Source organism: Mesorhizobium sp. M0659 (assembly GCF_040320605.1).
Classification (GTDB): domain Bacteria; phylum Pseudomonadota; class Alphaproteobacteria; order Rhizobiales; family Rhizobiaceae; genus Mesorhizobium.
The window spans coordinates 226963-281747 of record NZ_JAMYPY010000008.1 but is presented as its reverse complement, the minus strand read 5'-3'; the positions used below and the strand labels follow the sequence as shown (position 1 = coordinate 281747).

Sequence of the window (54785 nt, the reverse complement as noted above, 5' to 3'; positions counted from 1 at the left end):
GCGCCAAAATCTCCATGCCTTGCGATATCGCTGGCGCGAACCACCACGAAAGCGCAAGTTTCAGTCCATGCCAAAGCTATCTTAGCGCCTATGCCTTTGAGGGGGAGATGGCCGGCAGGCCAGAGGGGGGCGCGAAGAAACGCGACCTTTCGGTCAAACAAGCTCACCCTCTCAGTCCAACCCGGGCAAACTTTAGTCAACTGAAATGCCAGCGGGACAGCGCCCCCCTCTGCCCTGCCGGGCATCTCCCCCTCAAGGGGGGAGATTGGCAATTTCACTGGTCGTCACCACCCTTGGTGAGAAGATCGTCGGCAAGCGAAATCGCCGTGCGGCGGTCGGCTTCGCCGGCGGCGGCAAATGCCTCTTCCTGCATGCCGCGGATCCACGGCTGGTCGCTCGGCGAGGCGCGTTCGAGCGCGGCGGTCATCATGGCCAGCCCGCGCACGATCTTGCCGCTCTGGAACAGAAGATTGCCGAGCGTCGCCTGGGCGCCGGCATGGCCTTTTTCGGCGGCGAGTTGGAACCAGCGGCCGGCCTGCTTGACGCTGGCCTTGACGCCGCCCTCGCCCTTCAAAAACATCTGGCCCATCTCGAACTGGGCGTTCGGGTTGCGGTAGTTGGCGGCCGCGCGCATGTAATATTCCTGCGCCGCGACCTCGTTTTCCTCGACCGGGCTGCCGGGGATACCTGTCCGGAGATAGTCGCCCAGCGCCACCAGCGCGTCGGAGACATAGCTTTCCTCCGGCGATCCCGGCTCGACATCCTGATCGACGATCTCGGAGAAGAATTTGAAGGCCGCATAGTCGTCGCGCGTCACGCCGTCGCCTTCGGCGTACATGCGCGCGAGCTTCCAGGTGGCGCCGATCTGGCCGTTCTCGGCGGCGTATTTATAGGCCTCGACCGCCTGTTCCTTGTGGCCGCTCTTGTAAGCGGAGAAGCCGAACTGGAACACGGCCCATGGGCTCGATTGCGGCTTCACGCCGGTCTTGTCGTCGAACACCTTGTCGTCGAAGGCCATGGCCTGGCCCACGGCGCCAAAGATCGCAACAGCGACCAGTGCCGGAAGGACAGACGACCTCAACAACTCAGATATCCGCATAGCAATGTGTTTCTTTGGCACCGCCCGGATGGGTGACCGCGCCGTCGCGGGCAGGCCCTACCGTTTGTGCGTATTTCCAGATCGCGCCCGACTGATAGTCGGTCGTGCGCGCCTTCCAGGCCTTCGCCCGCGTTGCCAGTTCGGCCTCGGACAGGTCGACCTCGATCGTGCCTTTGGTTGCATCGATCGAAATCACATCGCCGTCTTTCAAGAGCCCGATCGGGCCGCCAACGGCAGCTTCGGGCCCGACATGACCGATGCAGAAACCGCGCGTCGCGCCCGAGAAACGACCGTCGGTGATGAGAGCGACCTTGCCGCCCATGCCCTGGCCGTAGAGCGCCGCCGTCGTCGACAGCATCTCGCGCATGCCCGGGCCGCCGCGCGGACCTTCGTAACGGATGACGAGAACCTCGCCTTCCCGGTAGTTGCGGTGCGTGACCGCCTCGAAACATTCCTCTTCCGAATCGAAACACCGTGCCGGACCTGAGAATTTCAGCTCCGTCATGCCCGCGACCTTCACGATCGCGCCTTCGGGGGCAAGGTTGCCCTTCAAGCCCACGACACCGCCGGTTTGGGTGATTGGTCGGTTGGCGGGACGGACCACATCCTGGCTATCATTCCAGGCAACATGCTCCATGTTTTCGGCCAAAGTACGGCCAGTCACGGTCATGCAGTCGCCATGCAGATAGCCATGGTCGAGCAGCGTCTTCATCAACAGCGGAATGCCGCCGGCCTCGAACATGTCCTTGGCGACATATTTGCCGCCCGGCTTGAGGTCGGCGATGTAAGGCGTCTTCTCGAAAATCGCGGCAACGTCGAACAGGTCGAACTTGATGCCTGCCTCATGCGCGATCGCCGGCAGGTGCAAAGCCGCATTCGTCGAGCCGCCGGTGGCCGAGACCACGGTCGCCGCATTCTCCAGCGCCTTCAGCGTGACGATGTCGCGCGGCCGGATGTTCTTGGCGATCAGCTGCATGATCTTTTCGCCGGACGCGAAATTGAAGCGGTCGCGCATCTCGTAAGGCGCCGGCGCGCCGCAGGAATAGGGCAGCGCGAGGCCAATCGCCTCGGCGACGGTGGCCATGGTGTTGGCTGTGAACTGGGCCCCGCAGGAGCCGGCGGACGGACACGCCGCCTGCTCGATCTCGAGCAGTTCGGCATCGCTGACCGTGCCGACCGAATGCTGGCCGACCGCCTCGAACACGTCCTGCACAGTGATCTGGCGGCCGCGATAGGAGCCCGGCAGGATCGAGCCGCCATAGATGAAGATCGACGGCACGTTGAGCCGCACCATGGCCATCATCATGCCGGGCAGCGACTTGTCGCAGCCGGCAAGGCCGACCAGCGCATCGTAGCAATGGCCGCGCATGGTGAGTTCGACCGAGTCGGCGATGACATCGCGCGACACCAGCGACGACTTCATGCCCTGGTGGCCCATGGCGATACCGTCGGTGACGGTGATGGTGCAGAATTCGCGCGGCGTGCCGTTGGCGGCCGCGACGCCTTTCTTGACCACTTGCGCCTGGCGCATCAGCGAGATGTTGCAAGGCGCCGCTTCGTTCCAGCAGGAGGCAACGCCGACCAGCGGCTGCGCGATCTCGGCCGCCGACAACCCCATGGCATAGAGATACGAACGGTGCGGCGCACGCGCCGGACCGACGGTCACATGGCGGCTAGGCAGCTTGGCCTTGGAGATGACTTTGGCGTCCATTCTCTTCCTTGCCGCGGGCGGCGCGGCCTGCCTCATCGCCGAGCCTTTTGGCGCGTGTCCCGAGACAAATTCGAGGTGCGCCGGGTTTATGGCGGGAAATGGGCAATTTGGTCGGGCGGGACCGTTGTGCGGGGGTTGGTCGGGAACTGTTGCCAAAACGTCACAATTACCAGAGGCGAAAGTGATGCGACGGATTTGCAGGCTAACTTTCACCCACAAAACAAAAGGCCGGGCAACGCCCGGCCTTTTATTATAATTTTCAGAGCCTTAGAACTTGATCTTGACGCCGCCCGAAATGGCCGTGACCAAGTCGTTTCCGAAATTGTAGCTGACATCGGTGCCGGCCTGGTAGCCGTTCTCGTCTGTCAAAAGTCCTGAGTGACCGCTGGTCAGCACACCGATCGCGCCGGCCAACCGCACTTCGATGTTGGCGGTTGGCGTGTAAGCGACGCCGCCACCGAGTGTCCACGTGTCGCTCTGGGAGCCAACGCCGTGCGAGGTACCACGATCCCACGAAATCTGAGCTGCGCCGCTCCACTGCTCGTTGAACTTGTGGCCAATGCCTGTGGTAACCGTCCAACCGTCACGGTACATCAGATCTAGCGACGTCAATCGCACCGGAGTCGGAGAGCCGAGCCCCGGAGAAATCGACGTACAAGCTGCCAGCCCCTTAGAAGCTTGCGAGCAGATAGGAATGCTCTGCAACACGCTCCAGTTGACCCATTTGACGGACCCGAAGGCAAGCCAGCCGGGTGCGATACCGGATTGGAGCTTGAATTCCAACGAATCTGGCATGGAGGCATTGCCATATATGTCTATCGGCTCGGCCCCTATGCCGACCTTCGTCAAATCAAGCGTGCCAGAGAGATTGTCGAGCTTTACTTGCGAATTATAAACAAGGCTTGCGCGCAGCGCTATCTCAGGAATTTCGTAAGCAAGGCCAGCACGCCAGCCCCAGCCAGTGCCTTTGAGGTCAACGCGACCCGTGCCGCCGAAATTGGGCACCAGTGGCGACACAAGGCTTTCCTTGAAACCGTAGACTTCCTGGTAGAACACACCGCCGATGAAGCGAAGCTGCCCCTTGCCGGCATCCATCTTGTAGGAGCAGGTGCCGGCGTAGTTATTACTCTTGATGTCGGTTTCCATGTTGGACTGCGCGCCGGCCCAAAGGCCGGGAGCCGTATGCGCACCCCAAGGCTGTGAATAGTCGACCATACAGTCGACACCCTTGACCACCTCGGCCTTGACGCCGATGCGTGGCACCCAGTAGCTCTCGCTGTCTTTCGCCGTGCTGCCCAACGCCGACACGTTGCCATCTGAATTATCTGTGTCCACCGCATTCTTGAGCTTGCGCTCCGGCATGACATACGTCGCTTCGGCTTCGGTGGCGAAGGGCGCCGGATCGAACAGAAGGTCGACGTCGTAGCCACCGCGCTCGATGCCGCCGGCATGCACGGAGCCGATCAGGCTCAGCGAAAAACACCCCGCCCCCAGCAGTGTTTGCAAACGCAAATTGTTCATTGGATGTCCTCCCCGAATACTAGTGGATCAAGCTAGAACCAATTCGGGTTAACGGTGCAACAATGAATTGATAATGCGTACATGTACGCACTTGCAGAACGCATTTCGGAAAAAGTGGCGACCCGCGCAAGCATGCCGGAAAAGGGCCATTTGGGCGGCAATCGGCGCAAAAAATCAGGAGGATTCGCTCTACACAGTATAAAAACCGGCTGTTTTGCCGCCAATGGCCGCCATTGTTACATTATGGCAACAATGGGGCGAAAACTTTCCGTTTACGTCAACATTAACGCTACGGAATGCCTGTTTTTCGGGCAGAAGACCTGCCTTGACGCCGTTCCCGGGCATCGCGAATCCGGCGGATCAGCCGGCGTCGCGCACCCTGGTCAACGCCACCGAAAGCTTCTCCTGCTGATCACGGTATTCCGCGAGTTTTTCGCGCTCGGCCGCGACGATCTCTTCCGGCGCGCTGGCGACGAATCTTTCGTTCGACAGCTTCTTGTGCAGCCGCGCGATTTCCTCGGTCACCTTGGCCAGTTCCTTCTGCAGCCGCGCCGCCTCGGCGGACAGATCGATCAGGCTGCCGAGCGGCAGGCAGATCGTCGCCTCGTTGAGCACGATCTGGGCCGAGCCCTTGGGTGCGGCGTCCTGCAGCGAGATGTCGCCGACCCGCGCCAGCCGCTTGATGGCGGACGCATGGCGTTCCAGCCTCTGGTGAGTCTCGGCGCTGGCGCCGACCACCACCAGCGGCGCGATCGCCGCCGGCGGCACGTTCATTTCAGAGCGCACGGAGCGAATACCGGAGACCAGATCGACCAGCCAGTTGATGTCGGCGGCTGCATCGGCGTCCTCGAAGTCGGGCGACGGCCAGGCGGCGTGGCACAGCAGCGTTGCGCGCGTCCTGCCCTCACCTGCCGTCTGCGCCCACAGCTCCTCCGTCATGAACGGCATCATGGGGTGAAGCAGCTTGTAGATCTCGTCGAGCACGAAGGCGACGCAGGCACGGCTTTCGGCCTTGGCAGCCTCGTCCGTGCCCATAAACACCGGCTTCAGCAGTTCCAGATACCAGTCGCAGAACAGGTTCCAGACGAAGCGGTAGGCGGCGCCCGCTGCTTCGTTGAAGCGGTAACCGGTGATGCCCTCGGTGATAGCGCGCGACGCCCTGGTCAGCTCGGTCAGGATCCAGCGATTGACCGGCAGCTTGGCGTCGTTGAGCCAGAAATCGTCATTGCGCGCGACCTCGTTCATCTCGGCAAAGCGTGTCGCGTTCCACAGCTTGGTGCCGAAATTGCGGTAGCCGGCGATGCGCGCCGGATCGAGCTTTACGTCGCGCCCCTGCGCCGCCATCACCGTCAGCGTGAAGCGCAGTGCGTCAGCACCAAACTCGTCGATGAGGTCGAGCGGATCGATGACGTTGCCTTTCGACTTCGACATCTTCTGCCCGTTCTTGTCGCGCACCAGCGCATGCACATAGACGGTGTGGAACGGCTCCTCGTGCATGAAATGCAGGCCCATCATCATCATCCGGGCGACCCAGAAGAAGATGATGTCGAAACCGGTCACCAGCACGTCGGTCTGGTAATAGGTTTTCAGCTCCGGCGTGTGATCCGGCCAGCCCAGTGTCGAGAACGGCCAAAGCGCCGACGAGAACCAGGTGTCGAGCACGTCCTCGTCGCGGGTCAGGATCTCGCCCGGCTTGAAGGTCTCGAGCTTGTCCTCGACCCAGGCCTTCCATGGACCTTCCAGCGCCAGATAATATTCGATCGCGGCGCCCAGCGCCTCTTCCTCGGTCTTCTCGACGAAGACCCGGCCGTCCGGCCCGTACCAGGCCGGGATCTGGTGACCCCACCATAGCTGGCGTGAAATACACCAGGGCTGGATGTTCTCCATCCAGTCGAAATAGGTCTTTTCCCAGTTCTTCGGCACGAAGTTGGTACGGCCTTCGCGCACCGATGCGATCGCCGGCTTGGCCAGCTCGGCGGCGTTTGCATACCACTGCTCGGTCAGAAACGGCTCGATCGGCACGCCGCCGCGGTCGCCATGCGGCACGGCGTGGCGATGCGGCTCGATCTTGTCGAGGAAGCCGCCGGCCTCCATCAGCTCGACGATTTTCTTGCGCGCGACGAAACGGTCGAGACCGTCGAGCTCGTCCCAGACGGCCTGGCGCTCCGGCGTCACGTCGAGCCCGGCGAGAAAATCCTCGTTATCCCTGAGCGTTATTGCCGCCTCGATGGTCAGGATGTTGATCGCCGGCAGCTTGTGGCGCTTGCCAACCTCGAAATCGTTGAAGTCGTGCGCCGGCGTGATCTTGACGGCGCCGGAACCCTTTTCCGGGTCGGAATACTCGTCAGCCACAACCGGAATTTTCCGGCCGACGATCGGCAACACGACATTCTTGCCGACCAGATGCCGGTAGCGCTCGTCGTCCGGGTGCACGGCGACTGCCGTATCGCCCAGCATCGTCTCGGGCCGTGTCGTCGCCACGGTGATGAATGTCCCAGGATTTTCCGGATCGAAAATCTCGCCCTGGATCGGATAGCGGAAGTGCCAGAGATTGCCATTGACCTCCTGCGGCTCGACCTCCAGGTCGGAGATCGCCGTCAACAGCTTCGGGTCCCAGTTCACAAGGCGCTTGTCCTTGTAGATCAGCCCTTCCTTGTAGAGGCTGACAAAAACTTCGAGCACGGCCTTGGACAGGCCTTCATCCATGGTGAAGCGTTCGCGCGACCAGTCCGCCGAGGCGCCGAGCCGCTTCAGCTGGTTGAAAATGGCGCCGCCGGACTCGGCCTTCCACTCCCAGACCTTGTCGATGAACTGTTCGCGGGTGAGATCGCGGCGATGTATCTGCTTTTCCATCAGCTGGCGTTCGACCACCATCTGCGTGGCGATGCCGGCATGATCCATGCCGGGCTGCCACAGCACGTTTTTGCCGCGCATGCGCTCGAAGCGCACGAGTATGTCCTGCAGCGTGTTGTTGAGTGCATGGCCCATATGCAGCGAGCCGGTGACGTTGGGCGGCGGGATGACGATGGTGAAGGCCTCCGCCCCCTCCTCGGCGCCGGCGCCGGCGCGAAATGCGTCCGCCTCTTCCCAGATTTTGGCGATCCTGGGCTCGACGGTCTTGGCGTCGTAGGTCTTTTCAAGCATGGGAAAATGGTCCGCGCGGTCGGGAGTTTTGCTGACCCGGTGTAAATCGGAAGGTTTTGGCCAAGTCAACCGCGAGGGCGGCCTCAGTCCTTCAACGCAAATAGGCGGGGCCCTGGTCATTTCAACGGGAAGGCCATGCCTGCACCTTCATCGTCAGCGATCCCGACGGTACCTGATCGTGTTCGCGACATCGGCCGGAAGCTGACCTGCAGCGAAAGCGTCGCCCGAAGGCGGCGCCTTAATCCGGAACGGGCTATGGTGATGTCTACTGCGCGCCGCGCGCGACGCGCTCGATTTCTTCGCGTACCAGGCGCTCGACCAGCGTCGGCAGATTGTTGTCCAGCCAGTCCTGCAACATCGGCCGCAGCATCTCCTCGGCCATCTCGTCGAAGGTCTTCTTGCTGCGGCTGGCGAAGGCGTCGGAGAGCTCGCCGAAGGCGGCTGCGACCTGCCGTCCCGTATGTTCCGAAACGATCGCCGACCGAACCGGAGTTGTATCGGCCGGGCGCGCGCGCTCGCCGCTCGAAGGACGAGGCTCGAAAGCCGGCTCGGCAGCGAGATCGTCCTCGAAAGCCTCGACCTCCGCGATTGCTGCCTGCCGATTTTCAGTCTCCAGCTGCCTGATCTCCGGCTGCCTGATCTCGGGCCGCCGTACTGTGTCAGCCGGTTTTGCCTGATTGCCAACGGCCGCGATTTCGCGGCGCCAATCCGTGACGATCGAGTCGGTGGTTTCCGCCTTTGCCCGCACTGCAGCTTCTGCCCTGACGGCGGGAGCTGGCTCACTGGCTATCCTGGCGCTTACTTCCGCCAATGTCATCGGAGCATGCGCGGGTGGCGCGGCGGTCGTGGCATTTGCCGCAATGGCAGGCTTCACTGGCGACGGCTCGGAGCGCGGCTCCGGCCGCGCAACCACCGGCTCGGCCAGTTGGGCCTGCACCTCGGCCAGCGTCACCGGCTTCTTGCTTTCGGTCGAGCTGTGCAATTCGCTGCGGAAGGCCTCGACATCCGAAACAGGCCCGGCGGCCGGCACAAGGTCCTGGCGCAACTCATCGGCGTCGCCCGGCAGCTTGCGGCCGGTGTCGCTGTCTTCGATGATCCTCCTGATGGAAGCCAGTATTTCTTCCATGGAAGGTTCGCGCTGTGCGCTGCTTGCCGTCGCCATCGTCACATCCGCCGCCCCCGCACATGATCCCGAAAATCGATCTTCGATTTTCGAAGAGGATCAGGCGCAAAATCAAAGTTCTACAGCGTCCTTTGCGCATCCACCGGACGCGTGGCGCTGTAGTGACCCGTTCCTGGATTCCTGTCCGGCAAAGCCGGATACGAATCATGGCGACAGCGTAGCCGACGGATCGCCATCCGAGAATCCCCAATCTCGGAAGACGCCGGATTTCAACAGTTTAAGCCATAAAAGATAAACGCCGCGCATCCTTGGGAAGCGCGGCGCTACGATACTTTCAACCTTGGCGGGATTTGAACCGCTCGGGGGGCTCAACGGCCGTCCGGCGTACGCAGCCCGATCCATTTGTCCTTGACGGCTCTGTAGTGCTCTTCAGGCTTGTACTTCACCACATTCAACGCCAGGCGATCGGCCGACAGGCGGCCCATTGCCGAAAGGATGGCGTAGCTCGCTACGACCACATCGCGCTCGGAGCTGGCGAGGTCGATCTTTGCCGAGATGACGGCGTTCTGGGCGTTCAACACGTCGAGCGTGGTGCGCTGTCCGACATTGCGCTCCTCGATGACGCCGTTGAGTGCCAACTGTGCGGCCGCGATCACCTGCCGATTAGCGTCGACGCTTTCCCGCGCTGCAATGTATTGCGTCCATGCCGAGGTCACGGCCTGGCGCACCGAGTCACGGCTGACATCCACCTCGATGCGAGCCTGGCTGAGCGATTCCTTCGACTGACGAACGAGTGCGGAGGTACGGCCGCCCGAATAGATCGGAACGGTCAGCGTCGCGCCGACGGTGGCGGCATTGGAGTCGCCGTCCGAATTCCCCGCGCCAGGTACGGTATTTTGATAGGCATGGGAAAGGCCGGCACTGGCAGTCAACTGCGGCAGCAACGCACCTTCCTGCGTCTTTACATCAAATCCCGCTGCATCGACGGAATGTAGGGCGGCCAGGATGGCCGGATGCTCGTTCGATGCAATACCGATCGCCGCCTCGAGACTCCTCGGCAACAGCTTCGCCAACGGCGACGCAGCCTTGAGCTTGCCCGGCTCGTCACCGACGATCTGATGATAGGTTGCTGCACTGGCCAGAGCCTGCGCACGGGCGGCACTCAACTGCGCCACCGCGGCCGAACGCGACGCGTCGGCCTGCGCCACATCGGTGCGCGTGCCCTCGCCGACCTCGAAGCGCGAGCGTGCCGCGCGTGCTTGCTCGGTCAGGAACTGAAGGTTCTGTTCGGTTAGCACCGCCACCTGGCGGTCGCGAATCACGTCCATATAGGCGCTCGCCGCGTTGAACAGCGTGTTCTCTTCGGTGTTGCGCAGGCCCTCGACCGAGGCCCTCACCTGTGCAGCGGCCGACGCGACTCTGTTCTTGGTCTGGAAGCCGTCGAACAGCGTCTGGTCAATCCGAACGCCGAAGCTGCCGGTGGTCAATGCCAGGCTCGCGTTCCTGCCGTTTAGGTGCCTGGAGGTGTAATCGATATCGGCCGAACCAGTGATCACCGGGCGATAGCCCGACTTGGCGATCGCCACGCCCTCATCGGTGACGCGCACGCCGGCACGGGCCGAATTCAGCGAGGAATTGTTCTGGTAGGCCTTGGAAAGCGCGCCGAGAATGGTTTCCGCCGAGGCGGCTATCGGCGAAAGCGCTGTCGCGGAAATGAGGACGGTAACAAACAGACTCTTGGCTAAGGACGGCACTTTATATCCCTCATTCGTTTTGCACGGGAACTACGCCACGCCAGCCCATCCCTAGGGATCGGCCAGCGCCGCGTCGATGTATCGTTCCCCCGCTGACAGCCTCCCGAACCCCGGTTAACCAATCAGCAACGATTGTTCAATCGCAAGCCAACATGACAGAGTCTTTGCTGCAAGGCAAAATCACTTAGAACTCGAAGGCATGAATGCGTTCAAATCCGGGTAGTGGCTTAATTGCCGCATTAAATGCCCGTCTTCCGGTTACAACCCCCCCTGCATTGAAAAAGAGCCGGGCTACGCCCGCATTGCCCTGCCCTTCCACAGCCACCAGCCGACCGCCTTCGGCTAGCTGGTCAAGCAGCGCCGCAGGCACTTTCTCGACGCTGCCGCCGATGAGAATCACATTGTAGGGCGCCTTGGCGGCATGACCTTGCGGCAGCGGGCCGGTGACCACGGTGACGTTATCGCAGCCCTGCGCCGAAAGCGCCGCTTTGGCTGCTTCCGCCAGTGTGGTATCGCTTTCCAGCGCCACGACGGATTTGGCCAGCCTGGACAGCAGCGCCGCGGAATAACCGGTGCCGCAGCCGACATCGAGCACCGAATCGCCGGCGTCGATCTCGGCCAACTGCAAAAGCTTGGCCATTGGCGACGGCTCCATGAGGTAGCGCGCACCGCTGCCATCGGCGCCGTCGGAGATGCGGATATCCTCGTCGATATAGGCGAGAGCCTGTTGGTCGGCCCCGACAAAGGCCTCGCGCGGCACGGCAAGCATGGCATCGAGCAATGCTGCGTCGGTCACATCGGTGGTGCGGACCTGGCCGTCGACCATCTTGACGCGAAGTTCGGAGAAATCAGCGCTCATGTCCTAACCAATCCGTCAAAAGCCAATGCGCTGAAATGCGCTTGTCGCGCCGACACTGCGGCGCATTCGACCTGAACTCAAGCCCCCGGCATGCGGGAGGTGAAGCGACTGGAGGCCTCGCCCGGAATCGAACCGGGGTGCAAGGATTTGCAGTCCTCTGCGTAACCACTCCGCCACGAGGCCTCATCGCTCCCGGCGAGCGAACTCAATATGGTGGCAGCGAAAGGTCGTCAAGCGTCCGCGCGGCATTCCGGCGCGCTTTCCTCATCAGCCTCCGCAACGTGGTTCCCGAGCGGTTTCAGCGCTTGGCGCACCGGCATATTGGCCGCTCGTCAAGCGTGCTGCGCGACCGGCGAAACTCGAACCCGCAGCTTTACGCAGCGGGAGCAAACCGGCTTCGCCGCATAATCGCACGCGGCTGGCACCGGCGGCTGCCGTTCTCGAGGGATCTTCGAGGGGGAAATCTGCGAGGGGCTGGAAAGCGAAGCGGCCGCTGAACCGGAACCCCGCACCATCGCTTTCAATTTGGCCGGCGACGGCGTTCCCACCAGACGACGAACCGGCGCCGCAGGCGGCGCACCGCGGCAAATTCGTAGGAAAGCACCAAAAGGCCGAGCGGAATCATCCAGAAGCCGAGAATCGGCAGGAAGCCGAGAAGGCCGAAAAACACCAGCATGATACCGATGGCGATCCTCAGCCCGCGCGAGCGCGGCATGGTGAACTCGCGCCCGAACACCGAGATTTTCCGCGCCGGTGCCTGGTTTTCGTCTGCTGCAGTCATGTCGAAAGTCGATCCGGTTGCCTTCGATAAAGCCATATGCGCTAAAGGCTGCAATCGCCGTTCAGGTTCCGCCGACCAAGGTCCGACGGCGCCCAAGACGGCTCATATGTGGTGTCATCCGGCGATTGCCAGAAACCATTGGGTGAAAATGCGCTAAAAAATGCGAAATGCTTCTTTGCAAAGCCGAAAAGGGTTTGCTATAGGCTGCGCCACTCACATGAGAGCCTCTATTCCCCGGTAGCTCAGTGGTAGAGCAACCGGCTGTTAACCGGTTGGTCGCTGGTTCGAATCCGGCCCGGGGAGCCAACATTTCCAAACACTTAGCCCGCTTTCCCTTTCCTGAGCGTTTACTTGAGTTCCGGACAGGGCAACATCTGGGGCAACGATGACCTTCGCCCTTGCAATGGTTACTGCTCGCGTGGCGTTCGTCGGCGCAGACCGTCTATACAGCGGCGTGGACAGCATGAAGTCGTTCGCGGCCACCAAGATGGCCAGGCTGGAAACCGCCGACGGTCACGGCTTCATCACCTATGCTGGCGCCGGCGCCAGATCAGGTAGCAAGCCTTTCGAAGTCAGCGAGTGGATCGAGGGCGTTCTGCGCGGAGCGAACCGCACGCTCGATCAGACCTTGCGGGAAATTGCCGCTGCTGCCGAAGAGCAGGGCTTCGATAAACACGCCCCCGGCCACACGTTCGGGTATGTGGGCTTCATCGACGGGAAGGCCCGAGTTGCGGCTATTACGTCGCTGGACCAGATGCAAATGAGGCTGGAGACGGGTGCCTCGACAATCGATACGAAAGGCCAAACCAAATTTCGGGTGATGGACTTGAAGCTCGGGCCGCGTGTTTATAGCTTTGGCATCGCTCTCGGCTCAGGCGCTCCCCACTTCCTGCCCGTGACGATTATGCAAACAATGACGAGACAGGCCGCTCGTGCCAGAACGAAGGAGCGTGCGGCCGATCGTCTCAGCGCATGGTTCGTGCGAATGAACAGGGAGATCAGCGCGAAGGAGCCGGCGACCGTGGGACCGCAAGCACTTTGCGCATGGGCTTACCGCGAAGGCGGCGGGGCGCATTCAGCTTATGATGCCGATGGCCGTCGAATCAACAATACAAGCATGCTGCCATTGATCTCGAAAGGCTTCCCGATGAACCAAGTGCTCGGGCCACTCTGGGAACATGTTCAACGGCAGATGGCGACGGGGTGGAAGACCGGTGAAGCTCCCCCTGTGCCATCGCAGGAAGAACTGAATGCAATTGCTCGGTCCATTGACGATCGACCGCAGCGGAAATTCTAAAAAGCAGCCCGCCATAGCAAGACAGGGGGCTGGTTGTTTCGGCACGGAATGATCTAGCGCGCCCAGCCCGGCACCGCGGGGCGGCGGGCCATTTATCGCCAATTGGCGAAAGGTCAGTCGCGAAGGATGCGCGTCACCCCCGGTATGATCTTCAGCAGAGGTACGTCGCCGATCTCGCCGCTTCGCCAGCGCCCCCAATCGCGCACGACGTCTTCACATAGGCCTGCGTCACATCAGGGCGGCGCTGCGCAAACTCTCGTAGGATTGCCTTCCCGATCGCATAGCCCGAGCCTGAGAAGAGCGCGAGCCCGCCGAGGCCGCTGATGTCGCAGGCATCCTCAAGGCTCCAGGCTTCCAGCCCGACGCCGCTTTGCCCCGTACGGTTGCCCCAGCCAAGGCTCGGCTCGTAGTCCCCTTCGTCCTGCGAATCGTGTCGTCTTGGACGTCGCCACCGTGCTCGTTCTCCTCCTCGCGCTCGCGTCCTGGGCGTGCAATTCCAATTGGCTGCCATATCCCCATCCGAGGCTTTCCTCGAGATCAGGATCCGGGCTCATGGCTCGAGCAGGTCGATCAGTCGCTCTATCGTGGTTGCTATCCCCAGGCGGTCGTTTTCCGCCACGGTGAGGAAGATTGCCCCGTCTTCACGGCGCATGTCAGGTTGATGGATGGTCATGATGTAGGCTCTCTGGTTTCGGCTTCTCACGGCCGGTTGCCAGTGGACAGCACTGGCGCCGGGAGGGTGAGAACATGGCCAGAGACCATGCGCGAACGGCCTTTCCCTTTCGGGTCTTGTATAGCCGCCGCTCTCCCGGCATAGTGCTGCCGTTCGCTCCGACGGCTAAGTCGGCTCGTTCTACCCGTTGGCAATATCGATCCTTGGAGGGATCGCCCCGCCAATGCTCTGGGTGCAGATGGCCCGGCAGGGCCATCCGCGGGAGTTCTCACGCTCCGCCGGTGATGATGCGCCGACACCTTTAAAAACTCAAGCACGCCCTTGCGGGGGCGAAGCTTGCGCGCGATGCTTCAGCCATGAAAGCGATGCTTTGTTCGTTGGTGATGGGTGCGACGATCTGCACCGCGGGCGCCGAAACTACTAAGCGGGAGGCGTTCGAAGCCTGCCTTGGCGCCGGGATCGACCGGTTCAAAGGCCTCTGCGAGCCGGCCGACCTACTGGCCAGGGCAATCCTCTTCGAGTGCAACCCGCAACTCACCGACCTCCTGATATCGATGCCGCTGGGGCCTAGCAATGATAGAGTCGCTTTGGCAGAGAAGCACCGGCGGGACAAAACCGAAGAGGTCTTAACCCTCTTGCTAGAGCACCGGCTGCAACATCCCTGTCGGTAGCAACAGTCCGCGAAAAGGGGAATTATCCCATGGTCGATGATGTATATCTGCAAGCCTACCGAGACGGCGGCTTGAATGCCGTCAACGATCTTCTCAAGGAGCATTTCCCGACCGACCGCGATCGGGTGATGGTCATGGAGGGTCTTCAGGACACCGGCTATTGGGCGATCACCTGGCATGAGAAGAAACACCCGGACGGCGGAATGTACCGCGATTTCGGACGTGTGAAGGCGTACCTCGGCGACGGGGACGAATAATTATCCGGCCGCTTCATGCCCTTTGGCGCCGGCTCCTATCGGCCGATATGCCTTCGCAATTGCCTTAAAGGGGCAGTCCAACGCCAACTCTTCGAGCGCTTGAGCGCCTCCATCTCCATCTTCATAGCGTCCCTTTCAATCGCGAGAGCCTGTACTTCTACCGCAAGCGCCTCGGCTCGGCCGTCATCTGGGGCAGCGGGGGGAGGAGGGGGTGTGGGCGGCGAGTCGGGTGTAGCCAGGTTTTCGAGACGGTCGAGCGCAAGTCGGTTCACGGCGTCGGCTGCGGCTTCCCGAATGAGCGCGGTCCAGCCATCGGGATCGACACACATGATGTCCCAGAAGACCTTTTGTTCCAGGTGTCCTGTCGGAATGGCGACCCGTAGCGGCGCCGGAAACCAGATCGACGTCTCACACGCTTTGATGAAGCCCGTCAGCCTCGCGAATCCGGAGTCTCTGAGGTTTTTCCACTTAGCGGAGAAATGCAGGCACGTAGGAAGGCGAAGGTAGCGCACGGCGGCGAAGCCCTTTGTGAGCACGATCCGACGCCAGATCTCCCAGTCTCCCGCCCCGTTCACATCTTCTGGCCACACCGTCCGCTCTGCAAGAGCGCTGGCGCGATATACGACGCCTGAGGCCGCTATCGTGTTCCCTCTCGCCATGAATTGGCGCCGCTCTTCGGGAAAAAACAGGTTGGTAAGATCAGGACCGCAAATGCCGTCGGTCGAGACCCAGAGGACCTGGCCGTAGACAAGTGCCACCGACGGATCGACGAACTGGCCGCGCATGAGTGCAAGATGATCCGGCATCATCAGGTCATCGTCGGCGGCGAAGGCTATCAATTCCCCGCGTGACGATCGAAGCGCCAGATTTCGATTGGCATAGCCAAAGTGAGGCGCCTTGGGGAAATCAAACCAACGAATGCGCGGGTCGGAAAAGCTTTTCACGACCGCTTCGGTCTCCGGTGCTGCACCGTCGCCAACGACCAGAAGCTCGAACGATTGCTCCGTCTGCGCCAGCACCGACTGGATCGCATAGGCAAGAGAGTCGGGACGATTATGGGTCGGCATCAGAACGCTGAAGAGCGGCGGAGCGTCGTCTACCATCCCTTGAGGCCGCCAAAGTCGACCGGGATCAAATCGGTATCCAGCGGCAGCCGGTATTTGTCGGGATTGGCGTGGTCATATTGCATTGTAGGAAAATTGATTGCTCTAACGTCCCTCGCGCCGATGTTGTGGTCCGCGTGCCAGACGAATCTGGGGATGTTCATCAGGCGTGGCCGGGCTGAAGACAGAACAATCCGAAATACCTGTCCGCAGGTGCTCGACTCGGGCCTTGGGTCATACAGGACGACCTCCATCTCGCCATCGACAACGAAGTATCGATCCTCGTGAAGCTTATGCAGCGCCCAACCCTTCACCGTTCTCGGTCGTATGGTAAACATGTAGCAAAAAACAAGCGGATCGGGATGCCAATTCCAGCGAGGGTCGTAGACCTCGGTGACGCTTCCCCTGTCGTCGAGGTGAGCGGTCATGTCGTGAAACGTCACGCCGTCGGGGACCTTGCCGATCGGCTCGCCGGATCGAACCGTCTCCTGATCCTTCTGGGCCCCTGCCAATGTCTTATCGAGAATGCTCTGCGTCATAGGACTCATCCAATCTAATTAGCTTTGGCAGCGCTCCTCATGCCCTTCTTTTAACTGTCTTTCAACGGCAGCGTGGAAGGCCACGCAATCAAAGAGGACGGCACTGTAGCCAATTTCTCCGATTGGAGAGTGGAGCGGAACTGCCGTTTGACTTTCGGTTCGACGACATCACCCGGCTGCGCCAACCGCTGCCGGCGTCTTGCTATACCGCAAGCGCAAGGCCTTGCGCTTGCGGTAGCCGTCATAAACACGCTCGGTCACGCCCTTCATGGTCGGGCCGTCGGCAGGATGGTTGGAGTAGCCGCGTTCGTGCACCAGCACGAGGTCAAGGCTTTGCTTCTCGCGAGAAACAGCCATGCGAGTTCCTTTCCGCCAACTGGCGGGCTGGACGAAGCGCGCGCGAGCAAATATCAGACGGCCGGGCGGGGGTATTACTTTGCGGAGGAAACAACTTTGGACCGTCTCGAACAGTTGCGGAGAAATATCGACAAAACCAGCATGTCGATAATTGAAATCGGGCCGTTCTTCAGCCCGATCGCTCCGAGGGCGGACGGCTGGGATACGACAATAGTGGACTTCCAGGACGGCGATGCTTTGCGCGAGATGGCCCGTGGTCACACGGCCGAAGTCATCCGCAACAAGGTTGACGAGATTGAAAATGTCGACATCGTCTGGACCGGCCAGCCCTTGGACGAAGCCGCCTTGGCCGTCCGGCCGGATGGTTTTGATTGCCTCATCGCCAGCCACGTGATCGAGCATACGCCGGACCTTATTCGCTTCCTGCAGCAATGCTCCCGCTTGTTGAAGCCGGACGGCATCATTTCGCTGGCCGTTCCCGATATGCGAAAATGCTTCGACCTGCTCAAGTCTCCCACCAGCCTGCGCGAAATTCTCACCGCCTACCGGGAAGGCCGCATCAGGCATTCACCGGAAGCGCTGTTTGAGGGGCGATGCTCGGCGGCGACACGCGGCGGAAAGTCGGCGTGGATCAAAGGCGATCACTCGCCGCTCGGCTACGCCCACAGCCTCGAAGCGGCATGGACGGAATATCAGGGCGACCTTAAAGGCGACATGTCCGACAGCAGGCCCTATGTCGACAACCACGCATGGTTCTTCACGCCGGCGATGTTCGAGCTGGCGATTTTCGAGTTGAACGCGCTCAAGCTTGTCAACTTTAAGATCGCCTTCATCGAAGAGAATATCGGTTCGGAGTTCGTGGTGCAGCTGCGCCGCAGCGACACCCATGCGGCGCTTTCCAACGACGCCCTAAACGCCGTCCGCATCAAGCTCGCTCTGCGGCATCACGCGGAATTCGATGCCGAAGTCGGGCCGGATTATCGCGAAATCCAGCCGGTGAAGATCGAGCGGGAAATCGTCAAGGTGCCGGCCGCCAGAGACACCATCCCCACGCGGGAACTGGTTAGCCTGCTGGCAACACGCATCCGGCGCAGGGTCGGCCTGGACTAGTTGATCAGGCCGTGCGTCCGCAGAGCGTCTTCTAGCGTCTATTTCGGGTTCATCGGGAACCAGGCGTCGAGGTTTTCCCCGGCTGCCTTGCAAACCGGATGGCACGTTCCGGGTTCTCCCGGATCGCCTTCGAAATCGCGTCGACGCTTCGAATTTTGCCCTTCACTGGGGTCAGCGTGTCGGCACCGCCGAGCGCTTGGGCGAACATGTCGACAAGCTCCTGCCGGCGGCGCCACTCGCGCGTGCGACGGTCCAGCATGCCTTGAGCAAGGCCGCCATGCTTGCGGGCCATGTCAGGCGCTTGAGCGGGGTTGATGGCTAGCACTTTCGTTGCCCTTGCGTTGCCCGAGATAGATTATCGACGCAGACGATGCGGCAAGCGCTTCGATCGCTTCAGCAGCGGTCAGGCCGAACGCCTGCTTCAGGTGGGGGATAATTGGCCGGCTGATGCGCTCCCGCCTGTCAGATCGCAGCCAGGCTGCAGCCTCCTCGATAGCGGCGCTATGTTCGCGATCAGTGGTCATTAGGCCACCGCGTCTCGCTGGTCGACGCGGGCCTTCACCCAAGCATCTAACTCAGCCTCGACAAAGGCGCGCCGACGGGGCGAAAGGAACACCGGCTTAGGAAACCGGTGCTCCTTGATCATGCGGTCGATGTAATTTCGAGAGTACACGATCCCCTTTGAGGGGCGTTCACTGAAGGCGACAAGAGTTTGCATTGGAGTGCCTTACGTTGCTATCGAAGGCCTCATAGCGTAGTCATTTCAGCGTCGGGAAATACACTTCTTTGAAGAAATTTTGTGCGAACAAACCCGCGTGCTGGTTTAGAGCGCAATCAGCACTGGCAAATCAGGATAGCTTGCTTTTTCTCTTCATCCCTATAAGCGATGATGCGAGTGACGATGGACTTGCGAGGCGGCGCGGCGCCAAGGAATAGCTTGGCACCGGTCTCAATGAAATTGGCAGTAGGGCTGCCGGCGCTCTCCGATATCTTTATATGAGCAATCGGCACTTTAAACGCCGCGCACCAGAGCCGAGGCCACGTATGAGCCCATCGATCTCGGGCTGCTCGTTTTTCGTCGGTCGACCTTCCAACCATTTTTCCATGCCGTCAGCTATAGCGGTCACGCTCGCAAGCAGGCGGTGAAGCACCCGTTTAGCGATCTCGACGTCACCCTCGGTGAACTCAGCCGGAACGAGGCATGCGTTTAGTTCTTCTTCCGACATGGGGACCGGAGCTGCGTCGTCCCAACTATCAGGCACGCGCACACCCGCCCCAAACTCGGTAGCCGTCGACAACTCGAGCTTTTGGCTATCCGAATACTGCACGGTGGACGACACCGCCTCCTGGAGCCTTTTCCATTCATCGACGGTCCCTTGATCTGTGTCCTTTTTCCGCCGCTCGGCCGGCCAATGAAACGTATTTGCAATGTCGTGCAGCTTCGTTCTGAGCCAATCGCCATGAGGCATGGAAAACCCTTGGGATTCCAGCATTGAAAGGATCTCTCGTTCGGCTCGCTCCGAGAAATCGTGCTGATAGTTGAAATTGAGGGTCATTGACCGACCGCCTTTATCTGGATGACATTGTTGGCCGTCTTGCGGCCTGTCAGCGCCACAAGCGCGCCCTCCCAGCGCGTCAGGGCGTCTCGCTTCACCTTGAGGCGGTCAGACTGGTTGTACGTCCTGACTAGCGCCGTAGGCACATGCCCGATGACAGCCTCGGCAACCTCGTCCATCACGTCGAGCTCGGACAGCCGGGTGCGAACCGTCCGGCGGATGTCATGATTGACCCACGCCGGCAGCTTGGCCTCTTGATCGTCTTTCCGAAGCGCTGCGAGCATGGCGGCGTCAATCCGCAGCTTGACCTTGTGGCCGATCGTCACCGGTCCCGCGCCGTCGAGCGAGCAAAGCCAGTTGCATTTCTTTAACCGCGGCAACTCGGCGATGATGCCGAGCGCTTCGTCAGTGAGAGGCACAACGTGATCGCGGCCGGACTTGAAGCGCGCCGCCGGCACAGTCAGCGTCTTGCGGTCAACGTCGACTTCGGTCCATGACGCCTGGGCGATATCGTTGAGGCGCTGGCCGGTCAGCAGCAGCAGCCGATAGACGGCGCTGTAGACGTCGCCAGCGGCCGTGGCAGTCCAGAGCGCCCCAATCTCAGCATCGGTCAGGACGCGGTCCCTTGATCCCTTCTCGCCGATGGTGGTGCGCACCTTCTTTGCCCGGAAGGGTGAGGCGGTGATCAGGTCGTCATCGACACACCAGCCGAAGAACGTCCCGATCTTCTGGGCGATGTTGAGCGCCTGCCGCTGCGCGCCGCGCGCATAGATCGGTTCGACCACTTCCATGATGTCGGCATTGGTGAGGGTGGCGACGTCCCTGCCCTTCCACTTCGGCAGGCATTCCCGGTTGAGGTCGCGCTCGTCCTCGTCGGCCTTGCGGATGCCATCGCGGCGCCGGGCTTTGATGAACCGTTCAAGGATGGTTTCGAAAGACCGGTCACGGCTCTCTGTCGCTGCCCTCGCCGCCGCCTGCCGCTCCTCGTCAGCCTGGACCTTCGGGTCAATGCCGCGATCAATGAGCGCTGCCCACTGCCTCGCCTTGGTGCGTGCCGCTTCAAGCGACATGACGTCGTACTCTCCCAGCGCGCGGCGGGCTGGCTGAGTTGCAACACCGAAACGGGCGATGTAGACAAAGCTGACTTGTCCGGCCTTAAGCTTTGAACCGTTGGACGGCTCCTTGTCGGTTACGCGGACGCCCATGCTCGGGATTTGGGCATCCATGATCACGTATCGCTTGCCAGGAGCAGCCGGCTTCAAAGCCTTCAGGCGGTTGTCGGTCAGGTTCTCGCGGGGCATTAGGGCTCTCCGGGGCAACGTCGGGGCAACAGGATGCAACTGCTGCCTATGTTGCCCTGTGTGCTCTAATGTGCAACAGGAAAGCTGAAATCGTCATGAAACAAGGGGTTTTTCAGGAGTGGAACAACCGGTATATGGCGCTGGTGGGCTATCCCGAGAGCGGCTGTTAACCGGTTGGTCTCTGGTTCGAATCCGGCCCCGGGGAGCCACCGCCTTTTCTAAGCCGTGGTGCGATCTTGTACACTACAGCGCCATTGTCCGCGCACTTCGGTCCGCTTAGCTTCTGCCAGAACGGCTGGTAACAGCTACGAAGCCGATCGAGGCAGTTTGGCGGGCATCGCGCCCCTGCCCTCGCCCGAAGGCAGCCTGATAACGCCCGGCATCATCTATGAAAATACCAAATCGGGAGGACGTTGGTGCAAACCAAGAAGATCATCAATGACGGCAATCGCGCCGTCGACGAGATGCTGGAAGGCATCCTGGCTGCGCATCCCCGACATCTCAAAGCCGTTGACGGAAGCCCGCGCTCGATCATCGCCCGCGATGGACCGCGCCAAGGCAAGGTAGGCCTCGTCATTGGTGGCGGCTCGGGCCACGAGCCGAGTTTTCTCGGCTTCGTCGGCAAGGGGCTGGCCGACGCGGCGGCGATCGGCAATGTCTTCGCCTCTCCGCCGCCCGACCCGATCCTCGAATGCGCCAAGGCGGCGAGCGGCGGCGCCGGTGTGCTGTTCATGTACGGCAACTATGCCGGCGACGTCATGAATTTCGACATGGCGGCCGAGATGGCCGCGATGGACGACATCGAGGTGCGTACGGTGCTGAGCACCGACGACGTCGCTTCCGCGCCCGTTGGCGACAGGCACAAGCGGCGCGGTGTCGCAGGGAACTTCTTCATCTTCAAGGCGACAGGCGCCGCCTGCGACCGCATGTTGTCTTTCGATGAATGCGAACGCATTGCCGGGAAAGCCAACGACCACACCTTTACCATGGGCGTCGCATTGGCGCCCTGTTCGTTGCCGCAAACCCGCCGGCCGAATTTCGAGATCGGACCCGACGAGATGGAGATCGGCATGGGCATCCATGGCGAACCCGGCATCGCACGCGGAAAACTCAAAACAGCCGACGAGATCACCGACGAAATGCTGGACAGGATTCTCTCCGAGATGGCGCCGGCACGCGGCGAGAAAGTCGCCGTGCTGGTCAATTCGCTGGGTTCGACACCGCTGATGGAACTCTACATCATGAACCGGCGGGTGAAGCAGAGGCTTGACGATATCGGTGTATCCATTCACGCAAGCTGGGTCGGCAATTACTGCACCTCGCTCGAAATGGCCGGCGCTTCGATCACGCTGCACCACCTCGACGACGAGTTGCAGACGATGCTCGACCACCCTTGCGACTGCGCCATGTTTCGCGCCGGGTAAACTGGGGACGGCAAGGAGCAAGAGATGACGACAATCGACACCACGCGGCTTGCCGCGATGTTCGCGGCAATCGCCGACGCCATGTCGGCCGACCGGGACCGGTTGTGCGCGCTTGACGGGGTGATCGGCGATGCCGACCACGGCATTGCGATGGAGCTTGGATTTGCCGCGGCACGCGATGCCGTCGCGGCATTGGATACCGGCGCCACCGATCCGACCATCTTGCTGAACACCGCGGCGAAGTCGTTCCTGAACGCAGTCGGCGCATCCTCGGGTCCGCTCTATGCCACCGCGTTCATGCGCGGCGCGGCCGCCGTCAAGGGCAAGGCGACGCTCGACGACGCCGACGCGGTCGCTATGTTCCAAGCGATGGCCAGAGGCATTCAGGATCGCGGCAAGGCCGAGCCTGGCGAAAAGACGATGATCGATGCGTGGGCGCCGGCCGCAACGGCTGCGGGCGAGGCACTGGCCGCCGGCAAGGGGCTGGCCGGAAGCCTTGCGGCCGCAGCCGAGGCGGCAAAGGCCGGCGCGGAGGCGACCAAGACGATGATCGCCACCAAGGGCCGGGCCTCCCGCCTCGGTGAACGCTCGCTTGGCCATATGGATCCAGGCGCGGCGTCCGCCGTAACTGTGATCGAGGCGATGCGGATCGCCTTGACCGGCTAGGTCGGGAGCGGATCCTCAGCGCTTCGCGTCGAGCTTGTCGACAGCCTGCACATTGGCGGCAGAAGGTCCGTTCGGATCGAATTCGGAAGCCAGCCAGGCGTCAGCGATCGATTTCGCCAGTTCGGGGCCGATGACGCGCGCACCCATCGTGATGATCTGGGCGTTGTTGGATTTCGCAGCGCGCTCCGCCGAATAGGTGTCGTGGGTCAACGCGGCGCGGATTCCGGGCACCTTGTTGGCCGAGATGCTGACGCCGATGCCGGTGCCGCAAAACAGGATGGCGCGGTCGTAATTGCCGTCGACAATTTCGTGGCCGACCGCCGCGGCAATATCGGCGTAGAATCCGGCCTGGCTGAGATCGACGACCTGCAGTTCTGGCTTGGTGGCGAGATGCTTGGCGATGACATCGAGCAGCGGCTTGCCGGCGCTGTCGGCTCCGAGTGCGATCTTCATGGCAATTAACTCCTTCGTTTTCGTGGTCAGCGCGCGATGGCGGCCGACGCCTTTTTGAGAATGTCGATATAGCCTTCCGCTTGCCATGCCGAGCGGCCGATGAACAGCCCATCGATATGCGGCTGGCCGATCAGTTCGGCCGCGTTGCCGGGATTGACGCTGCCGCCGTAGAGCACAAGCGGGGCGGTCGGCAACCGGGTTGCTGCGACCTGCTTGATCAGCGCCTGCTGCTTGTCGGCATAGTCGGCGCTGGCCGGAATGCCTTTCTCGCCGATCGCCCACACCGGTTCATAGGCAAAGAGTATCTGTGCCGACAACTCATTGTTTGCGAGACCCTGCAGCGCGCCCAAAACCTGCGCGGTCAGAATTGTGTCGGCGCGGCCGCCCTCGCGCTCGGCCAGCGTCTCGCCGACACAAATCAAGGGTACGAAGCCGTGCTTGACTGCCGCTGCGGTTTTCAGTCCCACGGTCTTGTCCGTTTCGCCAAAATGCTCACGACGCTCGCTATGGCCGAGTTCGATCAGGTCGAGCCCGCAATCCCTCAGCATCACCGGCGAAATCTCGCCCGTCCAGGCGCCGGCATCGGCCCAATGCATGTTCTGGGCGCCGACCTTGACGCGGGTGCTGGCGAGCGCCGCCTTGACCTGCCGCACCGCGGTGAACGGCGGAATGACGAAAGGCTGTATCGCCGGATCGAAACCAGGCACGAAGGCCGCCAGCGCGTCGGCGAACTGCAGCGCCTCCGCCAGCGTCTTGTTCATCTTCCAGCTCGTGCCGACCCAATATGGGGCCATTTCTTTTCCTCCTTCGATACTTTTCTGGCCGATATCGCGCCGGCTTTCGGGATTCGTTCAGGCCCGAGGCTTGAGGCTGTCGCGGCCGGCGTCGATATAGGGCGCCCAGAAATCCACCGACTCGCGGATCATCGCGATAACCTGATGATCGACCGGCTCCCTCTCCCGGAAGGAAAGTTCGAGGCAGATCTCATTGTCGGTTCCGCCACCAGCCCGCACGGTATCGAGCAGTTTTTGCGGGACGATGCGGCCATCCTTGTTGTAGGCGGCCGTGAACGGCCAGTGACCGCCCTTGTTCATCGACGACTGCTTGATGTGGATGATCGGCGACTGCAGCGGAAAGGCTTTCGCCCACGCATAGGGATCGGTGTCGTCAGGATTGGGCGAGGTCACGTCGCCATGGTCGATGTCGACCATCATCCGCATCGGGATCGGCAGTTTCGCCGCATCGATGGCGCCCTGCAATTCAACGCAGCTTTCGATCGTGTGGCCAAACTCGCGGCCGACCGACATCGGCTCCCAGAACAGATAGGTCAGGCCCGCAGCCCTGGCGTGCTCGGCCACCTCGCGCCAGCATTCGAGCGCGATATCGAAAAGGGCCGCACGCCGCTGCGGATCGTCAAAATCCTTGTAGGTGAATATGGCGAACTGCGTGCCCATGCCCGACGCGCCGAGTTCGGCGGAGATGTCGGCGAAGGTCTTGAACCAATCGACATAATAGCGGCGCACATCCGCGTCCGGATGGCCGAAATGATTGAGCCGGCCATAGGGACCGGTCATACCCGAAGTGATCCGCACGCCGGTCCGCGCCAGGGCGCTGTTGAACAGGCGAACGAACTTGGCGATCGTTGCCGCCGGCCAGCCCGGATTGACGAATTCATGCGTCAGTTGCACGTCGCGGATGCCGATGCCATAGGCAATGGCGTCGATCAGATCGTCGGGATCGGCGAAGCGATTGACCAGCGGGTTGGTGTTCAGCGAAAGCGTGAAGGCCATCAGTTCACCGCCGCCATTGTCTTTGTGCACCAGTCTTCGAATGTTTTCCGCTCGGCCGCATTGATATGCAGCCCGTGTTTGGTCCGGCGTTCGAGAACGTCGGCGGCGGTCATCGCCCATTCGGTCTCGAACAGGAAGACAGCTTCGAGCTCATAGAAATCCGGGCCGAAACGACGGCCGAGATCGGCTTCGCCTTTTACGCCTTTCAGCAAGGCGCGCGTGCGCGTGCCGTAGCTGCGGGCATAGTGCTTCACCAGCGACGGGCTAAGCCACGAAAACTCGGCGTGCAGATCGCCCAGGAACTGCTCGAAATCCGCGTTGGGCAGGTCGCCTCCCGGCAGGGGAATTTTGGCTGTCCAGGCCTTCTTCATGGTCGGAAAGAAGGGCTGGATCTTTTCCAGCGCATGTTCGGACAGTTTGCGGAAGGTGGTGATCTTGCCGCCGAACACAGAAAGCAGCGGCGCGCCACCGTTCGGGGCGTCGAGTTCGAAGATGTAGTCGCGCGTCACCGCGCTCGGGTTGTCGGCATTGTCGTCATAGAGCGGACGCACGCCCGAGAAACTGTAGACCACGTCTTGCGCGGTCAGCTGCCGCTTGAAGTAGCGATTGACCACCTTGATCAGATAATTGATCTCGCTTGCCTCGGCGGCCACTTCTTCGGGCCGACCTTCATAAGGAATGTCGGTGGTGCCGATCAGCGCCAGATCGTTCTCATACGGGTTGACGAAGATCACCCGCTTGTCGTTGTTCTGGATGAGATAGGCCTGCCGTCCCTCCCAGAATTTCGGCACGACGATATGGCTTCCTTTCACCAAGCGAACGTTGCGGGTGGAATTCTGTCCAGCGACGCGGCTGACGATGTCATTCACCCATGGCCCGGCCGCGTTGACCAACCCGCGTGCGCGGGCCCTCGTCACAGCACCCGTGCGGCCATCCTGCATGTCGATCGACCACAGGCCGCCTTCGCGCCTGGCAGCAATACAGGCCGTGCGCGTGAAGACTTTTGCGCCACGCTGACTGGCGTCGAGCGCATTGAGCAACACCAGCCGTGCATCATCGACCCAGCAGTCCGAATATTCGAAGCCTCGTTTGAATTCATCCTTGATCGGCGCTCCTTCCGGCGCGGTTCTCAAATTCAGCGTCCTCGTTCCCGGCAGGCGCTTGCGGCCGCCAAGATGGTCGTAGAGAAACAGCCCGAGCCGGACCAGCCATGCCGGCCTGTCTTCGGGGCTGTGCGGCAGCACGAAGCGCATCGGCCAGATGATGTGCGGCGCCGCCTCAAGCAGCACCTCGCGCTCGATCAGCGCCTCGCGCACCAGCCGGAACTCGTAGTACTCGAGATAGCGCAGGCCCCCATGCACCAGCTTGCCGGAACGCGAGCTGGTGCCTTGCGCCAGATCGTCCTTCTCGCACAGGATGACCGACAGCCCGCGACCCGCGGCATCGCGCGCTATACCGGCGCCGTTGACGCCACCGCCGATCACGAAGAGATCGACAATATCCGTTGTATCGCTCAAGACTTAGCTCCTGTGCGGTGCGCCATCGATTTCCACACCGGATGCAGCGCCTGACGCGCCGCGACAAAGGACGGAAACAGCGCATCGTAGGTTTGCGAAAGCGCCTCGTCATAGGCGTCGCATTCGCCCAGCAGCGGCGTCACCCACTCGGCGCAGCAAACATCCATCGAGCGATAGACGCCAAGCCTGACCGCGGCCATCATCGCCGCACCCGCGGCGCCGGCTTCCTGGCGGCTGCTGGTCCTGACTTGCGCGCGGGTCGCCGCAGCGACGATACGGCGCAGCGACGGGCTGCGCGCGGCGCCGCCAGACAGGCGGATTTCGCCGGGCACGCTGCCCATGGCCTGGTAGCAATCGCGGGCCGCGAAGGCCAATCCTTCGAGAACTGCGCGCGCCAGATCGCCAAAACCGTGCTTGACCGAGAGGCCGATGAAGCCCGCGCGTGCGTCGGGGTCAACGAACGGTCCGCGTTCGCCGGCAAGCGAGATATAGGGCTGATAGACCAGCGATCCCGGCTCCGATCCCTCGACCCAGACATCGAGCGCTTTCAGCAGCTCGTCGCGCGAAGGTTTTGCGCCGCTGGCGGTCAGCACGTCGCGCGCCAGGCCAAGCAGCCAGTCGATGTTGAGCGTCGCCGCCATGTTGGATTGCAGTTGCGCATACGCGCCAGGAACCGGCATGGCGATCGTGTAGCCTGATGCATCGTCGTTGAGAACGACGTCGTCGGCAGTGCGCGCCAGGCGTGTGTGGATGCCGGTCGAGCCGATGACCGTGCAGCCGACATTGCCGCTTGGATCATAGAGGCCGGCGCCAAGCGCGGTGCTGACCATGTCGACATAGCCCAGCACCACCGGCGTGCCCTCAAGCAGGCCGGTCTCATTTGCTGCCGACGCAGAAAGCGGATGATGGTCGGTCGTGCCTTCGAGCATTGGCGGCAGCAGCCGGCGGTGCGACGTCAGATCGAGAATGTCGAGCACCTCGTCGGAATAGCTGCGCGAGCGGAAATCGCCGAAGGTGAATGTTCCCTCCGAAGGATCGGTGGCGCGCTCGCCGGTCATCTTGAAATAGAGCCAATCCTTGCAGTGAAAGGCATTGGCGGCGCGCTCCAGGATTTCCGGGCTGTTTTTCTTCAGCCAGCTGAGCTGAGCGCCCTGCTGGCAGGCGTTGAGCCCGGTGCCGGTGATCGCGAACCGCGTGCGATCCCGGGGATCGCCGCGCATCTCGTCCACCAGATGTCCGGCGCGCGCATCGAGCCAGAGCCAGGCGCGCCCGACCGGCATGCCGTCGCCATCGATCAGCCAGGTGCCGTCGCCCTGCCCGGTGACCGCGACGGCCGCGGTTCGCCGCGCGAGGTCTGGAATTTTCGTCGCCAGATCGAGAACGGTCAGCACCATGTCGCGCCAGGTCTGATCAAGGTCCTGCTCGGCGCCGCCGCCTTCCAGCGTGACGAAGCTGTTGGTCACCGACGCCATGGTAAGCTGCCGCCCCGAGAGATCGAAAGCGACCGATTTGATCACGGACGTTCCCGCGTCGATCCCGATCAGCAGGTCTTTCATGCCGCACGTTCCGGATGATTATGAAGGCAATTCACAAGGAGCAGTCTTTATTGTCTGGAGCCGTGGAAGAGCCAGGGAGTGTCCGCAAAGGACACCCCCTGAGCACGTTTTATTCCGACAGCACGAAGGGTGCGGTGTACTTGTCCACATTGTCCTTGGTGATGAGCAGGCAATCGAACAGCTGCTTCTCGCTGGTGGCGCCAGTAGCGCCCGTCTTGATGAACGAGTCGGCCTGCTGCACGGCCTTGGCCGAGAAGATGGCCACCGGCTGAAGCACGGTGTACTGCAGTTCGCCGGACTTGATGGCCGCAACCGCATCCGGGGAACCGTCAAAGCCGCCGACCTTGATGCCGGCGAGCTTGCCAGCTTCCTTCAGCGCCGCAACTGCGCCAAGCGCCATTTCGTCGTTGCCGCTGATCACGGCGATGATGTCGGGATTGGCCTGCAGCATGCTCTGCATCTTGTCGTGTCCCTGGGTGCGATCCCAATTGGCGACCTGCGAAGCGGCCTTTTCGAGATCCGGATACTGGCTCAGCACGGTCGCGTAGCCGTTCGAGCGCGTGGCGGCGTTGTTGTCCGACGGGGCGCCGAGCAGTTCGACATACTTGCCCTTTTCACCGACCGCCTGCACCCACTGCTGGGCACCGAGAGCCGCACCCTGCGCGTTGTTGGAGACGAGCTGGCCCTTGGCGAGGCCTTCCTGGTTGATCTCGGCATTGACGAGGAAAACCGGGATGTTGGCGGCAATCGCCTTCTTCACCGCGCCGACCGAACCATCGGCATTGGCCGGGTCGAGGATGATCGCCACCGACTTGTTGGTGATGGCGGTGTCGATCAGATTGCTTTCGGTATTGGTGTCGCCCTTGTGGGCGGCGACGTTGGCTGTATAGCCAAGCTTTTCGGCTTCGGCCTTGGCAACGTTGCCTTCGGTCAGCCAGTAGGGGTTGGCCGGATCGTTGACGATGATCGAGATCAGGCCCGCGGCCGATGCGGCTGCGCTAAACCCGACCACCATCGCGGCGGCAAGCAAACTTCTAAGCACGATTTTCATGTACATTCCTCCAATGATTTTACGCGGTCTTGCTGCCAGTCAGCTGGCAGTCTTCCCTTGGGCAGGATTGGCCGGTTCGGCCTTCCCCCGTTTCTGAGAAGTCGGTTGGCCGCCCGTCGAAGCTGGAAGCTTGCTACGGCGGCGATACTGAACGGCATTGAGGAGCACGGCGAGCACGATGACGGCGCCGGTGAACACTGTCTGCCAGTAGGATGAGATGCCGATGATCACCAGACCGTCGGACAGGAAGCCGATGACGAAGGCTCCGAGCAGGGTGCCGCGAATGTTGCCGCGCCCGCCGGTGAGTGCGGCGCCGCCGATGACGACGGCGGCGATGGCCGTCAGTTCGTAAGTGGTGCCAGCGGTCGGTCCGGCCGAGGTCAACTGCGAGGACAGGATCAGGCCGGCAATGGCGGCACAGATGCCTGAAAGCACATAGACCGAAATCTGCACAGTCTTGACCGGAACGCCGGAGAGTTCGGCGGCGCGCTCATTGCCGCCCGAGGCGTAGAGCCAGCGTCCAAAGGCGGTGCGGTTCAGGACGATGCTGCCGATCAGCGCGATGACCGCCAGCACCACCACGCCGGTCGGCACGCCGAACAGGCGGTTGAAGCCGAGAGCATCGAAACCGGTGTTGCCCAACTCCGGCTTGCCGCCGAGATTGTTGTAGGTCAGGCCGCTGGTCATCAGCAGTGCCAGGCCGCGCGCCATGTACATGACGCCGAGCGTGGCGACAAAGGCCGGAACCTTGAACCGCGCGATCAGCACGCCGTTGATCAGCCCGACAGCGGCGCCCAGCATGCAGGCCAGCACCGCGACCACCCAGACCGGCGGATAGAGAACGACGCCGAGCCAGGTCAGCGTCACGCCTTGCATCAGAAAACCGGCGACGACGCCGGCAAGCCCGAGCGTCGACCCCACCGACAGGTCGATGCCGCCGTTGAGGATGACGAGCAGCATGCCGACGGCGAGAATCCCGAAGATGGCGACATGCGAGGCCATGGTCAGGAAATTCGCCACCGAAAGGTAGTAGGGCGACAGGATCGAGAAGACGACGATGATGACGATCAGGGCAAAGAAGGCCCGGCCTTCGAGCAGCAGCTTGGCCACGTCGAAGCCCTCGCCGCCCGCATTGGGGCTGGACTGTTTGCTGGCCTGGCTGACATCGCTCATGGGTCGGGGCTCCGGAAATTCTGTGGTCAGGCGACCACGGCTTCGCCGGAGGCGGCCATGATCTGCTCTTTGGTGGCGTTGGCGCCGAATTCGGCTGAAATCTTGCCGCGCCGCATGACGACGATGCGGTGGGCGATGCTGAGGCACTCATTGACCTCCGAGGTCGAGAAGACGACCGCCAGGCCTTGCGCGGCACGCTCGCTGAGCAAGCGAAAGACTTCGGCCTTCGCGCCGACGTCGATGCCGCGGCTCGGCTCGTCGAGAAGGATGACCTTGGGATTCGTCGTCAGCATCTTGCCGATGACGACCTTCTGCTGGTTGCCGCCCGACAGCGATCCGATCATGGCATTGCCGCCCGCGGTCTTGATGGTCACCTTGCGGATCGAATCGTCGATCAGTGCGCGCTCCCTCTGCCGGGAGAGGAAGAGCCCCTTGGCGAATGCCTCGATGCTGGCAAGCGACAGGTTGCGGCCGACGGTCATGGTCTGAACCAGGCCATCGCGCTGGCGATCCTCGGGGACCAGAACCAGACCTCGGGCGATGCGCTGCGCAATGGTCAGTCCCGAAACGTCCTCACCCTCCAGCAGCGCCCGCCCGCCCGCCATGGGCACACGGCCGGCGACGGCCTCCAGCAATTCCGTGCGGCCCGCGCCCATCAGCCCATAGATGCAGACGATCTCGCCCGCTTTGACATCCAGCGACAGATGATCGACGACGTAGCCTGAACCCGAAGCGTCGGTGACGCTGACATCCTCGATCGACAGCGCCACCGCGCCGAACTCGTGGCCGGTCGGCGGCGAGCCGAGATCGAAATTCTCGCCCACCATGTTGCGGACGATCCATTCGAGGTCGATGTCCTTGGCCTCGGCCGTTGCCGTGATCGCCCCGTCACGCAGCACGACGGCGTAGTCGGTGATCTGCAGCGCCTCTTCGAGGTGATGCGAGATGTAGACGATGGAGACACCGCGGCTGGTCAGGTCGCGGATCACCTTGAACAGCACCTCCACCTCGGTCGCACTGAGTGCGGAGGTCGGCTCGTCCATGATCAGGATGCGGGAATCGACCGACAGCGCGCGTGCGATCTCGACGATCTGTTGCTGCCCCAGGCGCAGGTCCTCGACCAGGGTCATCGGATCGATGTCTTCTTCGAGGTCGGCCATCAGCGCCCGCGCCTGGCGCGCCTCCTCGGCGAAGTCGAGGCCGGTTCTGGTGCGCAGTTCGCGGCCCATGAAGATGTTGTCGCGAACGCTCAGATTCGGCGCCAGGCTGAGCTCCTGGTGGATGATCGAAATGCCGCGATCGCGCGCGTCCGAAGACGAGGCAAAGCTGACGAGATTGCCGTCGAGCACGATGTCGCCGGATGTCGGCGTCACCACGCCGGACAGGATCTTCATCAGCGTCGATTTGCCGGCGCCATTCTCTCCGAACAGGGTGGTGACCTTGCCGCGATGGATGTCGAAGTTGACGCCCTTGAGCGCGTGGACGCCGCCATACGACATGACGACATTGCGCGCCGAAAGCACGGCATCGCCAGTCGCGGGTTCTGTGCCGGCAGTCATTGTCATTTGACGTCCAGCCTCACCGGTGTGACCAGCCAGCTCTTCGGATTGACCAGCTTGAAGACGCCGACCACCGCTATTGTCTTGCCGGTCAAGGCACTGGTATCGACTTTCGCCAGCACCTCCTTCTTCATCTCGTTGTTCAGCGCCGAGCCGGCGTCCTGATACTCGATCTGGTTGGTGAACTGACCAAAGGTGATCTTGCCGGTGGCGTCGCGAAGCTCGGTTCCGTTGATCGCCGGCCCAGTCTGTACGCGGACGGTCAACGTGTCCGGCAAACCGTCGACGGCGACCTTGTAGATGCCCGATTTTCCCTCGCCGACGACGCCGGTGAACTTGACCGAGATGACCGGTCCGACTCCCGCCGGCACGCCATATTCCTTTTCGGCCGTCGCCCTGTCCTTGGCGATCGCCGCCGCCACCGTCGCGGCGTCGGCGGCACGCGCTTCGACATCGGCCTGCACCTTGGGAAATTCAGACTTGCCGTAGTCGGCGGCCGAAAACACCGCGTTGCGAACATCGCCGGCAGAGCCGATCTTGATCACCTTGGTATCGAGCGCCATGGCGCCGAGCAGAACCACAACCGCAGCGCCGGCAAGCACCCGGCGCAGGCCGGGCGAAGCTTGCCGGGCGGTGGCCTTCGCGCTCATGATGCAACCACCAGCGGTGCGGATTGTCCGTTGTCACGCATTCGAAGTTCCTCAGTTCACGCAGCGCTTCGCGGTCCCGGCTGCATCGTCGAGCTCGACCAGCGCGCGGGCCGTGCATTCGTCGGTGATCAGGCCGCTGAGATAACGGCTTTCGAGTACTGCCTTGATGGCGCGCACCTTCACCTTGCCGCCGGCGACGGCAACGATCCTGCGGCCCTTCAACTGATCGCGCGGAAGCGCCAGTATTCTTTCCGACAGCGCCGTTTCGACCGGACGCCCCTTGTCGTCGAAGAAATGCGCCAGCAATTCACCAACGCCGCCGTCACGCTTGACCTCGTCGATTTCGGAAGGCTCGATCATGCCGGTGGCGACCAGCGACGCCTCCCGCTCGGCCGTGCCTATTCCGACGAACATCAGGTCGGACCGGCTGGCGAGAGCGAACACATCGCTGATGCCGCGCTGGCCAAGCAGCACTTCGCGGTCCTCGGCGGTATTGGCGACAAAAGGCACCGGCATGACGAAAGCCTGCGCGCCGGTCCGCTCTGCCAGGCGATGCATGACGTCGTGCGGGTTGGCGGCGAATTTGCGCGTCACGCCGCCAAGCAGCGAGACGAAACGGATGTGAGCAGCAGTTGCGCGCGTCAGATATTCGACGCTGGCGGCAAGCGTGCGGCCATGGCCGACGCCGATCAGCATGTCTTCGCCGCGATCGATTTCGCGCTTCAGGAACTGGGCGCCGGCAATGCCCAGCCCCTTGAGCGGCAGTTCGTCCTGATCGAGATCGGGAACCACCTCGCAATAGTGGAGCCCATAGGCGGCGATCAGGCGCTGTTCCAGGTCGACGCATTCGGCGACGTCGCCGTCGATGAAGACCCTGACCAGACCTTCCTGGTTGGCCTTGGTGATCAGCCTATGCGCCTTGAGGCTGGTCAGGCCAAGCCGCTTGGCCACCTGGGCCTGGGTCAGACCACCGGCATAGTGCAGCCAGGCCGCGCGCGTGGCGAGGCTGGATTCATGGTCGCGGTTTGCGCTTCCGCCGGAATTCAAGCCATCCCCTCCCCAGCGTGATAATATTATCTTTGTGTGCAAAAATTTTCATACCTTTGCACCGCTGTCAATCCCTCCGCAGATGGTTGCCTCAGCCGACGTTCGGCAGCCAACGCGAGCCTATTAGAAGGTAAGCATACAATATGACCATACGGTAGTGTTAATTTAACGTCAATTTGTGTTACCGTATCCAGTGACGGCATGAGCCCGTAGGCGCCGGCAAATCCCAATCCGGGTGCAAAATGGGAAGGTTGATGCACAGGGCGCAACAAGGGCAAATCGATCGGATTGCCTCAGGAAAAGCTAGGCGTCGGCGATCAAGCGATCAGTCCAGCCGCATCAGGTTCCTGCCTTCGAGCTCGACAACAGCGGCTTCGACCTCCCGCGTGAGGCGCTCGGTGCTCCACCCCAACGCCCGCCCCGCGATCGCGGCAATCTCCTGCAGGTCGCGGCTCGTCAGCGAGCCGCCTATCGCCAACGTGCTGCGGCGCATAACGACATCGGCCAGATGTTCGACGAATTCGTTGCGCACGATGTAGTCGATTTCCGCCTTGCCGTAGCCGTCCGAGTCCGGCAGACGACGACCCTCATCATCCGACCCGTGCCTGGCGATCTCAACGGCTCTGGTCCCGTAGCGCGACAGCAATTGGTCAAGGCGCCTTTCCCCGGCGCCTGTTGCCTGCTGTGCCTTAGCCAGCCAGTCCGCGCGCGCGGCGGCATTGGCCGGAAAATTCCTCCCGCCGCCGATCGGCATGGCTCGCGTCGTCACCTTGCGGCTGCGCTGCAGGCGCTTGAGTACCGTGTCAGCGACTTCCTCGGCAAAGCCGCGGAACGTCGTCCATTTGCCGCCGACCAGCGAAATGACTGCAAAGGGCCTGTTGCCGTCCGGCTCGGCGACCGGCGCTGAATGATCGCGGCTGATCAGCCCTGGTGTCGACGCCTCGGACGTCGGCAGCGGCCGGATGCCGCTATAGGCGTAGACGATCTGGTCGCGCTCGAACGCCATGCCCGGCAGCAGCGTTCGCACGCTGTCGAGCAGATAGTCGACTTCTTCGGGTTCGCAGCGGACCGCGTCCGGATTGTCGGCCTTGATGTCGGTCGAGCCGACCAGCGCCAGGCCGAGATAGTCGTAGACCAGGCAGATGCGGCCCTCATCGGCCTCGAAATAGAGCATGCGCCCGGCGAGGCTTTTGACCAGTTCGTCATGCCTTAACAGGATATGCGAGCCCTTGGTGCCGCCGATCATCTTCGATGGAGCACCAAGCAGCGCGTTGACGTCGTCGATCCACGGACCGGCGGCGTTCACCACCAGCTTCGGCCGCACCGAAAAGGCCGCGCCGTTTTCCGGCTGGAAGGTGAGCACGCCATTGGCTGAAGCCGCCAGTGTCGTGTAGTTGGCACCGGCAGACGCCGCGTGAGCCTGCAAGCCGTCGAGGATCAGTTCCAGCACCAGCCTTTCCGGGTGACTTATCTTGGCGTCGTAGTAGGTGCCGGTGGCGACGATCGCCGGATTGAGCGCCGGCATCTCAACAAGCGCCTGCCGCCGCCCGACCATGCGGTGGCGCGGCATGACCTGGTTTCGTGAACCGTAGAAATCGTAGATCATCAAGCCGATCTTGATCAGTATGGCGCCGCGGCTGCGCGGCGCGCTGGTCGAGCCGAACAGCGTTCGCAACGCCGCGAGCATGCCCTTGCTCCACGAGAAGATCGGGATGACGGTCGGCAGCGGGCTGACATAGTGCGGCGCGTTTTGAAGAAGCAGATTGCGTTCGAGCGTCGACTGCGCCACCAGCCCGAACTCGCCGGTCTCGAGATATTTCAAGCCGCCGTGGATGAGCCTCGACGGCGCGGCACTGGTGCCCGAGCCGAAATCCGCCTTTTCGACGATCAGGCAGCTGACACCTTGCGCGCACAGATCGCGAAACAGCCCAGCCCCGTTGATGCCGGCGCCAAGAATGACGACGTCGACTTCGCCGGTCCCGGCCATCGCGGCGAGACGCCCGGCGGGATTGTCCGCCGCTGCTCCATCTGTTGGGTTCATGGCGCCTTCGTCTTGACGATGCGCAGTTTCACCCCGGCTCGCTCGAGGCTCTGCGCCTGCGCATCGCCGAGGCCCTCGGTCACCAGCACGGCGTCGAAACTGGTCAAATCGTCGAAGACATGCAGCGCGATCCGGTCGAACTTTGCGTGGTCGACCAAAAGGACGCGCTTCACGGAGGCGGTCATCATCGCCTGCTTGACCCGCACGACATTCGGATCCTGGATGAAAGCAGTGGTTCCGGTGACGGCCGAAGCCGAACAGATCAGCACATTGGCGCGCAACTGCGCCACGGCGTTCTCGCAGACAATGCCGATATAGGCATTGTAAGTGGGATGATACTGGCCGCCGAGGCAGATGAAATCTATATCGTCCACATTGATCAATTGGCCCGCCGTCGAGACGCTGTTGGAAATGACGGTCAGCGGCTTGACGTCGAGCAGCAGCGTCGCGACCGCGTTTGCCGTCGATGAATCGTCCAGCATCACCACCTGGCCGGCCTCGATATAATCCAGTGCCGCCCGCGCCAGTGCATCCTTCTCGGCTCGATTGACGGTCACCCGGTAGCGGAAAGCGCTCTCGTAGAGGCCGGAAGGCTGGACCGTCACCGCACCGTGCAGCTTGCGCAGCACGCCCTGCTGCGCCAGCCGGTCGATATGCCGGTGGATGGTCATGCGCGACACGCCGAAATGCTCGACCAGATCATCGATGCGCACCTGGCCGAGCTTGATCACATAATCGGCGATCTCTTCGCGTCGTTCGTCGGCCTTGATCATGCGTTTACCCCCGCCAGCCTTTCGATATCAGGCCAATGCCACTTCAGCTGCTCGGCTATGCGGCAGTAGAGCGAAAACCGCTCATTGAACACAGCACTGGAGGCGGGCACGGTTTGGTACGTCCGCGCCGTCATGCCGATCTGCCTTGCACCCTCTTGCGGCGTCTTGAACAAGCCGACCGCGGCACCTGCGCAAAGTGCTGCGCCGAGGGCCGCGGTCTCATCCGTCGAGGTGACGGTGACCGGGGCGTTCAGCACGTCGGCAAACATCTGGACGAAAGCAGGATTACGCGAGCCGCCCCCGGTCAGGCGGATCTCGCTGACGGCAAAGCCGTCGCGCAAGGCCTCGACATGGGTGCGGTGATTGAAGGCGATGCCTTCCAGAACCGCCTTCAGCATGTCGCCGCGATTGTGCCAGCCATGCAGGCCGACAAAGCTGCCGCTGGCCAAATCGCCATAGGGAGAGCCGAACAGATAGGGATGAAACAGGATGGTCGAAGGCTTCTTCAACGCCGCATCGATCTCTCCCGCCAGCAATTCGTGGAGGGAGCCGCGATCCGCGTTTGTTCTGTCTTGCTCCAAGCGACAGAAGGTGTCGAGAAACCAGTCGTAGTTCGCTGTCGAGGCCGGCGAGATCGACATGTTGTTCCAACGGCCCGCATCGATGGCGTTACGGCAGAACCAACGTCGGTCGACGCGCGGTTGCGAAGAGACGACTTCATTGATGGAATAGGTGCCGGCGACGATGGCGAGCACGCCCTCCTCATGGCCGCCCATGCCAAGCGCCGAGGCGGCCACGTCGTGCAGGCCGCAGGCGACCGGTGTTCCCTTGCGAAGGCCGGTCCTTTCGGCGGCATCGGCGGTGACTTGACCGGCGATTTCAGCGGAATGCGCCACCGGCGGCAGCGCGTCGAACAGATCCTCCAACCCGAAGATGCGCAGCGCTTCAGGCGCATAGGCTTGCGTGCGGAAATCCGTGAATGAGGTGCTTGCCTCCGTGCGGTCGGTGCCGATCGTGCCGCTCAGGCAAAAGCGCAGCCAGTCCTTGCAGGCCAGCACATGGCCGATGCGGCCATAGCGATCAGGATCGTTCTGCTTGAGCCATGCCAGCAGCGCCGACGGCGCCGAAACATGCGGCGTCTGGCCTGTCGTCGCCAGCGCATCGGTGAAAACGGTACCGGCGGACCACCTGTCGACAATGTCGCCGGCGCGGCTGTCGAGCGACAGGATGCCTGGTCCCAAAGGCTGACGATCATGATCGAGCAGATAGAGACCATCGCCATGCGCGGTCGCCGCCACCGCCTTGATGTCTTCCGCCGGCCTGCCGGCGAGCGCGATCGCCTCCTTGATGGCGTCGGCTGTTGCTTGCCACAGGCCTGACATGTCGCGCTCCACCCAGCGCGCGTGGGGCATCGATTGCGGCACCCGGCGACGCGCCACGGACAATTGCGTGCCGTCGGCATCGAAGATGACCGCCTTGGTGACCGTGAGGCCGTTATCGATTCCGAGCAGGCTGGGCATGATCACCGCCTCTTTCAGCATTGGCGATTGCTACAGGGCGATCCTGCAGTCTGATGCAAGGGCGAAACACATGGCGACAACCCCGATAGAGCAAGGCGGATAAAATGGCAAAAGTACCTTGCCCCGACAAAACACCCATATCTTTATGTGAATTTAACGTCAACATGCGCGACAAAAACCGCTACCGCGCCGTTAGAGGGCATGAATGGATCTCGCGGTTGCCAGGCGACGCGTAATCAGCTGCTAAGGCCGTCACGGATGGCGCTGAAATAGCGGTCGGTTCCAACCTGCCCGCCCTTGAGTGCCACCTCCAGCCCATCGATCGCCTTGACGCGCGAGTGAGCGACGCAAAGCGGCGAGCCCGGCGACGCCGGCAACGGCATCCGCACGGTCAGCGCATCGACACCCATCTGGCCGAGCGCGTGGCTCGACGTATCGCCGCCGGCAACGACCACGCGCTGCAACTTCTGCTCGATGGTCAGCGCGCGAAGCAGTTCGCCGAGGCCCCGCCCGAGCTTGTGGCGGGCGCCTTCCTGGCGGTCGATTTCGCCCCCCCTATCGGCCGCGGGTCCAAGGGCCGTGTAGAGAACGACGCTGCGCCCGGCTTCCAGACTGGCGCGACCGGCTGCCGTCGCGCGTGCGATCGCATCTCCGGAAGCTTCGGAGATCAGTTCGACGGGATCGACCTCGATGCCATCGAAGCCGTCGGTCAAAGCGTGCCGGATCTGTCGTTCGGTCGTCGGCGAACAACTGCCCGAGACGACCGCGATCCGGTCGGCGGCACCTGGCGGCGAAAATCCTGGCTCAGCTCTGACTGTCCCACTCGACACCCATTCGGCCAGCAGCGCATATTCGATCCCGGACGAGCCGACGACGAACGAACCGCCCGGCTTGCGGGCGCGCCATATCCCCTTGCCGGCAAGCGCCTGCGTCTCGAGGCTGTCGACATCGACAAGTACGATGTCGGTGCCCTCAGCGAGCAAGCGGTCGAAGGCTTCCGAGCGCGACACCGACTGCAACGTCGCGAGATCGACCAGCCCCGATGTGAGCTCCGTCTGCCGCGACAGATGGATCAGCAGGTCGGATTCATCCATCGGCGTCGTCGGGTGGCGGCTCATCACCGGATGGCGGTCGATGCGGAAATACTTTTCGCGATAGGCCGCGAACAAATGACCGAAGGCCGTGTAACGCTTGAGCTGCGGCGCCCCGACCAGCAGCGGCACGCTGTCCTGCGCGAAGACCGAGCGGCCGATCTCGATGGCGCGACCGATGCTGCCGATGGTCGGGCTGGAATCGAAGGTCGAGCAGACCTTGTAGTGACAGATCGCGGCATTCAGCGTCTTCAGCCAGGCGAAGGCATCGCTCAGATGCGTGTCCATCCATTGCGGGGTTTCGCTGCGGCTGGTGCCGGCCAGGCCAACGGCTCGGCAATGTGCGAACTGCGCAAGCATGGCCGCGTCCGGCTGGCGCATGAACAGCACGGTCGGCACGCCGCCGAGTTCGAGCGCTTCCATGACGTCGGTCGAACCGGTGAGGTCATCGCCATAATAGCTGAGAAGCAGATCTTGCATCGCTTCAGGCCGCTTTGCCGTCGCCGAACTTTTCGATCGACCGCGCCAGTTCGGGATGGCTCAAGGCGAAATCCGCCAGCGGAATGCCGTCGACCGCCGCCTGCCAGGCTTGCTGCACGGCACGCACCCCGGCGCCCGGTCCATCCGGATGGCTGACGATGCCGCCGCCGCACAGATAGAGCAGATCGACGGTCCGGCCGGTCCGTTCATAGGTCTCGGGCGCTTGCCCGCCCCATTGGCCGGAGCCCGCCACAGGCAAGGCGCAATCCTCAGGGGCAAAAATCGGCGTCGTCACCGCCTTGAAGGACTCGACGAAAGACGCGTCCGGCTCCCAGTATTTCGATTGGATGCCGTTGATCTGGAACTGGTCGACGCCGAGCAGCCGCCAGAACTGTTGCCAGACCTTGAAGTTCATACCGAGGCCGGGATGGCGGGTGAGGATGTCCCAGCCGTTGCGATGAGCGTGAAGCACCAGGCTGGAGCGTTTTCTCAAGAAGGCCAGGCCACCGAAACCGACGGAGTTGATGTTGACCACCGCGCAATTTCCGCCGGCCTTGGCCACCAGATCGTGATTGCGCATCATCTCGTCCGGGTCGGCATGCGAGATGCCGAAGGCATACATCACCTTCTTGCCGGTCCTCTGCTCGTGGTCGAGGATCAGCGGCATGATTGCCTTTACCCGCTCCGCCAGCGGCGAATAGGCTGGGCTCATCAGCTTCTCATCGTCCTTGATGAAATCGACACCGGCGGCGATCAGCTCGCCCACCATCGCGGCGGTCTCGGGGGGCCGCAGCCCCAGCGCCGGCTTGACGATGGTGCCGATGATCGGCCGATCCGTGACACCTGTCAGCCTGCGGCTGCCGGCGACGCCGAATTGCGGACCTGGATGCGCGCCGCGGAATTGCTCCGGCAGCTTCATGTCGACAACGCGAATGCCGGTTAGGCCCTTGATCGAATAGGCGCCGCCGATGGCAATGGTCATCAGAGCCGACAGGTCGTGGCCGATGGCATCGAATGGAAAGGCGATGTCGACATCCGCGCGCTTGAACGGCCCGTTACCGGCCTCGGGAATGGAGGGGCGAAGTGCGTCCGGCAGGTGCCGAATGGCCAGGACACGCGCGGCCACCCGGGCTTTCAGTTCCTCGGTCTCGCCGGGCAGCGCGACGAAGGTTCCAGTCGACTGGTCGCTGGCGATCTTGGCTGCCAGCGTCTCGATGCTGCCTGATGTCTCGATGCGGTAGGTGAGCGTGATCATGGTTCGTTGTCTGAGGCCGCAGGGGGTTCGAAAAGAGTTCCTTGATCGTCGGAATCTGGTATAATGAGTACATAAGCTTTGCAAGCAATATCCTGTCTGGCGGCTATGGGCGATCGGGGCGACAGCCATTCCGGGAACAGCTGCGGCAGTGCTAGATAGACACAGGTCAAGGGAGTGATTCGCGACGATGAACCGTTCGGAGCCGATCGTCCGGCGCAAACTTTCCGACGAAGTGTTTTTGCGGCTGAAGCGCCTGATCACCAGCGGAGAATTGACGCCGGGCGACGACATGCCGTCGGAGCGCGAGTTGATGGAGCGCTTCGAGGTCGGCCGTCCCGCGATCCGCGAGGCGATGCAGGCGCTGAGCAATATGGGCCTCGTCGCGATCTCGCATGGGGAACGCGCCAAGGTGCTGCAGCTGACCGCCAAGTCGATCATCAAGCAGGTCGACGGCGCAGCCAAGATCATCCTGTCGTCGTCGAAGGACACGCTGGAGCACCTGAAAACGGCGCGCATCTTCTTCGAGCGCGGCATGGTCAGGGAAGCCGCCGAAAATGCCACTGCCGAGGACGTTGAGCAGCTGCGGGCCACAATTGCCGAACAGCGTGGCTTTCGCGGCGATTCCGAGGCTTTCATTTCAGCCGACATGAAGTTTCACACCCAGATCGCGGCCATTTCAGGCAACCCGATCTATATCGCCGTCAGCGAGGCTATGCTCAGTTGGCTGAAGGAATATCACACCGAAATGCTGATCTGGACCGGCAAGGAACAGTTCACGCTGACCGAGCATGAAGAGATCATCGGCCGCATCGAGAAGAAGGATGCCGACGGCGCCGAGAAGGCGATGATCAAGCACCTCGAGCGCTCGCGCGCGCTTTATGTGATGAACTCCGGCAACTGATTTCAGCCGATCCGCGTGATCGCGTAAGGGGTCATCACCAGTTGGCCTCGGCCAAACGCTGAGATGTCGACCGTCACGTCGTCCGCCGTCAGGTTCGCCAGCCACGCCACGGTCTTGCCCGAAGCGGAGCGGCCGGCCAGCGCCAGCACCTTGGTCTCGTCGCTCGTTTTCGTCGCCACATACGTAAGGCCGGCCAGTTCGCAAAGCCCCTTGATGGCATCGAAGATCGGCCGAGGCGATCCTTCCGCGACGGGTTCGCCGGATGCTGCGAGCACGCCGAAAGGCCCGGCGAAGCCGGACAGCGTGAGCAGTTCCAGCCCGGCCGGCGCGACACGCGCGGCATAGCCGATCGCCCATGCGGCTGCGAACAGGCCGGCATGGCGAGGGTCGCGATCGGCCATGGCGATGCGCTGGCCCCCGGGATTGCCCTTGGTCGCGCCGCCATAGGGGTTCTGGCGCATGGCGATCGTCGATGGACCGATGCGGTAAGACTTTTCCCCGAAGATCGCCCGCGCCGACGCGGTGATGAAGGGCAGCGCCTCCAGCGACTGCATGACGCTGAGATCGTCGGCGGCGTGCACGATCGGGCACGTGCAGTGGGTGACGAAATCGAGTTGGCCCGCCGGCACGCGCTTGCGGTTGAGCTCGGTGAAATAGCTGAACATGCCGCCGCCGAGCCGGATATCGGGAAAGGCGCGACGGGCCGCGGCATAGACGTCTTCGAGCGGCGGACAGTCCGGCCACGCGCTGCCCGGCGGTGTCGACTGCCGGTCAACCGAAGGCGAGACGGCAATGGCCGAAAGCTTCAACCCGGCTTGACGCACCATGTCGGCAACGCCTGACAGCTCGGCATCGAGGTCGCCCGCGCAGGCAACGACGCATTCCAGCGTCGTCTGCACCGGATAGGCGGCGGTGAGCCTTGCATAAGACTGCAATGCTTCGAGACCGTGGCCGCGCGTCGGATCGTAGTGGAAGACAAGTTGCTGCGGGCCGAGCTCGGTCAATGTCGAAAGATTTGCGAGCGCTGCTTCGACCTCATCCGGGTAGATGATCACGCCGAGATCCGGCAGCCTCTGCCCGGTCTCGCCGAGTTCGACGCTGACCGGTTCGGCGGCAGATGCTGCGGCCGGCATTCCCCCCTCGCCGGTGATGCGCAGGCTGACCGTCTGGCTTACAGTTTGGCCGGCCGGCAGCACATAGGGCCAAGGCAGCGCCAGTGGCCGCACATAGGTCTTGTAGGACGCGTCCGACCAGTTGCGCTGGTCCTCCATCTCGAAAGTGTCGCCCTCCATCCGGCATTCGGCAGTGATGCCCGGCCGGACCTCATGGGTGATCGCGCGCAAATCCTTGAAAGGCTGCCAGGGATCGATCAACAGCGGCAGTTTCGTCGCCACCACGCTGCCGTCGGTATGCTCGACCGTGACCGGGCTGCCGGCGAGGCCGGCGATCGGATGCAGGACGCAAAAACCGCAGCGATTGGTCTCGAAATCGCTTTCAGGGACCGCGCTGACGTCGAACACTAGGTGACCGTTGGCGGAGCCCTTGATCGTAGCGCGAAAGTCGAGCCGGCTTCCGCCCGGTGCTAAGCAAGTTGCGGAGTAGCTGACGGAGAAGCTGTCGGCGTCCTGATCGACGGCAAGGTCCGTCAGCGCCGGTTCATAGGTGCCCCAGTCGCGGTCGCGCACGATGTAGGCGATGGCGCGCAACACTTCGATGCCACCGTAACGGATGGTGCGCAGGTTGCCGTTGACAAAGTCGGCGCTGAGCAGACCGGCATTCAGCCTGACCGGCTCCGCCTCGACGGCATGCGTACCGTAGAGGAGGAAGGCGTCGGCTGTCATGTCAGCAAGCCATCCAGGTGGACAGGTTCGTGGCTCGCGGCGCCCAGATAGGCCGCCTCGACCAGCGCGAATGTCTTGAGGTTGTCGGCGCCCGAGGTCGCCGGCTCGGTTCCCTTTGCCAGGCAGTCGACCCAGTGCTGCTGGATGGCGACGACGCTCTCCTGGATGTTGTGCCATGGGCGCGATGCCCAGGCGAGTAAGGGCGGCGAAACGTCGGTGATCTTCGTGCCGCTCCTGCCGGTGACGGTGAGCCGATATCCCTGCGCCAAGCGGATCGTGCCGTCGCTGCCGTCGATCTCGATCAGCGTTTCGGGAAACGGTTCGGTGGCGAGCTTCGTCGCGTAGCTACAGTCGACCACTGACGTCGCCCCGCTCTTGTGGTCCATCAGCATCGTCGCGACATCTTCGCCCGCGATGCCGGGGTTGATGCGCGCGGTTCGCGTCGTGATCGTCGACACGTCGCCCAGTAGAAAACGGGCGATGTCGAGACTGTGGATACCGAGATCCTCGATGATGAAGCGCTTTCCCTCGGCGAGATAGGGCTGGCCGGAAAACACGTCATAGGCAGAGCGGAAGGAGATGCGCCCGAAGAACGGCGTGCCGATCTCGCCGCTGTCGAGCACGGCACGCACCGCCTGGATCGCCGACTGCCAACGAAAATTCTCATGCACCATCAGCGGTACGCCGGCTTCCACGCAGGCCCTCACCATCGCCTTGGCGTCGGCAAGCGTCGGCGCGAACGGCTTTTGGCAAATCACCGGCACACGGTGCAGCGCCGCCATCTCGACCAGCGGACGATGGCTGGGAACGGTGGTGGCGATATCGACGAAGTCGAGGCTTTCGCTTGCAAACATCTCTGCCGCGTCGGTGTAGCGCTTCGCAATGCCGAACTGGTCGCCGATGATGCGCAGCCGCTCCGGGTCGCGGTCGCAAATGGCGACCATCGCGGCGCCTTCAATGTCGCGCCAGGCATGCATCTGGTTGATGGCAAAGAAGCCGCAGCCGATGAGCCCTCCCCGCAACTCCGCCATGCTCAGCCTGCCTTTGCCATCTGCATCAGCGTCACCCGGCTCTGCAGCCGGCGCTGCGCTTGGTCGACGACGACGGCGACGATGATGACAAGGCCCTTGATCACCATCTGCCAGAAGGAACTCACGCCCATCATCACCAACCCGTCCGAAAGAATGCCGATGACGAAGGCGCCGACAATGGTGCCGCCGATCGTGCCGCGCCCACCCGACATCGAGGTGCCGCCGAGCACCGCCGCCGCAATGGCGTTGAGCTCGAAACTTTCGCCTGTTGCCGGGTGCGAGGCCATCAGTTCGGACGAGATGATCAGGCCGACGATCGCCGCGCAGAAGCCGGAGAACATGTAGACGAACATTTTCACCATGTTGACACGAACGCCCGAAATTCGCGACGCCCGTTCATTGCCGCCGACGGCGAAGATGTGGCGGCCGAGCGGGGTGTATTTGGCGAGGTAGGCCGCCGCCAGCGCAACGACGATCAGTATCCAGATCGCCACCGGCAGGCCGAGCAGCCGCCCGGCGCCGAGGAAACCAAACCCGGTGGTGCCAAGCTCCGGCTTGCCGACGAGGTTGGGGAAGGTGCGGCCGTCCGACGACAGCAACGCCAGGCCGCGCGCGACATAGAGCACGCCGAGCGTGGCGATGAACGGCGCGACGTTCAGCCTGGTGATCAGCAGTCCGTTGACGGCGCCGATCAATATGCCGACCGCCAGCGTGATCAGCGCGATCTCGACGACGTTGAAATAGACGGTGTAGCCGAATTGCAGGTCGATGCCGTTGAGCACGAGGTAGCCGGCGACCATGCCGCACAGGCCGACGATCGAGCCGACTGAGAGATCGATGCCGCCGGTGATGATGACGAAGGTCATGCCCATGGCGAGGAAGGCGTTCAGCGCCACATGTTTCGACATCAGGATCAGATTGGCTGTCGACAGGAAATTCGGCGCCGCGATCGAGAAGAAGATCAAGACGGCGATCAGCGCGATGAAGGTCCTCGCCTTCATCAGCGTCAGCAGCAGCGAGCCGCTCGAAACGGAGGAGACAGCCGCCTTGGCCGGGATGTCAGTCATGGGTTCTCCGTGTGCGGGGCCGGTCCGTGGCCAAGTGCCGAGGCGGCGACAAGGGCTGCCTCCGTCGCCTCGGCGCGATCGAACATGCCCGTCAGTTTTCCATTGCTCATCACCGCGATGCGATCGGACAGCGCCATCACCTCATCGAGATCCGAGGTGGCGAACAGAATGCCGAGCCCGTCTCGCGACAGTTTGCGCATGGTGCGGAAGACGTCGGCCTTGGCGCCGACATCGATGCCACGGCTCGGCTCGTCCATCAGCAGCACCTTCGGCCCGGTGAGCAGCGCCTTTCCGATCACCACCTTTTGCTGGTTGCCGCCCGACAGCGATGAGACCTCCTGCGCCGGGTCGGCGACCTTGATCGCCAGTTCCCGCACCATCTGCGTCACCGCCTGCTTCTCGTGGCCGCCGCGAATGTGAAACAGGCGGACAAAACGCGACAGGCTGGCCAGTGTCAGATTGCTCGCGACGGACAGGATCGAGACTAGCCCTTCGCGTTGGCGGTCTTCGGGGATCAGCGCCAGCCCGCGCCGGATACGCCGCGTCGTGTCGCGCTCCTTGACCTTTTTGCCGGCGATGAAGATCGCGCCGGTCGCCTGGCCATGGCGGCCCATGATGCAGTCGAACAGCTCGCTCCGCCCGGCGCCCATCAGGCCGTATATGCCGAGGATCTCGCCGGCGCGCAGCGACAGCGAGACGTGATCGACCGCCAGCCCGCCGGTCGCGCGCGGCAGGCAGATGTCCTCGGCGCGGAATATCTCTTCGCCAGGAACATGGCCGTCGGCCTTGGCGAAATCCTTGGCGTCGGAGCCGATCATCTGCCGCACGATCCACCGGGTGTCGACGTTCTTCATCTCCTCCTGGCCGGTGATGTGCCCATCGCGCAGCACGGTGATGTAGTCGCCGATGCGGATCAGTTCTTCCAGCCGGTGCGAGATGTAGACGATCGCCACGCCGCGCGCCTTGAGGTCGGCGATCACCTTGAACAGGATCTCGACTTCCGCCGCACTGAGCGCCGAGGTCGGCTCGTCCATGATCAGGATGCGCGCATCGAGCGAAACCGCCTTGGCGATCTCGACCAGCTGCTGCTGGCCGATGCGCAGATCCTCGACCAGCATGTCGGGCCTTATCCCGGCCTGCAGGCGTTCGAGAAATTGCGCCGCGCGACGCTCCTGCTCCTTGCGGTCGATCTTGCGGAACCGGTTGGTGATCTCGCGCGTGGCGAAGATGTTCTCGGCGACGGTCATATTGCCAAACAGGTTCAGCTCCTGGAACACCATGCCGATGCCGCGGTTCACCGCGTCGCCCGATGACGAGAAGGAGACCTCCTCCCCTTCCAGGAGGATCCGGCCGAGCGTCGGCTGTTCGACGCCGGCGATGATCTTCATCAGCGTCGATTTGCCGGCGCCGTTTTCGCCGACCAGCACATTGACCGCGCCCTTGCGCACCTCGAAATTCGCGCGCTTGACCGCGACGGTGCCGGAATAGACCTTGGAGACGTCCTCCAGCTTCAAGACGACATCGTGAGCAACCGCAGCGCTCATGGCTTCCGCCCGATTTCTGCCTCCGCCGGCGTCACCAGCGGCAGGTCCTGGCCGCTCTCGAGCGTATAAGAGCCGAGAACCTTGGCGGTCCGGCCTTCCAGCGCGTCACGCGGCAGTTTGGAAAGCACGGCCTTGACGGCATAGGCGTTGAACGCCTTGCCGAACTGGGCAAAGTCGATCTGATTGGTAAAATCGTTGAACTGGATGAAATCGAGGCTGTCGCGCAGCGCGGTTCCCCGCATCGCCGGTCCGATTTGCACCCGCGCATCGGCCTTGCCGTCGCCGTCGACATCGACATCCATGGTCGCTGCCCGCGACTGCGTGTTGGCGGCGATGATCTTGCCCTCGACGCGAACCGCGAAGGTCCAGGGCGAATTCGCCTGCTTGTTCGGATTGCCATATTTGGCGCCGGCGGAAGCAGGATCGGTTTTTGCCAGAGCGTGGACTTGCACAAACGGCCCGGCTTTCTGCTGGAGGTAAGGCACGACCTTCGCCGCCCATATCTCCTCGACCATCTTGTCTGGGTTGAAGACGGCGGCATTGCCGCTGTCCCCCGAAGCGGTCGGGAGGATCTTGCAGGCGGTCAAGCTGATGCCGAGTATCACGGCAAGGATCGGCCAGGTCGGCTTGTTGTTCAGCATGATGGCTTGTTGAGCATGGTGATCAGTACCCACGGAAAATGGCGACGAGGGACGACCCTTGGGTCGCCCCTCGCTATTCATGTCACGCCGGCTCAGTTGGTAAGCGCAAAAGTTTCCAGCTTGGAAGCATTGTCGCCATTGACCAGGACGCAGTCCATCAACTGCTTTTCCTTGGCCGGCGACTTCTTGTTCTTGATGAAGTCGTTGGCCTGCTCGACCGCCATCTGCGCCTGCGCATAAGCCGGCTGCAGCACGGTTGCCTTGATGCCGCCCGCGGTGATGGAGTCGCGCACGTCATTCGACCCGTCGAAGCCGACGACGATGACGTCCTTGCGGTTTGCCGCGACCAGCGCCGCATAGGCGCCCATCGCCATCGTGTCGTTGCCGGAGATGACGCCCTTGATATCCGGGTTGGCCTGGAGGATCGATTCCATCTTGGAATACGCTTCCGTCTGGCTCCAGTTTGCCGACTGCTGGGCGACCATCTTCAGATCCGGATAATCGTCGATGACGTCGTGATAGCCCTTCGAGCGAATGCCGGCATTGGTATCGGATTCCTTGCCGACCAGCTCGACGAAATTGCCCTTCTCGCCCATCAACTTGACGAATTCCTGCGCACCGAGCTGGGCGCCCTGGTAGTTGTTGGAGACGATCTGAGCCACGGCGACGCCGGTGGCGTTGATCTCGCGATCGATCAGGAACGACGGCACGCCTGCGTCCTTGGCCTTCTGCACGGCAGCGACAGTGGCGTCGGCGCCGGCATTGTCGAGGATGATCGCCTTGGCGCCGCGACCGATCGCCGTATCGATCAATTCGGATTGCTTGTTGGCGTCGTCATCATGGACGAGCACAAGCGCTTCGTAGCCGAGTTCCTTGGCCTTGGCTTCGGCGCCGACGGCTTCCGCCTTGAAGAACGGATTGTCGTGCGAGGGCGTGATGATGGCAATGAGGTCGGCCGCATAGGCGGGTACCGCCGTGCCAAGCGCCAGCATGCCGGCGAACGCCGCAAGTGTCATTCTGCGTGTGAGTTTCATGATGTCCTCCCGTTTGAAAAATTGCCTTGATAAATCAAGGCCTCTGCATTCGAATTCATCGCGCAACGCGGGCCGCCGATCGGTTCAGGCTGAATGCCGGTGCCGGCTTCCCAAACGATCGCTGCTCCCCCGCCGTCCCTCCACTCGCCCAGGCTTCGTACTTCCCGCGAACCCTTGCCCAAGCCATCAACAGCTAAGCCAACTGGTATGATGAGTCAATCACTAATTGAGGTGACATGTTCCCACTGAGCAAAACATCTGTTCGTCATGGCGGGTGTGTCGAGCCATCGAGGCGCTCCGGCAAGCGCCCGACTCGGCCTGTCTCAGGTAATGCGCCGAATGCTCGCGGCGATCTCTTCCGGTTCGAACACCCGCTTCCAGTCGTCGCGCATCAGCACCGGCTTGCCGAATTCGATCGCCTTGTTGCAGGCATCCGAGAATACGCCCTTGGTTTCGCCGAAAATCACGGCGCCGAGCACGTTCATGTGGCCGAGCAGGAAGTCGAGCGCCGCCTGTTGGTCGACGCCTCGCGCGACGACCTCGTCGACGGCTTCCTTCATGACGACAAGCAGTGACGCGCACACCGTCTCCGATAGACCGGGCTCCAGCAGCGCCATCTGTTCGACAGTGACACGGTGCGAGCGCATGACCGGCGCCCAGATGATTTTCGCGACCGCCTCGCCCTTGGCGTAATCCGCTTCCGGTCCCTGCATCAGCGCGCTGACCATATGCTGCTTGGCCTTGACGCCGCCAAAATAGTCCTTCTTGGCCGCCATGTCGGTCTCGTCGTTGAAGATCGGCGGATGACAGGGATGGGTGACGAAATAGGTCAGGTCCGGCCGGTTGGGCAGATGGCCGGCGAAGGGTGCGGCCGCATCGAGCACTATCACCATTGTGCCCGGCGCCAGTTTGCTCTCGATATCAGCCGCCACCTTGCCGATATGCGTGTCGGGAACGGCCAGGATGACGATTTCCGCCCCGTCCAGCGCCGCATCGGCACTGACCGCGTCAAAGCCCAGTCCGGTCTTCAGCCGCTCGCGGCCGGCCTCGCTCACCTCGACATGGCGTACCGTATAGAGCGATCCGCGAAAATTGGTCGACAGGCGGTAACCCATTTTGCCGCCGGCACCGAGTAGCGCAATCGTTGTCATCTATCCCTACTCCCGCTTTAAACGACGGCCGCGCCGATCGTCATGTTATTAACTGGTATAATCACCTTACCACGAATTAAGGAGTTGAACAGGGCTTTGATGAGGCCAAGCGGTCGTCTGTTTGGCATTCCGCTCGCCGTGGCGGGCCTATAGCTGCCTGGGTCCCTGGTCTTCCCAGCCCGAAAACTATCCCTGCGCTGCGACTCCTGGTAGCGCCTTCAGGATCCAGTCACGCGCCGGCGTCCTTCTTCAACCAAATGAAACCGGTAGCGATCGCGTATGAACTCGTTGAAAAATTGCCCTTTCGAGAAGGCGGCCCGGAACGCCGCATAGGTCTCGGGCTCGACCTCCTCGTAGTCGTAGCGGGCTCCGCTCGGGACGAACCAGACCGAGAGGATTTTCGTCGACGGGTCGTAGTGGGTATTGCGAATGGCAGTGGACGGCATGTCGAAAATCCCGCTTCGTCCCCAAATCTTCTCCAAATCCTGCTTCGAACATGCGTAATGCCGCAACGATGCGGAGGTTCCGACAGGGAGGCGCACCACAACGCCGAAAATCTTGCCCGGGTGGCGAGGCTTCCTATCTCTCCGTCAGATGGCACAGACGAAATCCAGCACAACAGCATATGCCAGCCAGGGCGATCTCTTCGGCGCGGCCGACACGCTGCCGGAAGGATTTTCTTACCGGCCTAGCCTGATCACAACGGACGAAGAGGCGGAACTGGTCCGTCACCTCAATGAACTGTCCTTCAAGCCGTTCGATTTCCACGGCCACCTTGCCAACCGGCAGGTCGCCGGCTTCGGCTGGCGCTACGACTACGACCGGCGCCAGGTCGTCGAAGCGCCGCCCATCCCGAAATTCCTGCTGCCGCTTCGCGACAAGGTCGCGGATTTTGCCGGCAGGCAGGCCACGGAATTCGCGCAAGTGCTCATCAACGAGTATCGGCCGGGCGCGGGCATAGGTTGGCATCGCGACAAGCCGCATTTCGATCTCGTCGCCGGCGTCTCGCTGCTGGCGCCCTGCAGCTTTCGGCTGCGCCGCAAAAAAGGCTCGAAATGGGATCGCGAGACGATCGAGGTCGAACCGAGGTCCCTCTATCTCATGGACGGTCCGGCGCGCCACGAGTGGGAGCACAGCATTCCGCCGGTCGCCGGGCACCGCTATTCGATCACGCTGCGCACTCTGAAATAGGCGATACTCCAAGCCACGCAGCAGCCGCTCTGGAAGGCAGCACGCAGTTGTGCTTCGATTGCATATGAGCGTTGATCGCAGCAAAATCCCGGCCATCCGCGTGGCGCTCTTTCTGTGGGCATGCCTGTCCTGCGTTCTGGCTCTGCAGTGGCTCGTCGACCTCGGCATGGTCGGCTTTCCCGACGGATACATAACGCCCTATGCCCGAGCAACGAGCACGCTGTTGCATGTCCTTGTCTGGGCATGCCTGGCTCAAAGTCTCTACTTCGCTTGCCGAGCCTTGCTTGGCAAACGCTTCGAGCCTGCTCCTCTCTTCCTGCAAATCCTGATCGCCGCCGCACTGACTGTCGTGCCGGCATTCATCGTAAAACACTGTCCGCGGTCTCAGGTATGCAGCAACATCTATGAAGCGCTCACGAATACGATGATGGACGACGGCACCGGCGGATGACGTTGTGTCTCCAGTAACTGACGAGAGTTAGAACTTTGGCGTCGCGCCGCGCGGTGGCGGTAAAACCTGGAGGAACCATGCGAAAGATCCTGGCATCGATGCTGCTGTTCGCGGCAGCGCTATCTGCAAACCCCGCTCGGGCGCTGGACAGTACCATCCCGCCGGTTGTCGTCACACCGCTTGCCGATCGCAGCCAGACGGCGTCCGGCCAGCCGATCGTGCTGCCGCAGAAAAATGTCCAGGTCCTGGTTTCAACCTATGACATTGCGGTCGGCGCCACTCTGCCGGTGCACAAGCACCCGTTTGCCCGCTACGCCTATGTCGAGGCCGGGACACTCAAAGTGACGAATGTCGAGACCGGCAACAGCAACACCTACAAGACGGGCGATTTCATCATCGAGATGATCGGCCAGTGGCACCAGGCCACCAACATCGGCGACGGCCCGGTCAAGCTGCTGGTCATCGACCAGGTCGAACAAGGCGCCAAGAACACGGTGCTGCGCCAGTAATTGCGGATCGGCCGGGTTGCCGGGCTGGCCCAAGCAGCGACTGGCTGTTCCGGCTTCCCCACCAACCGAGCCGATGCTAGGGCTGGCCGTCTGCAATGATGAAGGATCGCCCCTTGGCCGGAAATGCTCGCCCCCTGATCGAAATCTGCGTCGAAGGCATCGACGGATTGCTGGCAGCCCAGGCCGCCGGCGCCGACCGGGTTGAACTCTGCGCCAGCCTGGTCGAAGGCGGCATCACGCCCAGCCTCGGCACGGTGCGCGCCGCACTCGAGAGCGCGACCATTCCGTTCCACGTCATCGTGCGCCCGCGCGGCGGCGATTTCCTCTACAGCGAGGCCGAATATCGCTCGATGCTGGCTGATGTCGCGGCACTGCGCGACCTCGGCGTCGCCGGCGTCGTCGTCGGTTGCCTCAATGCCGACGGCACCATCGACGAAACCCGCATGGGCGCTTTGGCCGAGGCGGCCGGCCCGCTCGCCGTCACCTGCCACCGCGCCTTCGACATGACCCGCGATCCGGCCGAGGCGTTGGAAGCGCTGATCCGCTGCAAGGTCGGCCGCGTGCTGACCAGCGGCCAGAGGGACACCGCGGTGGAAGGCGCCGGCCTGTTGGCGGATCTCGTCCGCCAGGCCGACGGCCGCATCATCATCCTCGGCTGCGGCGCGCTGGGCCCCGAAAACATCGCCGGGGTGCTGGCATCAACCGGGCTGACGGAAATGCATTTCGCCGCGCTCAAGGATGTACCGAGCGCCATGGCCTACCGCAACCCTGATGTCGGCATGGGCGGCGGCGATCTGGACCGCGAATACCGCACCACAGTCACCGATGGGGCGCTGGTTGCCGCGACGATTGCGGCGGCCAGAGCATGATGAGCGAAGCCGTGACTGGGCCGTCGCCGATCAGCCGTGTCTCGCCTCAGGACGAAGCCGCCATCCTCGCACTCAACAACGAGCACGCCGCCGAACTGTCATGGCTCGAGCCCGAACGGCTGTCCTTCCTGCTTGGCGAAGCGTTTTACGTCAGGCGCATCGGCGCGCTCGAAGCCTTCATCATGACCTTCGACCAGGATGCGCGCTACGACAGCCCGAATTTCCTCTGGTTCCGCGAGCGCTATCCACGCTTCGTCTATGTCGACCGCGTCGTCGTCGCGGCGCAAGCGCGCGGCCGCGGCCACGCCCGCCGGCTCTACGAGGATCTGTTCGGGGAAGTCGCCCGCGCGGGCCACAGCATCGTCACCTGCGAGGTGAATGCCGAACCGCCCAATCCGGCTTCGGACGCCTTCCATGCCGCGCTTGGCTTTGCGCAAGTCGGGGAAGCGGCGATCCATGGCGGCCAGAAGACCGTGCGCTACTACCTCAGGCAGATTGCGGGCTGACGCATCGCTGGCTGATGATCGGCAAGCAGGTCGCCACGGCAGCATAAGATTAGGAGTCCGTAGCCCTCACCAATTCCGGTTCAGCCAGGCCCGCGCGGGCTTCTCGACCAGATAGTAGCTGCATAATGCACAGGCGAAGACAGCCGCCAGCATCGGGATCGGCGCACTGCCCTGCTCGGCGACGAATTTGTAGAAGGGCTGTTGCCAGAGATAGAGCGAGTACGACCACAGCCCGATCATCACCATCGGCCTGGATGAAAGCAGGCCGGTCAGGTGCCGGCTGCTGGTGTCCAGCGTATTGACGGCAAGCGCCAGCAACGGCACCGCCAGTAGGTAATGGATCGGCGTCGGCACCGGATCGAGGAACAGCAATATAGCCGCCGCCGCCGACACGAGGCTGACATAGGGGCTCTTCAGGAATGCCGGCACCCGGTCATCGTGCTTGAGCAGGCAGATCGATGCCGACAGCAGGATCGAGGCGATATGCACATCGGTGCGCCAATAGCTGTGCTCGTAATCCATGCCGAGCACCCAGTACGAAATGGCGCCATTGGCCATCGCCAGCAGCGACAGCGTCACCAGCAGCCGAACGACATTACCCCGCCCGGTCACCACCACGCTGATCAGCGCCAGGATGATGTAGGCATGCTCTTCCACGCACAGCGACCAGATGTGGTCGAGCGCGCCGGCGCGGGTGATGAGAATTCCGGCATAGTTGTAGGTGAATGTCAGCGCCGTCAGCGCCGCCTTCCATTTGAAGCCGATAAAGGTGCCGGAGAGCCCGATCATGGCTGATGTCACGAACACCAGCAGCGCGGGATAGATGCGCGAAAAGCGGCGCTTGAAGAATTTTTTCAGCGGAAAGCGTTCGATGAACAGTATCTCGCCCATCAGCCGGCCTGAGAGCACGAAGAAGAACTCGACGCCGAGCACGCCGAGATTGATCCCGGGAACGGGGAAGAAATGGCCGATCAGCACCAGTGCGATCGAAAGCCCGCGCCAGCCATCGAGATAGGCCAGTCTTGCTCTGGCGGCTTTGTCGGCTGTGGCCCGCGGCAGGGCAACAGACGCTGCGGAGATGTCGGCCATGCCGATCCTCTACGACGCAAGATCTTGGCGCAGCTCACACCGCCGCGCGCAGAATCCA

At 62.4% G+C, this 54785-nt stretch carries 53 protein-coding genes and 2 tRNA genes; 13 read left to right on the top strand and 42 right to left on the bottom strand.

All coding sequences use genetic code 11. From position 1 onward, the window contains the following. Nucleotides 1-274: 274 nt before the first annotated feature. The 9 genes from NKI31_RS16050 to NKI31_RS16010 all read right to left on the bottom strand — a co-directional run bounded on the left by NKI31_RS16050 (nucleotide 275) and on the right by NKI31_RS16010 (nucleotide 11992). Nucleotides 275-1099: a tetratricopeptide repeat protein gene (locus NKI31_RS16050; protein ID WP_023714413.1), complete on the bottom strand. Its 825-nt coding sequence runs from the start codon at nucleotides 1097-1099 to the stop codon at nucleotides 275-277. Next, on the bottom strand, nucleotides 1086-2810 hold the full coding sequence (gene ilvD / locus NKI31_RS16045) for a dihydroxy-acid dehydratase (RefSeq protein ID WP_352652047.1): 1725 nt from the start codon (nucleotides 2808-2810) through the stop codon (nucleotides 1086-1088). Before ilvD ends, NKI31_RS16050 begins: the two co-directional genes overlap by 14 nt. Before the next feature lie 267 nt (nucleotides 2811-3077). Next, nucleotides 3078-4331, bottom strand: a complete 1254-nt coding sequence (locus tag NKI31_RS16040; RefSeq protein WP_352652046.1) for an OmpP1/FadL family transporter — start codon at nucleotides 4329-4331, stop codon at nucleotides 3078-3080. A 360-nt stretch (nucleotides 4332-4691) separates the two neighbouring features. After that, nucleotides 4692-7475 (bottom strand): valine--tRNA ligase, encoded by a 2784-nt coding sequence (locus NKI31_RS16035; RefSeq protein WP_023818112.1) that lies wholly within the window; start codon nucleotides 7473-7475, stop codon nucleotides 4692-4694. Between the two features lie 265 nt (nucleotides 7476-7740). Next, complete coding sequence (locus NKI31_RS16030) at nucleotides 7741-8637, bottom strand: PopZ family protein (protein ID WP_023714409.1); 897 nt, start codon at nucleotides 8635-8637, stop codon at nucleotides 7741-7743. A 329-nt stretch (nucleotides 8638-8966) separates the two neighbouring features. Continuing rightward, complete coding sequence (locus NKI31_RS16025) at nucleotides 8967-10352, bottom strand: TolC family outer membrane protein (RefSeq protein ID WP_023667706.1); 1386 nt, start codon at nucleotides 10350-10352, stop codon at nucleotides 8967-8969. 184 nt (nucleotides 10353-10536) lie between these two features. Beyond that, nucleotides 10537-11211, bottom strand: a complete 675-nt coding sequence (locus NKI31_RS16020) for a protein-L-isoaspartate O-methyltransferase family protein (RefSeq protein ID WP_023818111.1) — start codon at nucleotides 11209-11211, stop codon at nucleotides 10537-10539. Nucleotides 11212-11320: 109 nt separating this feature from the next. Continuing rightward, nucleotides 11321-11394 (bottom strand) — tRNA-Cys (locus NKI31_RS16015). Nucleotides 11395-11731: 337 nt separating this feature from the next. Continuing rightward, a complete protein-coding gene (locus NKI31_RS16010) occupies nucleotides 11732-11992 on the bottom strand; it encodes a PGPGW domain-containing protein (protein ID WP_023667708.1) in 261 nt (86 codons plus the stop codon). A gap of 231 nt (nucleotides 11993-12223) precedes the next feature. Between NKI31_RS16010 and NKI31_RS16005 the strand changes: the two genes are divergently transcribed. Together NKI31_RS16005 and NKI31_RS16000 are read left to right on the top strand one after the other, a co-directional pair. After that, a tRNA-Asn gene (locus tag NKI31_RS16005) sits at nucleotides 12224-12298 on the top strand. 79 nt (nucleotides 12299-12377) lie between these two features. Then, a complete protein-coding gene (locus NKI31_RS16000) occupies nucleotides 12378-13289 on the top strand; it encodes a hypothetical protein (protein ID WP_352652045.1) in 912 nt (303 codons plus the stop codon). A 550-nt stretch (nucleotides 13290-13839) separates the two neighbouring features. On the opposite strand, the gene NKI31_RS15995 is transcribed toward NKI31_RS16000, so the two are convergent. After that, nucleotides 13840-13962: a hypothetical protein gene (locus NKI31_RS15995; RefSeq protein ID WP_280790514.1), complete on the bottom strand. Its 123-nt coding sequence runs from the start codon at nucleotides 13960-13962 to the stop codon at nucleotides 13840-13842. 356 nt (nucleotides 13963-14318) lie between these two features. On the opposite strand from NKI31_RS15995, the gene NKI31_RS15990 reads away from it, so the two are divergent. Both NKI31_RS15990 and NKI31_RS15985 read left to right on the top strand, forming a co-directional pair. Continuing rightward, nucleotides 14319-14633: a hypothetical protein gene (locus NKI31_RS15990; RefSeq protein WP_023739027.1), complete on the top strand. Its 315-nt coding sequence runs from the start codon at nucleotides 14319-14321 to the stop codon at nucleotides 14631-14633. Nucleotides 14634-14662: 29 nt separating this feature from the next. After that, complete coding sequence (locus NKI31_RS15985; RefSeq protein ID WP_023739028.1) at nucleotides 14663-14890, top strand: hypothetical protein; 228 nt, start codon at nucleotides 14663-14665, stop codon at nucleotides 14888-14890. 35 nt (nucleotides 14891-14925) lie between these two features. Here the strand turns inward: NKI31_RS15985 and NKI31_RS15980 are convergent, their stop codons facing one another. The 3 genes from NKI31_RS15980 to NKI31_RS15970 all read right to left on the bottom strand — a co-directional run bounded on the left by NKI31_RS15980 (nucleotide 14926) and on the right by NKI31_RS15970 (nucleotide 16889). Further along, the gene (locus NKI31_RS15980; RefSeq protein WP_023681671.1) at nucleotides 14926-15993 is read right to left on the bottom strand and encodes a glycosyltransferase family 2 protein; all 1068 of its coding nucleotides are present in this window, start codon (nucleotides 15991-15993) and stop codon (nucleotides 14926-14928) included. Then, a complete protein-coding gene (locus NKI31_RS15975; protein ID WP_023681672.1) occupies nucleotides 15987-16532 on the bottom strand; it encodes a cupin domain-containing protein in 546 nt (181 codons plus the stop codon). The genes NKI31_RS15980 and NKI31_RS15975 overlap by 7 nt, the downstream gene beginning before the upstream one ends. Nucleotides 16533-16700: 168 nt before the next feature. Further along, nucleotides 16701-16889 carry a glycosyl hydrolase 108 family protein gene (locus tag NKI31_RS15970; protein ID WP_352652044.1) on the bottom strand — a complete coding sequence of 63 codons (189 nt, stop codon included), beginning with the start codon at nucleotides 16887-16889 and terminating at the stop codon, nucleotides 16701-16703. A gap of 96 nt (nucleotides 16890-16985) precedes the next feature. On the opposite strand from NKI31_RS15970, the gene NKI31_RS15965 reads away from it, so the two are divergent. Beyond that, nucleotides 16986-17999 (top strand): class I SAM-dependent methyltransferase, encoded by a 1014-nt coding sequence (locus NKI31_RS15965; protein WP_352536932.1) that lies wholly within the window; start codon nucleotides 16986-16988, stop codon nucleotides 17997-17999. 49 nt (nucleotides 18000-18048) lie between these two features. Here NKI31_RS15965 and NKI31_RS15960 read toward each other — a convergent pair whose 3' ends face one another. From NKI31_RS15960 to NKI31_RS15940, 5 genes are all read right to left on the bottom strand, one after another. After that, nucleotides 18049-18291: a hypothetical protein gene (locus NKI31_RS15960; RefSeq protein ID WP_023818106.1), complete on the bottom strand. Its 243-nt coding sequence runs from the start codon at nucleotides 18289-18291 to the stop codon at nucleotides 18049-18051. A gap of 1 nt (nucleotide 18292) precedes the next feature. Beyond that, complete coding sequence (locus NKI31_RS15955) at nucleotides 18293-18523, bottom strand: hypothetical protein (protein ID WP_031193113.1); 231 nt, start codon at nucleotides 18521-18523, stop codon at nucleotides 18293-18295. Then, nucleotides 18523-18717 carry a helix-turn-helix transcriptional regulator gene (locus NKI31_RS15950; protein ID WP_352652043.1) on the bottom strand — a complete coding sequence of 65 codons (195 nt, stop codon included), beginning with the start codon at nucleotides 18715-18717 and terminating at the stop codon, nucleotides 18523-18525. Before NKI31_RS15950 ends, NKI31_RS15955 begins: the two co-directional genes overlap by 1 nt. A gap of 274 nt (nucleotides 18718-18991) precedes the next feature. Beyond that, complete coding sequence (locus tag NKI31_RS15945) at nucleotides 18992-19555, bottom strand: hypothetical protein (protein ID WP_352652042.1); 564 nt, start codon at nucleotides 19553-19555, stop codon at nucleotides 18992-18994. Beyond that, complete coding sequence (locus tag NKI31_RS15940; RefSeq protein ID WP_352652041.1) at nucleotides 19552-20856, bottom strand: tyrosine-type recombinase/integrase; 1305 nt, start codon at nucleotides 20854-20856, stop codon at nucleotides 19552-19554. Before NKI31_RS15940 ends, NKI31_RS15945 begins: the two co-directional genes overlap by 4 nt. Nucleotides 20857-21272: 416 nt before the next feature. Here NKI31_RS15940 and NKI31_RS15935 point away from each other — a divergent pair, with 416 nt between their 5' ends. After that, nucleotides 21273-22280 (top strand): dihydroxyacetone kinase subunit DhaK, encoded by a 1008-nt coding sequence (locus tag NKI31_RS15935; RefSeq protein ID WP_352652040.1) that lies wholly within the window; start codon nucleotides 21273-21275, stop codon nucleotides 22278-22280. 24 nt (nucleotides 22281-22304) lie between these two features. Continuing rightward, nucleotides 22305-22946 carry a dihydroxyacetone kinase subunit DhaL gene (gene dhaL / locus NKI31_RS15930; protein ID WP_352652039.1) on the top strand — a complete coding sequence of 214 codons (642 nt, stop codon included), beginning with the start codon at nucleotides 22305-22307 and terminating at the stop codon, nucleotides 22944-22946. A gap of 15 nt (nucleotides 22947-22961) precedes the next feature. On the opposite strand, the gene derI is transcribed toward dhaL, so the two are convergent. The 15 genes from derI to oiaX form a co-directional block, all read right to left on the bottom strand. Then, nucleotides 22962-23399: a D-erythrulose-4-phosphate isomerase gene (derI, locus tag NKI31_RS15925; protein WP_023672592.1), complete on the bottom strand. Its 438-nt coding sequence runs from the start codon at nucleotides 23397-23399 to the stop codon at nucleotides 22962-22964. A 26-nt stretch (nucleotides 23400-23425) separates the two neighbouring features. After that, nucleotides 23426-24193, bottom strand: coding sequence for a triose-phosphate isomerase (locus NKI31_RS15920; protein WP_352652038.1), 768 nt, complete (start codon nucleotides 24191-24193; stop codon nucleotides 23426-23428). 57 nt (nucleotides 24194-24250) lie between these two features. After that, a complete protein-coding gene (locus NKI31_RS15915) occupies nucleotides 24251-25189 on the bottom strand; it encodes a sugar phosphate isomerase/epimerase family protein (protein WP_352652055.1) in 939 nt (312 codons plus the stop codon). Then, nucleotides 25189-26706, bottom strand: a complete 1518-nt coding sequence (locus tag NKI31_RS15910; protein WP_023691089.1) for a glycerol-3-phosphate dehydrogenase — start codon at nucleotides 26704-26706, stop codon at nucleotides 25189-25191. Before NKI31_RS15910 ends, NKI31_RS15915 begins: the two co-directional genes overlap by 1 nt. Next, on the bottom strand, nucleotides 26703-28262 hold the full coding sequence (locus NKI31_RS15905) for an FGGY-family carbohydrate kinase (protein ID WP_352652037.1): 1560 nt from the start codon (nucleotides 28260-28262) through the stop codon (nucleotides 26703-26705). Before NKI31_RS15905 ends, NKI31_RS15910 begins: the two co-directional genes overlap by 4 nt. Before the next feature lie 109 nt (nucleotides 28263-28371). After that, on the bottom strand, nucleotides 28372-29313 hold the full coding sequence (locus NKI31_RS15900; protein WP_081726801.1) for a D-ribose ABC transporter substrate-binding protein: 942 nt from the start codon (nucleotides 29311-29313) through the stop codon (nucleotides 28372-28374). A gap of 39 nt (nucleotides 29314-29352) precedes the next feature. Beyond that, on the bottom strand, nucleotides 29353-30486 hold the full coding sequence (locus NKI31_RS15895; RefSeq protein WP_023688198.1) for an ABC transporter permease: 1134 nt from the start codon (nucleotides 30484-30486) through the stop codon (nucleotides 29353-29355). 26 nt (nucleotides 30487-30512) lie between these two features. After that, nucleotides 30513-32051 (bottom strand): sugar ABC transporter ATP-binding protein, encoded by a 1539-nt coding sequence (locus tag NKI31_RS15890; RefSeq protein WP_023833798.1) that lies wholly within the window; start codon nucleotides 32049-32051, stop codon nucleotides 30513-30515. Then, nucleotides 32048-32695 carry a DUF2291 family protein gene (locus tag NKI31_RS15885; protein ID WP_023681693.1) on the bottom strand — a complete coding sequence of 216 codons (648 nt, stop codon included), beginning with the start codon at nucleotides 32693-32695 and terminating at the stop codon, nucleotides 32048-32050. Before NKI31_RS15885 ends, NKI31_RS15890 begins: the two co-directional genes overlap by 4 nt. Nucleotides 32696-32746: 51 nt before the next feature. Beyond that, nucleotides 32747-33742, bottom strand: a complete 996-nt coding sequence (locus NKI31_RS15880) for a sugar-binding transcriptional regulator (RefSeq protein ID WP_352652036.1) — start codon at nucleotides 33740-33742, stop codon at nucleotides 32747-32749. A 325-nt stretch (nucleotides 33743-34067) separates the two neighbouring features. Continuing rightward, the gene (locus NKI31_RS15875) at nucleotides 34068-35783 is read right to left on the bottom strand and encodes a glycerol-3-phosphate dehydrogenase/oxidase (protein WP_502899141.1); all 1716 of its coding nucleotides are present in this window, start codon (nucleotides 35781-35783) and stop codon (nucleotides 34068-34070) included. After that, on the bottom strand, nucleotides 35780-36556 hold the full coding sequence (locus NKI31_RS15870; RefSeq protein ID WP_031249056.1) for a DeoR/GlpR family DNA-binding transcription regulator: 777 nt from the start codon (nucleotides 36554-36556) through the stop codon (nucleotides 35780-35782). The genes NKI31_RS15875 and NKI31_RS15870 overlap by 4 nt, the downstream gene beginning before the upstream one ends. After that, a complete protein-coding gene (locus tag NKI31_RS15865) occupies nucleotides 36553-38076 on the bottom strand; it encodes an FGGY-family carbohydrate kinase (RefSeq protein WP_352652053.1) in 1524 nt (507 codons plus the stop codon). Before NKI31_RS15865 ends, NKI31_RS15870 begins: the two co-directional genes overlap by 4 nt. 236 nt (nucleotides 38077-38312) lie before the next feature. After that, nucleotides 38313-39647, bottom strand: coding sequence for a four-carbon acid sugar kinase family protein (locus NKI31_RS15860; RefSeq protein WP_352652035.1), 1335 nt, complete (start codon nucleotides 39645-39647; stop codon nucleotides 38313-38315). A gap of 4 nt (nucleotides 39648-39651) precedes the next feature. After that, a complete protein-coding gene (gene oiaX / locus NKI31_RS15855) occupies nucleotides 39652-40902 on the bottom strand; it encodes a 3-oxo-isoapionate-4-phosphate decarboxylase OiaX (RefSeq protein ID WP_023697638.1) in 1251 nt (416 codons plus the stop codon). A 187-nt stretch (nucleotides 40903-41089) separates the two neighbouring features. Between oiaX and NKI31_RS15850 the strand changes: the two genes are divergently transcribed. Next, on the top strand, nucleotides 41090-41803 hold the full coding sequence (locus tag NKI31_RS15850) for a transcriptional regulator NanR (protein ID WP_023710718.1): 714 nt from the start codon (nucleotides 41090-41092) through the stop codon (nucleotides 41801-41803). Nucleotides 41804-41805: 2 nt separating this feature from the next. Here the strand turns inward: NKI31_RS15850 and apnL are convergent, their stop codons facing one another. The 8 genes from apnL to NKI31_RS15810 all read right to left on the bottom strand — a co-directional run bounded on the left by apnL (nucleotide 41806) and on the right by NKI31_RS15810 (nucleotide 50558). After that, the gene (gene apnL / locus NKI31_RS15845; RefSeq protein WP_352652034.1) at nucleotides 41806-43644 is read right to left on the bottom strand and encodes a D-apionate lactonase; all 1839 of its coding nucleotides are present in this window, start codon (nucleotides 43642-43644) and stop codon (nucleotides 41806-41808) included. Next, entirely contained in the window at nucleotides 43641-44675 is a 1035-nt protein-coding gene (locus tag NKI31_RS15840) for a Gfo/Idh/MocA family protein (RefSeq protein ID WP_023744759.1), read from the bottom strand. Before NKI31_RS15840 ends, apnL begins: the two co-directional genes overlap by 4 nt. A 2-nt stretch (nucleotides 44676-44677) precedes the next feature. Beyond that, nucleotides 44678-45742: an ABC transporter permease gene (locus NKI31_RS15835; RefSeq protein WP_023688190.1), complete on the bottom strand. Its 1065-nt coding sequence runs from the start codon at nucleotides 45740-45742 to the stop codon at nucleotides 44678-44680. Beyond that, nucleotides 45739-47286, bottom strand: coding sequence for a sugar ABC transporter ATP-binding protein (locus NKI31_RS15830; RefSeq protein ID WP_023756365.1), 1548 nt, complete (start codon nucleotides 47284-47286; stop codon nucleotides 45739-45741). The genes NKI31_RS15835 and NKI31_RS15830 overlap by 4 nt, the downstream gene beginning before the upstream one ends. After that, nucleotides 47283-47927 (bottom strand): DUF2291 family protein, encoded by a 645-nt coding sequence (locus tag NKI31_RS15825; RefSeq protein ID WP_352652033.1) that lies wholly within the window; start codon nucleotides 47925-47927, stop codon nucleotides 47283-47285. The genes NKI31_RS15830 and NKI31_RS15825 overlap by 4 nt, the downstream gene beginning before the upstream one ends. Before the next feature lie 92 nt (nucleotides 47928-48019). Beyond that, nucleotides 48020-48961, bottom strand: coding sequence for a D-ribose ABC transporter substrate-binding protein (locus NKI31_RS15820; protein WP_352652032.1), 942 nt, complete (start codon nucleotides 48959-48961; stop codon nucleotides 48020-48022). Between the two features lie 323 nt (nucleotides 48962-49284). Then, complete coding sequence (locus NKI31_RS15815) at nucleotides 49285-50112, bottom strand: phosphogluconate dehydrogenase C-terminal domain-containing protein (RefSeq protein WP_352652031.1); 828 nt, start codon at nucleotides 50110-50112, stop codon at nucleotides 49285-49287. A 218-nt stretch (nucleotides 50113-50330) separates the two neighbouring features. Further along, complete coding sequence (locus NKI31_RS15810) at nucleotides 50331-50558, bottom strand: KTSC domain-containing protein (RefSeq protein ID WP_023681706.1); 228 nt, start codon at nucleotides 50556-50558, stop codon at nucleotides 50331-50333. A 148-nt stretch (nucleotides 50559-50706) separates the two neighbouring features. On the opposite strand from NKI31_RS15810, the gene NKI31_RS15805 reads away from it, so the two are divergent. The 5 genes from NKI31_RS15805 to NKI31_RS15785 all read left to right on the top strand — a co-directional run bounded on the left by NKI31_RS15805 (nucleotide 50707) and on the right by NKI31_RS15785 (nucleotide 53638). Beyond that, nucleotides 50707-51303 (top strand): alpha-ketoglutarate-dependent dioxygenase AlkB, encoded by a 597-nt coding sequence (locus NKI31_RS15805; protein ID WP_352652030.1) that lies wholly within the window; start codon nucleotides 50707-50709, stop codon nucleotides 51301-51303. A gap of 64 nt (nucleotides 51304-51367) precedes the next feature. Continuing rightward, on the top strand, nucleotides 51368-51754 hold the full coding sequence (locus NKI31_RS15800) for a hypothetical protein (RefSeq protein WP_352499604.1): 387 nt from the start codon (nucleotides 51368-51370) through the stop codon (nucleotides 51752-51754). A gap of 77 nt (nucleotides 51755-51831) precedes the next feature. After that, the gene (locus NKI31_RS15795; protein ID WP_023681708.1) at nucleotides 51832-52263 is read left to right on the top strand and encodes a cupin domain-containing protein; all 432 of its coding nucleotides are present in this window, start codon (nucleotides 51832-51834) and stop codon (nucleotides 52261-52263) included. 95 nt (nucleotides 52264-52358) lie between these two features. Beyond that, a complete protein-coding gene (locus NKI31_RS15790) occupies nucleotides 52359-53132 on the top strand; it encodes a copper homeostasis protein CutC (RefSeq protein ID WP_023751571.1) in 774 nt (257 codons plus the stop codon). Then, on the top strand, nucleotides 53132-53638 hold the full coding sequence (locus tag NKI31_RS15785) for a GNAT family N-acetyltransferase (RefSeq protein ID WP_352652052.1): 507 nt from the start codon (nucleotides 53132-53134) through the stop codon (nucleotides 53636-53638). The genes NKI31_RS15790 and NKI31_RS15785 overlap by 1 nt, the downstream gene beginning before the upstream one ends. A gap of 66 nt (nucleotides 53639-53704) precedes the next feature. On the opposite strand, the gene NKI31_RS15780 is transcribed toward NKI31_RS15785, so the two are convergent. Continuing rightward, nucleotides 53705-54727: an acyltransferase family protein gene (locus NKI31_RS15780; RefSeq protein ID WP_023751573.1), complete on the bottom strand. Its 1023-nt coding sequence runs from the start codon at nucleotides 54725-54727 to the stop codon at nucleotides 53705-53707. Nucleotides 54728-54785: the final 58 nt, after the last annotated feature.

What these genes read in the sequence shown, in the direction of transcription:
- NKI31_RS16050 (WP_023714413.1), bottom strand. Translation starts at nt 1,099, where the DNA reads ATGCGGATATCTGAGTTGTTGAGGTCGTCTGTCCTTCCGGCACTGGTC.
- ilvD (WP_352652047.1), bottom strand. Translation starts at nt 2,810, where the DNA reads ATGGACGCCAAAGTCATCTCCAAGGCCAAGCTGCCTAGCCGCCATGTG.
- NKI31_RS16040 (WP_352652046.1), bottom strand. Translation starts at nt 4,331, where the DNA reads ATGAACAATTTGCGTTTGCAAACACTGCTGGGGGCGGGGTGTTTTTCG.
- NKI31_RS16035 (WP_023818112.1), bottom strand. Translation starts at nt 7,475, where the DNA reads ATGCTTGAAAAGACCTACGACGCCAAGACCGTCGAGCCCAGGATCGCC.
- NKI31_RS16030 (WP_023714409.1), bottom strand. Translation starts at nt 8,637, where the DNA reads ATGGCGACGGCAAGCAGCGCACAGCGCGAACCTTCCATGGAAGAAATA.
- NKI31_RS16020 (WP_023818111.1), bottom strand. Translation starts at nt 11,211, where the DNA reads ATGAGCGCTGATTTCTCCGAACTTCGCGTCAAGATGGTCGACGGCCAG.
- NKI31_RS16010 (WP_023667708.1), bottom strand. Translation starts at nt 11,992, where the DNA reads ATGACTGCAGCAGACGAAAACCAGGCACCGGCGCGGAAAATCTCGGTG.
- NKI31_RS16000 (WP_352652045.1), top strand. Translation starts at nt 12,378, where the DNA reads ATGACCTTCGCCCTTGCAATGGTTACTGCTCGCGTGGCGTTCGTCGGC.
- NKI31_RS15995 (WP_280790514.1), bottom strand. Translation starts at nt 13,962, where the DNA reads ATGACCATCCATCAACCTGACATGCGCCGTGAAGACGGGGCAATCTTC.
- NKI31_RS15990 (WP_023739027.1), top strand. Translation starts at nt 14,319, where the DNA reads ATGAAAGCGATGCTTTGTTCGTTGGTGATGGGTGCGACGATCTGCACC.
- NKI31_RS15985 (WP_023739028.1), top strand. Translation starts at nt 14,663, where the DNA reads ATGGTCGATGATGTATATCTGCAAGCCTACCGAGACGGCGGCTTGAAT.
- NKI31_RS15980 (WP_023681671.1), bottom strand. Translation starts at nt 15,993, where the DNA reads ATGGTAGACGACGCTCCGCCGCTCTTCAGCGTTCTGATGCCGACCCAT.
- NKI31_RS15975 (WP_023681672.1), bottom strand. Translation starts at nt 16,532, where the DNA reads ATGACGCAGAGCATTCTCGATAAGACATTGGCAGGGGCCCAGAAGGAT.
- NKI31_RS15970 (WP_352652044.1), bottom strand. Translation starts at nt 16,889, where the DNA reads ATGGCTGTTTCTCGCGAGAAGCAAAGCCTTGACCTCGTGCTGGTGCAC.
- NKI31_RS15960 (WP_023818106.1), bottom strand. Translation starts at nt 18,291, where the DNA reads ATGGCCCGCAAGCATGGCGGCCTTGCTCAAGGCATGCTGGACCGTCGC.
- NKI31_RS15955 (WP_031193113.1), bottom strand. Translation starts at nt 18,523, where the DNA reads ATGACCACTGATCGCGAACATAGCGCCGCTATCGAGGAGGCTGCAGCC.
- NKI31_RS15950 (WP_352652043.1), bottom strand. Translation starts at nt 18,717, where the DNA reads ATGCAAACTCTTGTCGCCTTCAGTGAACGCCCCTCAAAGGGGATCGTG.
- NKI31_RS15945 (WP_352652042.1), bottom strand. Translation starts at nt 19,555, where the DNA reads ATGACCCTCAATTTCAACTATCAGCACGATTTCTCGGAGCGAGCCGAA.
- NKI31_RS15940 (WP_352652041.1), bottom strand. Translation starts at nt 20,856, where the DNA reads ATGCCCCGCGAGAACCTGACCGACAACCGCCTGAAGGCTTTGAAGCCG.
- dhaL (WP_352652039.1), top strand. Translation starts at nt 22,305, where the DNA reads ATGACGACAATCGACACCACGCGGCTTGCCGCGATGTTCGCGGCAATC.
- derI (WP_023672592.1), bottom strand. Translation starts at nt 23,399, where the DNA reads ATGAAGATCGCACTCGGAGCCGACAGCGCCGGCAAGCCGCTGCTCGAT.
- NKI31_RS15920 (WP_352652038.1), bottom strand. Translation starts at nt 24,193, where the DNA reads ATGGCCCCATATTGGGTCGGCACGAGCTGGAAGATGAACAAGACGCTG.
- NKI31_RS15915 (WP_352652055.1), bottom strand. Translation starts at nt 25,189, where the DNA reads ATGGCCTTCACGCTTTCGCTGAACACCAACCCGCTGGTCAATCGCTTC.
- NKI31_RS15905 (WP_352652037.1), bottom strand. Translation starts at nt 28,262, where the DNA reads ATGAAAGACCTGCTGATCGGGATCGACGCGGGAACGTCCGTGATCAAA.
- NKI31_RS15900 (WP_081726801.1), bottom strand. Translation starts at nt 29,313, where the DNA reads ATGAAAATCGTGCTTAGAAGTTTGCTTGCCGCCGCGATGGTGGTCGGG.
- NKI31_RS15895 (WP_023688198.1), bottom strand. Translation starts at nt 30,486, where the DNA reads ATGAGCGATGTCAGCCAGGCCAGCAAACAGTCCAGCCCCAATGCGGGC.
- NKI31_RS15890 (WP_023833798.1), bottom strand. Translation starts at nt 32,051, where the DNA reads ATGACAATGACTGCCGGCACAGAACCCGCGACTGGCGATGCCGTGCTT.
- NKI31_RS15885 (WP_023681693.1), bottom strand. Translation starts at nt 32,695, where the DNA reads ATGAGCGCGAAGGCCACCGCCCGGCAAGCTTCGCCCGGCCTGCGCCGG.
- NKI31_RS15875 (WP_502899141.1), bottom strand. Translation starts at nt 35,783, where the DNA reads ATGAACCCAACAGATGGAGCAGCGGCGGACAATCCCGCCGGGCGTCTC.
- NKI31_RS15870 (WP_031249056.1), bottom strand. Translation starts at nt 36,556, where the DNA reads ATGATCAAGGCCGACGAACGACGCGAAGAGATCGCCGATTATGTGATC.
- NKI31_RS15865 (WP_352652053.1), bottom strand. Translation starts at nt 38,076, where the DNA reads ATGCCCAGCCTGCTCGGAATCGATAACGGCCTCACGGTCACCAAGGCG.
- NKI31_RS15860 (WP_352652035.1), bottom strand. Translation starts at nt 39,647, where the DNA reads ATGCAAGATCTGCTTCTCAGCTATTATGGCGATGACCTCACCGGTTCG.
- oiaX (WP_023697638.1), bottom strand. Translation starts at nt 40,902, where the DNA reads ATGATCACGCTCACCTACCGCATCGAGACATCAGGCAGCATCGAGACG.
- NKI31_RS15850 (WP_023710718.1), top strand. Translation starts at nt 41,090, where the DNA reads ATGAACCGTTCGGAGCCGATCGTCCGGCGCAAACTTTCCGACGAAGTG.
- apnL (WP_352652034.1), bottom strand. Translation starts at nt 43,644, where the DNA reads ATGACAGCCGACGCCTTCCTCCTCTACGGTACGCATGCCGTCGAGGCG.
- NKI31_RS15840 (WP_023744759.1), bottom strand. Translation starts at nt 44,675, where the DNA reads ATGGCGGAGTTGCGGGGAGGGCTCATCGGCTGCGGCTTCTTTGCCATC.
- NKI31_RS15835 (WP_023688190.1), bottom strand. Translation starts at nt 45,742, where the DNA reads ATGACTGACATCCCGGCCAAGGCGGCTGTCTCCTCCGTTTCGAGCGGC.
- NKI31_RS15830 (WP_023756365.1), bottom strand. Translation starts at nt 47,286, where the DNA reads ATGAGCGCTGCGGTTGCTCACGATGTCGTCTTGAAGCTGGAGGACGTC.
- NKI31_RS15825 (WP_352652033.1), bottom strand. Translation starts at nt 47,927, where the DNA reads ATGCTGAACAACAAGCCGACCTGGCCGATCCTTGCCGTGATACTCGGC.
- NKI31_RS15820 (WP_352652032.1), bottom strand. Translation starts at nt 48,961, where the DNA reads ATGAAACTCACACGCAGAATGACACTTGCGGCGTTCGCCGGCATGCTG.
- NKI31_RS15815 (WP_352652031.1), bottom strand. Translation starts at nt 50,112, where the DNA reads ATGACAACGATTGCGCTACTCGGTGCCGGCGGCAAAATGGGTTACCGC.
- NKI31_RS15810 (WP_023681706.1), bottom strand. Translation starts at nt 50,558, where the DNA reads ATGCCGTCCACTGCCATTCGCAATACCCACTACGACCCGTCGACGAAA.
- NKI31_RS15805 (WP_352652030.1), top strand. Translation starts at nt 50,707, where the DNA reads ATGGCACAGACGAAATCCAGCACAACAGCATATGCCAGCCAGGGCGAT.
- NKI31_RS15800 (WP_352499604.1), top strand. Translation starts at nt 51,368, where the DNA reads ATGAGCGTTGATCGCAGCAAAATCCCGGCCATCCGCGTGGCGCTCTTT.
- NKI31_RS15795 (WP_023681708.1), top strand. Translation starts at nt 51,832, where the DNA reads ATGCGAAAGATCCTGGCATCGATGCTGCTGTTCGCGGCAGCGCTATCT.
- NKI31_RS15790 (WP_023751571.1), top strand. Translation starts at nt 52,359, where the DNA reads ATGATGAAGGATCGCCCCTTGGCCGGAAATGCTCGCCCCCTGATCGAA.
- NKI31_RS15785 (WP_352652052.1), top strand. Translation starts at nt 53,132, where the DNA reads ATGAGCGAAGCCGTGACTGGGCCGTCGCCGATCAGCCGTGTCTCGCCT.
- NKI31_RS15780 (WP_023751573.1), bottom strand. Translation starts at nt 54,727, where the DNA reads ATGGCCGACATCTCCGCAGCGTCTGTTGCCCTGCCGCGGGCCACAGCC.